This is a genomic window from Kitasatospora sp. SC0581, assembly GCF_048159585.1.
GTDB lineage: Bacteria > Actinomycetota > Actinomycetes > Streptomycetales > Streptomycetaceae > Kitasatospora.
On the sequence record NZ_JBLRWA010000002.1, the window covers coordinates 113,064 to 168,488 of the forward strand.

Consider the following 55,425-nt stretch of genomic DNA (forward strand, 5'->3'; position numbering starts at 1 on the left):
AGGCCGGACGCGTCGACCACGGCCTCCTCGTGCACCGCGAAGATCGTCCCGGCGCTGCCGAGCGAGACCACCGCGTCGCCCGGGCCGAGGCCCAGGCCCAGCGCGGCGGCCATGTTGTCCCCGGTGCCGGCCGAGATCAGCAGGCCCTCGGGGGTGTGCCCGGCGGGCTCGGCCGGGGGCAGGACGTCGGGCAGTCTGAGCTCGTGGCCGAGCGCCAGCTCCACCAGGTCCTGCCGGTACTCGCCGGTGATCGGCGACCAGTAGCCGGTGCCGGAGGCGTCGCCGCGGTCGGTGGTGCGGCGCTTGGGGTGGCCGAGCAGCTGCCAGACCAGCCAGTCGTGCGGCAGCAGCACCTCGGCGACCCGGCGGGCGTTGGCGGGCTCGAACTCGGCCAGCCAGCGCAGCTTGGCGACGGTGTACGTGGGGGCCGGCACGGAGCCGATCGCGGCCGTCCAGGCGGCCGGGCCGCCGAGGGCGTCCAGCAGTTTGGCGGCGGCGCCGCTGGAGCGCGGGTCGTTCCAGAGGATCGCCGGGCGGACCAGCACCCCGCCCGCGTCGAGGCCGATCATCCCGTGCTGCTGGGCGCTGACCCCGATCGCCCGGACGCTCTCCAGCAGGCCGCCGGTCGCGGCGTCGCCGAGCGAGTGCAGCCAGACCTGGGGGTCGGCCTCGCCCGGGCGCAGGTCCTGGTCCTCGGGGACGGGGTGCGGCGCCTTGCCGGAGCGCAGGACGGCGCCGGTGTCGGCGTCGCACGCGACGATCCTGGTGCGGTTGGTCGAGCTGTCTATCCCCGCGACGATGGCCATGCCGAGATCATGCCTCAGCCCGGCCCCGGACGCGTCCGGGCCGGGCGGCCTGTTGCGGGTTCGCGACCCCGGGGCGGGGTCCGCTTCGCCCAGCTGTCACCGTCCCGTCACGGACGGCGGGTACCCGGCCCGACCGCCCCGGGTGAGGCGGTCGGGCCGGGCCCGGCGCTCACGGCCGGAAGGTCCCCCAGCCGTCGTCCTCCGCCCTGGTGCGGTTGAAGTACGGCACCCGGTCGGTGACGGCGTTCGGCAGCCGGTCGCCGACCCGGCCGGCGACCGCGTCGGCCGCCTTCCCGGCCACCGCACCGGCCTGCTGCCGGGCCCGGTCGGTCGCGTTCTGGACCGTGGGGTTCCGGGCGATCTCCCGGGTGACCTTGGCGATCTGTTCGTAGCGCTGGCGCCCGGCTCGCGAGCCCAGGACGTAGCCGGCCGCGAAACCCACGGCCAACGACAGCTTCCACATGGTCGGATCCACCCTCTCCTGGCGGCCTCTGCCGCATTGCCCTACCCGTACGTCGGGACGGCGAACCGTCCGCGCCCCAGCATCCCCGGCCCCGTCGCCGGGCGCGCGCGGGGCACGCCGGGCGGCGATCCGGGGGCGATCCGGGAAAGCGATTGGCGGACCACCCCCCCGAGTGCGCTAATGTATGTCCCGCAGCGAGCGCCGAGGAGCCCGGGAGACCGGGGGCCGAGGCGGGAGCCGATCCCCCATAGCTCAATTGGCAGAGCAGCCGACTGTTAATCGGCAGGTTATTGGTTCGAGTCCAATTGGGGGAGCTCGGGAGAAGGCCCTCCGGGGTCCTGTTCCCGTCCGTGGTACGGAAGTTGGGTACCGCGATCCCGCATAGCTCAATTGGCAGAGCAGCCGACTGTTAATCGGCAGGTTATTGGTTCGAGTCCAATTGCGGGAGCTGCACCGGGCCTGCCCGGTGACTGCTCAGAGCGAAGGCCCCTCGGTCGACCGGGGGGCCTTCGTGTTGTCCCCGTCCGGCTCCGCGGCGTGACGTGCGCGACACCGCCCGCGGGCCCGGGTCGCCGCAGGGCCGGCGCCGGGGGCGGTTCCCGGGTCAGGCGGTCGCCTTCCGGTAGAGCTCGGCGACCCGCTGGTCGAAGGTGACGCTGTACGAGGTGCCGGGGGTCTCCCCGCCCTCCTGGTAGCCGCCGATCACGCCGACCACCGCGCCGTTCGAGGTGACCCACGGGCTGCCGCTGGTGCCGTCGGTGTAGCCGCCGCAGTCGAAGCGCTCCTGGGTGGCGCTCTGCGAGCTGGTGCGGACGGCGCAGGTGATCGGCTCGTCGCTCTCGTTCGGGTAGCCGGTGACCGAGACGGACAGCCCGAAGCCCTGGCCGGTGCCGACCGGGTTGCCGCCGACCGCCTCCTCGACCTGCCGGCCGTCGACCGGGCCCACCGTGACGAAGGCCACGTCGTACTCGGGGTCGTCGCCGGCCGCCCAGCGCGGGTCGACGGTGATCGCCTGCACCGGCCAAGTCCCGTACGGGGTGGACCCGTTGCGGTAGCCGGGGGTGAACACCAGGCCGTCCAGCAGGCCGATCCGGCGGGTCTGCACGCAGTGCGCCGCGGTGACCAGCAGGTTGCCCCGGGGGCTGTGCACCACGCTCGCGGTGCAGGCCCGCGGTCCCTGCGCGGTGTGGATGGAGAGGGTGCCGATCCGGTCCCGGGCGGGGCTCCGCTGCGCGACCTCGGCGCGGGGCGCCGCGTCCTGCCCGCCGCAGGCGGTGCCGGCGGCCAGCAGCAGGGCGGCCAGCGCGACCGTTCGTGCCGTGTGCGCGGGCCGTGCCGGGCGGGAGGCCATCGGGGCTCCGTCTCGTCCTCGGGGCGGGCACCGGGGCCGTGCGTTCCGCCGTTCGTGAGGAAGATCTACCAGGCCGGGCCCGGCGGCGCCACCGCCGGGGTCCCGCCCGCCGTCCGGTCAGCCGGTGGCGCGGTCGTACAGGGTCTGGACGCGGTCGCCGAAGTAGCTGCTGTACGAGGTGTCCGGGCTGTTGCCGCCCTCCTGGTAGCCGCCGATCACGCCGACCACGGTGCCGGTCCTGGTGCTCGGGTCGAAGTCGGTGACCCAGGGGCTGCCGCTGGTGCCGCCGGTGTAGTCGGGGCAGTCGATCCGCAGCTGGGTGGGGCTCTGCTGGAGGGTGGTGTTGGAGCAGGTGATCGGGACGCCGCTGCTGCTCGGGTAGCCGGTGATCTTCACCGGGAGCCGGTAGCCGCGGTTGACGCCCAGTCGGTTGGCGCCGAGCACCTGCTGGACCTGCTGCCCGTTCTGGGCCTGGACGACCGCGAAGGCGACGTCCATGTCCGGGTCGGCGTGGTCGTTCCAGGCGTCGTCCACGGTGACGGCCAGCAGCGGCCAGACGCCGCTGGGGGTGTCGCCGTCGCGGTAGCCGGGGACGAAGACCAGGTCGCCGCGCCGGCCGAGCTTCGGGTCCCAGACGCAGTGGGCGGCGGTGACGACGAGGTTGAGCCCGGCGCTGTCGACCACGCTGGCGGTGCAGAAGTGGTCGCCGGTGGCGTTGCGGGTGAACACCGCGCCGACCAGGCCGTTGAGCACGGTGGGCTTGGCGGTGCGGGTGACGCCGGTGTGCCGGCCGGACGCGCCCTTGAACCGCTGCCGGTTCCAGCCGTGGCTGTTGACGGCGGCGGAGGTGGCGGCGGCGGTGGGTGGTGCGGAGGTGACGGTCGGGGAGCTTCCGCCCGGCCGCGCCGCGGTGGTGCAGCCCGCCGCGGCCAGCATCAGTGCGAGCGCCGCGGCCGCCGCCCCCGTCCCACGTGTCGTCATCCGCCCAGGCTGCCCCGGGCGGGTGCCCCGCCGCCACCCGGGCTGCGCCGCCCGGGAGGGGCGCACCGTCGCGCACCCAGGTGCGCCCCCGGCGAGCATCACGGGTGATCGACCGGCTATGCTGCCCGGGACGGCCTCGCTGGGGCCGTCTGCTGCTGCCGTGTCGACGACCGGCGCGCGCGGCGAACCGGGGCGGTAGCTCAGCCGGTTAGAGCAGGGGACTCATAATCCCTTGGTCGTGGGTTCGAGTCCCACCCGCCCCACCTTCTCGATGTGCGACGAGTGTCGTGACGACCCTTCGCGGGCGGGCCGCCGAGCCGGGGCCCCGCCGCCTTTCCACCGCATGCGACGTCGCAGAGTCTAGGCCGCGGCCACCCTCCTTCCCCGTGTGGCGCGCCGGAATTCACCCGCCCGTGGGCATCGGTCCCGACCGTCCCCGACGGCTCTCCGCCGCCTTCTCCGCGGCCGTTCGTCCCCTCCTTCCCGTCACCGGACCCTGGCGCCGCGCGCTCAAAAAGTGATATCACTTTGCCATCGGATGCGGATGCTCGCCGAAGGAGTCGCCCCATGACCACCCCGCCTTTCGCCGTCGAGGACGGTGCCGTCCTGGACCTCCCGGTCCCCAAGATCACCGAACGGGCCATCACCGGGGCGGCCGGCCTGCCGGTCCTCGGCGGCACGCTGCTCGGCCTGCTCGCCGGAGTCGGCTCGTTCGTCGCCGGCGCGGTCCAACTCTCCGGCGGCGGAAAGGGGTTGGGCATCGGGCTGATGGTCCTCGGGCCGGTGCTGCTGCTCGGCTCGGTGGTGCTGATGTGCGGGCTGACGGTGGTCTCGCCCGGACAGGCCCGGGTGGTCCAGCTGCTCGGGCGCTACCGGGGCACCGTCCGCGCCGAGGGCATGACCTGGCTGAACCCCTTCACCAGCCGGCGCCGGATATCCACCCGGATCCGCAACCACGAGACGGAGACCACCAAGGTCAACGACGCGGACGGCAACCCGATCGAGATGGCCGCCGTGGTGGTCTGGCAGGTCGAGGACACCGCGATGGCGGTCTTCGAGGTGGACGACTACGCCGACTTCGTCGCCATCCAGACCGAGACGGCCGTACGGCACATCGCCACCAGCTACCCGTACGACGCCCACCACGAGGGCCAGTTGTCGCTGCGCGACGGCGCGGACGAGATCGCCCGCAAGCTCTCCACCGAGATCGCCGCCCGGGTCGCCGCGGCCGGAGTGCGGGTCATCGAGTCCCGGATCACCAGGCTCGCGTACGCTCCGGAGGTCGCCCAGGTGATGCTCCAGCGCCAGCAGGCCGGGGCCGTGGTGGCGGCGCGCAGGCTGATCGTCGAGGGCGCCGTCGGTATGGTCGAGGAGGCGCTGGACCGGCTCGCCGAACGCGATGTCGTGGAGCTGGACGAGGAGCGCAAGGCCGCCATGGTGAGCAACCTCCTGGTGGTGCTCTGCGGCGACCGCGGCACCCAGCCCGTCGTGAACACGGGCTCCCTCTACCAGTAAGGCGAGGCCTTGGCGACGGAACGGAAGAAGCTCCTGTTGCGACTGGACCCTTCAGTTCACGACGCGCTGGCCCGGTGGGCCGGGGACGAACTGCGCAGCACCAACGCCCAGATCGAGTTCCTGCTCCGCCGCGCCCTCACCGACGCCGGCCGGATGCCCGGCGGCGCGGCCCGGCTCCCCCGGCGCGGACGCCCGCCCAAGGAGAGCCCGCCCGAGGAGAGCCCGCCCGAGGAGAGCCCGGAGAGCCGCCCGGAGAACCCGGAGGGTCCGCAGAGCGGTGGTTCCGCGGCGGACTGACCGCGGCGGGCCGGGCACCGACCGAACGACCGGAGAACGAGATGGACCTGCTCGCCAAACTGCCCAGCAAGCCGCCCGCAGACCTCCCCGTCAACCTGCCCGAGAAGCTGTACCTGCTCGCCTACGACCCGCGGCGCGGGCGGATCACCCGGCAGTCCACCCTCCACCTGGTGCTGCAGGCGGCGGCGCTGACCGAACTGCTGCGCCGCGGACTGGTGCGCGAGGAGGGCCGGACGGCCGTCGCGAGGGTCCGGGACTCCGCCGCCTCGGCCGGCCTCGACCCGTACAGCGCCCACCTGCTGGGCCGGATCCAGGAGAAGCGGCCGCACAGCTGGAGCTGGTGGATCGGCCGCGCCCCCAGCGTCGGGCGCGACCAGCCGGCCCGGCGGATCCGGGAGGGCCTGGCGGAGGCGGGCTGGATCGGCCTCCAGCAGGGCCGGGCGGCCGGGGTGTTCCCGGTCACCCGGGTCACCCTGGACGGGCCCGAGGTGCGCGCGGCGCTGGCGGCCTCCGTCACCGCCGCGCTGAAGGGCCCGCTCAGCCGGGTGGACCCGGCCGACGCGGCGCTGGTGGCCCTGGTCGCCGCGGGGCGGCTGCGCACGGTGCTGGATCCCAAGCAGCGCCGGGAGCACCGAGGCCGGATCGAGAAGCTGTACCCGGCGGCCGGCCCGGTCCCGAAGGCGCTCGGCTCGGCCCTCGCCTGGCGCCAGGCGAGCCACACGGCGGAGATCGCCGTCCTGGGCTGACGGGCCGTCCACGGGGGTGGCGGCCCGTCCCGGGGCGCGGAGCCCGGCCGCCGCACCGGCGGGCCGGGCTCCGCGCGTCCGCCTTATGCTGGCCGGATGCTCGAAGCCGCCCTGCTGCCGACCCCGCTGGTGGACTGCACCGACGAGGCCTTCGCCCGGGCCGGGGTGGAGCTGCGGCTGAAGCGGGACGACCTGCTGCACCCGACCGTCCCCGGCAACAAGTGGCGCAAGCTGGCGCCCAACCTGGCCGCCGCCGTGGAGCGGGGCCACACCCGGCTGCTGACCTTCGGCGGCGCCTACTCGACCCACCTGCGGGCCGTCGCGGCCGCCGCCGGGGCGCTCGGACTGGAGAGCGTGGGGCTGGTCCGCGGCGAGGAACTGGCCGACCGGCCGCGCAACTGGTCGCTGCGGGCCGCCGAGGCGGCCGGGATGCGGCTGGAGTTCCTGACCCGGGCCGCGTACCGGGAGGCCACCGGCCGGGCCGAGGGGGAGGACGGCGCGGCCGACCCGCTCCGCCGCTGGGGCCCCTGCCTGGTGCTCCCGGAGGGCGGCTCCAACGCCCTGGCCGCCGTCGGCGCGGCCGCGATCCCGGCCGAACTGCCCGACCTCGGCGAGCGGGACGTGGTCTGCTGCCCGGTCGGCACCGGCGGCACCCTGGCCGGCATCGCGGCCGGCCTGCCGGCGGGCGCCCGGGCGCTCGGGGTGGCGGTGCTGCGCGGCGGCGAGGGTTACCTGGAGGAGGAGGTCGCCCGGCTGCACCGGGCCGCCTACGGGCGCGGGTTCGACAACTGGCGGATCGACCACGGGCACCACGGCGGCGGCTACGGGAAGGTCCCGGCCGAGCTGGCCGGCTTCGCCGAGCGGTTCGAGCGCCGCCACGGCGTCCCGCTGGAGCGCCGCTACGTCGCCAAGCTGCTCGCCGCGCTGGCGGACCTGGCGGCGGCGGGCGCCTTCCCGCGCGGCACCCGCCTCACCGCCGTCGTCACCGGGCTGCCGGATCCGGAGTAGCGGCCGGCGGCCGTCGGGGCGAGGCGCCCACGGTTCAGCCGCGCGAGGTGCCCGCCCGGACGCCGGGCCGCCCGCCCTCCCCGGGCGAACGCGGGGAGGGCGGGCGGGAGTTCGACGGGCGGCCCGGCCCTCAGGCGGGCCGGAGGCCGGGCGCGGTCAGCCGAAGGTCAGGTTCGCGCACGGGTCGGTGTCGGCGGTGCGGGTGTTCTCCGCTATGCCGGTGGGGACGCCGCCCGGGAGGGCGCCGGGGGTGCTGCCCGCGGTGGCGCCCGGGGCGGCGCCCGCCCCGGCAGGAGCCCCGGCGGCAGGGGCCCCGGCGGCAGCCCCGGGTGCGGTCCCGGGTGCGGTCCCGGCACCGGGCTCCGGGCTCGGGGCGGCCACCGCGTCGATCCGGGTGCCCGCCCCGCGGTAGTCGGCGCCGAGGGTGACGGTGACCGCCCCCGAGCCGGGCTCCTCGACCGCCTTGGCACCGGGGAAGAGCGCCACGACCTGGTCGGCGACGGCCTTCAGCGCTGGGTCGTAGGAGACCTGGGTGGCCTGCTGCCCGGGGGAGTTGGGGCCGAGGGTGATGCTCCGGAAGCCGCGCGCCTTGAGCGTCTCGGCGCCGGAGCCGGCCAGGCCGGGCGTGCCGACCCCGTTGACCACGGTGATCGGCGCCGCGGCCTGCTCCGGGGTGAGCGGCGTGGCCGGGGCGGCCGGGGCCCCCGGGTCGGCGCCGGGGGAGGAGGTCACCTGGCCCGTCCCGGAGGTGCTCTGCCCGTCCAGGGTGCGGTCCTCGCGCAGCAGCTTCCAGAGCGCGTCGGCGTCCGGCTGGACCAGCCGCACCCGCTCGCCGGCGAAGCGCCAGGGGGCGGTGACGAAGGAGACGTCCGAGAGCTTGATGTCCTGGATCGAGCGGGCGAAGTCCACCAGCTTCATCGCGGTGCCGAGACCCTCGTCCACGGTGAGCGACTTGGTGGCCGCGTCGGCCAGCGGCAGCAGGGTGGGCAGCGAGAAGCCCTGGCCCTGCACCTTCTTGATCATCGACGAGAGGAAGGCCTGCTGGCGCTTCATCCGGCCGATGTCGGAGTTGTCGCCGATGCCGTGGCGCGCTCTCAGGTAGTCCACCGCGGACTGCCCGGAGAGCTTCTGGAGGCCCTTCTTGAGGTGTATGCCGAACTGGTTGACGTCGTTGGGCACGCAGGCCTCCACGCCGCCCACGGCGTCGGACATCGCGGCCGCGCCCTTGAAGTCGACCACGACGGTGTGGTCGATCCGCAGCCCGGTCAGCTTCTCGACGGTGTTCTGGGTGCAGGCCGGGTTGCCGCTCTCCGCCAGGCCGACGGTGAAGGCGGAGTTGAACATCTGGTCGTTCTTCGGCGTCGTCCAGCTGCCGTTCGGCAGCTTGCAGGACGGGATGGTGACCAGGGTGTCGCGGGGGATCGAGACGCCGACGGCGTGCTTGTGGTCGGCGTAGATGTGCACCAGGATCGCGGTGTCCGAGTGGCCGACGCCCTCGTCGCCGCCGCCCAGCGAGTCGTTGCCCCCGTCGCGGGTGTCCGAGCCGAGCAGCAGAACGTTGACCGGCACCTGGGCGCCGGGGCTGGCCGGCACGGCGGCCGGCGGGCGCTCGGTGGCGACGCCGCCCGGGTCGAAGGTGGTGATGTTGTTGTCCAGCCGGTGGTAGAACCAGGCTCCGGCACCCGCGACCGACAGCACCAGTGCGGCGGCCAGGCCGATGGCGGTCCGCAGGTAGCGGCGCCGACGCGCACTGCTGCTCATCCTCAGTGCCCCCCGTCTTCAGGTATCTCGCGTTCGATGTTCGATGTTCGAACGTTAGACGTTCCGGGAGGCGGTTCGGTTACCCCCCCGGGGCCAACGGACAGCCCCCGGGACCTGTGATGCTGGTCACGCGCCCGGGCCGGAGGCGCCCGCGAGCATCCTCCGGAGCAGGTCGCGCAGGGCCGTCCGCTCGTCCGGGCCGAGTGCGGCCAGCGGCTCGCGGGCGAAGTTGAGCGACTCGCGGAGCTCCTCGGAGGCGGCCGAGCCGGTGCCGGTGGCGGCGACCAGCTTGACCCGGCGGTCGTGCCGGTCGGCCTCGCGGGTGACGAAGCCGCGGGATTCGAGCCGGTCGACGATGCCGGTGATGTTGGAGGGCTCGCAGCTGAGCGTCTGGGCGATCTGGCGCATCGGCATCGGTCCGCGCCGCAGCAGGGCGAGCACCTTGGCCTGGGCGCCGGTGAGCGAGCGGGCGGCGGCGGCCTCCTCGTACTCGCGGTGGAACAGCGCGACCAGGTTGGCCATCAGGTCGACGACCTCGCGGGTGATCTCGTCGGGCTGCGGCGTGGCGTCCTCGACGGGCTGGGTCTCCATGGTCAAAAGTCTACCTGAAAAGTTGACAGGGTGAACCTTTCATGCCCATCGTTACTTCAGTTCATCAACCTTTCATGTTGTGAACAGCGCCTGAACCCGCACCCGAACCCTCAAGGAGCCCCCGATGGCAGAGCAGGCCGCCACCCCCGCGACCGCCCGTGAATGGCACCTCGCCGCCCGCCCCCAGGGCTGGCCGGTGCCGACCGACTTCGCCCTGGTCGAGGCCCCGGTCCGGACCCCCGGCCCGGGCGAGGTCCTGGTCCGCAACGTCTACCTCTCGGTGGACCCGTACATGCGGGGCCGGATGTCGGACCGCAAGTCCTACGCGGAGCCGTACGAGCTGGACAAGCCGATGCTGGGCGGCGCGGTCGGCCGGGTCGTCGCCTCGCGGGCGGAGGGCTTCGCCGAGGGCGACTACGTCCTGCACTTCTTCGGCTGGCGCGAGTACGCGACGTTCGACCCCAGGACGGCCGTCAAGGTGGACCCGGACGCCGCGCCGCTCTCCACCTACCTGGGCGTGCTGGGCATGCCGGGGCTGACCGCGTACGCGGGGCTGACGCGGGTCGCCGGGATCAAGGCCGGCGACGTGGTGTTCGTGTCCGGCGCGGCCGGCGCCGTGGGCGGCATCGTCGGCCAGCTCGCCAGGCTGAAGGGCGCGTCGCGGGTGATCGGCTCCGCCGGCTCGGACGAGAAGGTCGAACTCCTGGTGAAGGAGTACGGGTTCGACGCCGCGTTCAACTACAAGAACGGTCCGGTGGCCGACCAGCTCCGGGCGGCGGCCCCCGACGGCATCGACGTGTACTTCGACAACGTGGGCGGCGAGCACCTCGAAGCGGCGATCGACTCGATCAACCTGCACGGGCGCATCGCGGTCTGCGGCATGATCTCGCAGTACAACGCCACCGAGCCCACTCCGGCCCCGCGCAACCTGGCGCAGATCATCGCCAAGCGCTTCCGCATGGAGGGGCTGCTCGTCGGCGACCACTACGACCTCCAGCCGAAGTTCGTCGAGGAGGTCTCGGCGTGGGTGCGCTCCGGTGAGCTGAAGTACCGCGAGACGGTGAGCGAGGGCATCGACGGCACGGTGGACGCCTTCCTCGGTCTGCTGAGCGGCGTCAACACCGGCAAGATGGTCGTCCGCCTGGACGGCTGACGATCCGTCAGGGGATCCAACCGCCCCGCCGCCCCCACCGGGCGGCGGGGCGGTCCGTCATGTGCGGCCCGCGGTCGGGCGCGGGCGCCGCGGCCGCACTACCGCATTCCGTCCGGATCCGAAAGTGCGTCATCCATCCTGTGGCGCCTCGCGGTACGGTGGTCCCGCCGACGATGGGGCCGTTCGGGGGAGAGATCCGGCCGAGGGGTAGACCTCGTTGAGGATTCGACTAGCATTGAGCGAAAGCCTGTCCGTTTTGCTCAATTTAGTAGCTTAATGTCGGCTAACGTGAGTAACTGCGGATCAACTGCAGGCACGAGGCAGCTGGGGAAGGCGACCCTCGTCCACAGCCTGGAGGTCCCGGTGACGACACGTGGAGTCCTGTACGTCCACTCCGCGCCCCGCGCGCTGTGCCCGCACGTCGAGTGGGCCGTCGCGGGGGTGCTCGGTGTGCGGGTGAGCCTGGACTGGATCCGCCAGCCGGCCGCACCCGGGCACTGGCGTGCCGAGCTCTCCTGGCAGGGGGAGCCCGGTACGGCTTCGAAACTCGCCTCCGCGCTGCGCGGCTGGCAGCTGATGCGGTACGAGGTGACCAGCGAGCCCTGCGCCACGGCGGAGGGGGAGCGGTACAGCAGCACGCCCTCGCTCGGCATCTTCCACGCCGTCACGGGCATCCACGGCGACATCCTGATCCCCGAGGACCGGTTGCGCGCCGTCCTGCTGCGCGCCCGCAGCGAGGGCGCCGACCTGGAGGCCGAGATCGCCCGGCTGCTCGGCAAGCCCTGGGACGACGAGCTGGAGCCGTTCCGGTACGCGGGCGAGGGCGCGCCGGTGCGCTGGCTGCACCAGGTGGTCTGAGGCCGGCGGGCCGGGCGGACAGTACGGGTACGGCGAAGACGGGTACGACGGAGGGGCCGGCGCTCACGGCGAGCGCCGGCCCCTTCGTCACGGGCGTCAGTGGGTGCGGAAGGCCAGCACCACGTTGTGGCCGCCGAAGCCGAACGAGTTGTTCAGCGCGGCGATCCGGCCCTCGGGCAGCTTGCGGGCCTCGTCGCGGACGATGTCGGCCTCCACGTCGTCGTCCAGCTCGTCCACGTTGATGGTCGGCGGGGCGATCCGGTGGTACAGGGCCAGCACGGTGGCGACGGTCTCGATGCCGCCGGCGCCGCCCAGCAGGTGGCCGGTCATCGACTTGGTGGCCGAGACGGCGATGTGGTCGAGGTCGTCGCCCAGCTCCTTGCGCAGCGCCTTCAGCTCGGCGGTGTCGCCCTGCGGGGTCGAGGTGGCGTGCGCGTTGACGTGCACGATCTCGGCCTTGTCCAGCTCGTTGCGCTCGAACAGGTCGGCCAGCGCGCGGGCCACGCCGGCGCCGGTCGGCTCGGGCTGGGCGATGTGGTGGGCGTCCGAGGACAGGCCCTGGCCCACGGCCTCGCAGTAGATCCGGGCGCCGCGCGCCTCGGCGTGCTCGATCGACTCCAGCACGACCACGCCGGCGCCCTCGCCCAGCACGAAGCCGTCGCGGCCCTTGTCGTACGGGCGGGAGGCGCGCTGGGGCTGGTCGTTGTTCTTGGACATCGCCATCATGTTGGCGAACGCGGCGATCGGCAGCGGGTGGATCGCGGCCTCGGTGCCGCCGGCCACCACGACGTCGGCGCGGCCGGTGCGGATCATCTCGATCGCGTAGCCGATCGCCTCGGCGCCGGAGGCGCAGGCGGAGACGGGGGTGTGCACACCCGCGCGGGCGCCGACCTCCAGACCGACGTTGGCCGCCGGGGAGTTGGGCATCAGCATCGGGACGGTGTGCGGGGAGACCTTGCGGGCGCCCTTCTCCTTCAGCACGTCGTACTGGTCGAGGAGGGTGGTCACGCCGCCGATGCCGGAGGCGATGACGGTGCCCAGGCGCTCGGGGGCGAGCTTGGAGGACTCGTCGGTGGCGGGGGTCTCGAAGCCCGCGTCGGCCCAGGCCTCGCGGGCGGCGATCAGCGCGAACTGGGCCGAGCGGTCCAGCTTGCGGGCCAGCGGGCGGGGCAGGATGGTGCCGGGCTCGACGGCGGTGCGTGCGGCGATCTTGACGGGCAGGTCCTCGGCCCACTCCTCGGTCAGGGCGACCACGCCGGACTTGCCGGCGACCAGGTTCTCCCAGGTGCTGGCGGCGTCGGCGCCCAGCGGCGTGAAGGCGCCGATACCCGTGACGACCACGGTGCGGTTTTCAGCGGTCACTGGTTTCTTCTTCTCTCACGTGTGCAGGGGTCGGCGGCGTGCCGAGGATGGGCCCGGCCGGGCGCCCCGGTGAGGGGGCGTCCCGGCCGGTGGGGTCGGTCGGGCTCCACGAGCCCGGCCGACCGGTCAGCCCCCGCCGGCGTACGGGACGCCGGGCGGGCTGGCCGAGTCGAACGACTCGATCGCTCAGGCGGCGTTGGCGAGGATGTAGTCCACCGCGTCGCCGACGGTCTTCAGGTTCTTGACCTCGTCGTCCGGGATCTTGACGTCGAAGCGCTCCTCGGCGGCCACGACGACCTCGACCATGGACAGCGAGTCGACGTCCAGGTCATCGGTGAAGGACTTGTCGAGCGCGACATCCTCGGTCGGGATACCGGCGATCTCGTTGACGATCTCGGCGAGACCTTCCAGGACCTCGTCCTTGGTAGCCATACTGGCTGCTCCTCTTCGGTGTTGAACGCGTCCGGCCGGCGGCCGGACACAGGCTTGTGGATTGGGCGAATGCGCCTAGGGGAGAGTAACGACTGCCGCGGCGTACACGAGACCCGCCCCGAACCCGATGATCAGGGCCAGGTCCCCGCTGTGGGCCTCACCGCTCTCCAGCATGCGTTCCATCGCCAGCGGGATGGAGGCGGCGGAGGTGTTGCCGGTCTCGGCGATGTCGCGGGCGACGGGCACCGACTCCGGCAGCTTGAGCGCCTTGATCATGGCATCCGTGATCCGCATGTTGGCCTGGTGCGGGATGAACGCGCCGAGCTGGTCGGCGGTGATCCCGGCGGCGTCCAGCGCCTGCTGGGCCACCTTGGCCATCTCCCACACCGCCCAGCGGAAGACCGGCTGGCCGTCCATCCGCAGGGCCGGCCACTTGGTCTCCTCGCCCGCGCCGTTGACGGCGTCGGACTTGGCGAAGGCGGTGTCCCAGGCCTCGGTCTGGGTGATCAGGTCGGCCTGCGAGCCGTCCGAGCCCCAGACCAGCTTGCCGATGCCGGGAGTGTCGGACGGGCCGACGACCACGGCGCCGGCGCCGTCGCCGAAGATGAAGGCGGTGGAGCGGTCCGACCGGTCGGTCAGGTCGCTGAGCCGCTCGACGCCGATGACCAGCACGTACTCGGCGTTGCCGCCGCGGATCATGCCGTCGGCCAGGCCCAGGCCGTAGCCGAAGCCGGCGCAGGCGGCCGAGATGTCGAAGGCCGGGGCGGTGCCGCAGCCGAGCCGCTCGGAGATCTCGGTGGCGATCGCCGGGGTCTGCTTGAAGTGCGAGACGGTCGAGACGATCACGCCGCCGATCTGCTCGGCGGTGATCCCGGCCTGGGCGATCGCCTTGCCGGCGGCCTGGACGGACATCTCGGAGACGGACTCCTCCGGGCCGGCCCAGCGGCGCTCGGCGATCCCGCTGCGGGTGCGGATCCACTCGTCCGAGGAGTCGATCCACTCCAGGACCTCGGAGTTGGGGATCACCCGGACCGGACGGTAGCCGCCGACGCCGAGGATGCGCGAGTACTGCGCGCCGCTCACCGGACGGATCTGGGGCTTGGTCATGCCTGGTTCTCCTGCTCCTGACCGCCGTGCTCCGCGACGAGCGCGCGGGCCTTGTCCAGATCGGCGGGGGTCTTGAGGGCGAGCGTGGCCACACCCTTGAGGTTGCGCTTGAGCAGCGCGGTGAGGGTGCCGGCCGGGGACAGCTCGATCACGGCCGTCGCGCCCAGCTGCCCGAGGGTCTCCATGCAGAGGTCCCAGCGGACCGGGTTGGAGACCTGCGACACCAGGCGGGCGAGGACCTCCGCGCCGGAGTCCACGACCGCGCCGTCCTTGTTGGAGACGTAGCGGACCTTCGGGTCGGCCACGCTGGTCAGGGTCGGGGCCAGCTCGGCCAGCCGCTCGACGCCCGGGGCCATGTGCTCGGTGTGGAAGGCGCCGGCCACCTTGAGGGCCACCAGCTTGGAGCGGGTCGGCGGGTCCGCCTTCAGCGCCTCCAGCTGGTCCAGCGTGCCGGCGGCGACGATCTGGCCGCCGCCGTTGTTGTTGGCCGCCGTCAGGCCGTGCTCGGCCAGCTTGGCCGCGACCTCCTCCGGCTCGCCGCCGAGCAGGGCGAGCATGCCCGTCTCGGTGACGGCGGCGGCCTCGGCCATGGCCCGGCCGCGCTCGCGCACGAAGGTCAGCGCGTCGTGGGCGGTGAGCACCCCGGCGCCGGCGGCGGCGGTGATCTCGCCGACGCTGTGGCCGGCCACGGCGCCGACCAGCGCACGGGCGGCGTCCTCGTCCGGGAACAGCTCCCGGGCGGTCACCAGACCGGCCGCGACCAGCAGCGGCTGGGCGACGGCGGTGTCCTTGATCTCCTCGGCGGACGCCTCGGTCCCGGCGCGCACCAGGTCGAGCCCGGCGACCTCCGACCAACCGCGCAGGCGGTCGGCGACGCCGTCGAGCTCCAGCCAGGGGCTGAGGAAACCGGGGGACTGGGCACCCTGTCCAGGGGCGACGATTACGAGCACGGTTCAACCCTCTCTCGCCAGGCGCCCAGGGGCGGGTAGGCGACGGTAACGAAGAAAACCATCCGGGATTGTATGGTCCCTACACTCCGGCTCAGCCGGGCTCCCCGACGGCGTCCAGCCGGCCGAGGGCCAGTGCGATCCGCAGAGTGAACGCCGAACGTACGTCGGAGGGGGCGTACCCCGTGACGTCAGTCACACGTCGTAGCCGGTAGCGCACCGTATTCGGGTGGACGAAGAGCATCCGGGCCGCACCCTCCAGCGAGGAGGCCTGCTCCAGGTAGACACTCAGCGTCTCCAGCAGGGCGGAGCCGGCCTCGTCCAGCGGTGTGTAGATCTCCTCCACCAGCTGGCGGCGCGCGGCCTGGTCGCCGGCCAGCGCCCGTTCGGGCAGCAGGTCGTCGGCCAGCACCGGGCGGGGGGCGTCCGGCCAGGCGGCGCAGGCCCGCAGGCCGGCCGCGGCGGCGGCGGCCGAGCGGGTCGCGGAGAGCAGGTCGGGCACGGTCGGGCCGACCACCACCGGGCCCGGCGCGAACTGGCCGATCAGCGCCCGGGCCGCGTGCACCGGCTCCTTCTCGCCGCCGACCACGACCACCAGGCGCTTGCCCAGCACCCCGGTCAGCACGTTCAGCTTGGCGTACCGGGCGGCCCGGCGGATCGCCTCGACCACCAGCTCGCTGTCCCCGTCCGGCGCGCTGCCCATCACCACCCGGACCTGGCTGGGCTGGCCCCAGCCGAGCGCCGCGGCCCGCGAGAGCACGCCCTCGTCGGCGTCGCCGGACAGCAGCGAGTTCACCACCAGCGCCTCCAGCCGGGCGTCCCAGGCGCCGCGCGCCTCGGCGGCCTGGGCGTACACCTGGGCGGTCGCGAAGGCGATCTCCCGGGCGTAGACCAGCACCGACTCGCGCATGTCCGCCTCGTCGCCGGGGGCGGCCACCTCCTCGATGGCCTCCTCCATCACCTCGATCGTGGTGCGGATCAGCTCGACGGTCTGGCGCAGGGTGATCGCCCTGGTCAGCTCGCGCGGGGCGGTGCCGAAGACGTCGGTGGAGATCGCCTGGGCGGCGTCGGGGTGGCGGTACCACTCGGTGAAGGCGGCGATGCCGGCCTGGGCGACCAGGCCGATCCAGGACCGGTGCTCCGGGGGCATCCGCCGGTACCAGCCGAGCTGGTCGTCCATCCGCGAGATCGCGGCGGTGGCCAGCTTGCCGGAGGACTTCTCCAGCCGCTTGAGCGTCGCGGCCCGGCGCTCGGCGCGCTCGGCGGCGTTTCTGCGCTCCTGCGCCGTCAGGCGGGGCGCCGCGCGGCCGGGGCGGTCACGGCCCGCCCGGGCGGCCGGGCTCTTCCCGGTGGGGTCGGGTGCGGGGCTGGGGCTGGGTTCGCTCTTGGAGTTCGCGGAAGCGGCTGGCACAAGGACAAGACTGCCTCACGCGAGTGACTGCTCGTGCACACCCCCCGGCGGAGCGGCGCGGTGGCAAGAGTCACACCCCGCGCGCCGGCGACTACGGTGGGGGCGTGACCGAAGCCGCCGACCGCCCCCGCGCCGACCTGCGCCGCACCGCCGAACGCTACCGCTCCGCCCCGGCCGAGGGCGTCGAGACCCGGCACGCGTTCTCCTTCTCGGGCCACTACGACCCGAAGAACACCCACTTCGGCGCGCTGCTCGCGTGCAACGAGGAACTCCTCGCCCCCGGCGCCGGGTTCGAGGAGCACAAGCACCGGGACACCGAGATCCTCACCTGGGTGCTGGAAGGGGCGCTGGCCCACCGGGACTCGTACGGCCACAGCGGGGTGGTCCGGCCCGGGATGGTGCAGCACCTCGGCGCCGGCTCCGGCGTCACCCACACCGAGCGCAACGTCGGCGGCGCCACCGGGCCGGTCCGCTTCGTCCAGATGTGGCTCCAGCCGGACGAGTTCGACGCGCCGCCCGCGTACGGCCTGCGCAAGGTGGAACCGGCGGACGGCGGGTTGACGCTGCTCGCCTCCGGCCTGGAGCGCGACGCCGGGACGGACGCCCTGCGGCTGCGACGCCGCGACGCCGCGCTCTGGCTGGCCACCGCCGGGCCGTGGCAGCCGCTGCCGCCGCTGCCCGAGGCGCCCTGGCGGTACGCGCACCTGACGGCCGGCTCGCTGGGCTACCGGACCGTTCCGGGGCCCAAGGGCGGCGGCCGCTCGATGGTCCCGGGCGACAGCGTGCGGATCACCGGCGAGGCCTTCGCCGACCCGGCGGCGGGGGAGACCGGCGCCGAACTCCTGCTCTGGGAGATGCACTCGCCGGTCTCGTACGGCTGACCGTCAGCCGTCCAGTTCCGCCAGCACCGCGTCCGAGAAGGCCGGCCAGGCCTCGACCGCCCACGGCCCGAAGTCCCGGTCGGTGAGCGCGACGCAGGCCGCGCCGGCCTGCGGGTCGACCCACAGGAAGGTGCCGGACTGGCCGAAGTGGCCGAAGGTTCCGGGGGAGTTGGCGGTGCCGGTCCAGTGCGGGCTCTTGCCGTCGCGGATCTCGAAGCCGAGGCCCCAGTCGTTCGGGCGGCGGTGGCCGTAGCCGGGCAGCACGCCGCTGGTGCCGGGGAAGGCGACCTCGCGGGTGGCCTGCCGGACGGTGGACGGGTCCAGCAGCTTGGGGGCCTGCAGCTCGGCGGCGAACCGGGTGAGGTCGGCGACGGTGGACAGGCCGCCGGCGCCGGCCGGGGACTTGTGGGCGGTGTGGATCAGGGTGTCCGTCATGCCCAGCGGCTCGAACACCGCCTCGGCGACGTAGCGGGAGAACTCGATCCCGGCGGCCTCGGAGAGCGTCCGGGCCAGCGCGTCGAAGCCCGCGTTGGAGTAGAGCCGGCGGTTGCCGGGCTCGGCGAACACCCGGTCCTCGTCGAAGCCCAGGCCGGAGGTGTGCGCGAGCAGGTGGCGGACGGTGGACCCGGGCGGCCCGGCCGGGTCGTCCAGCTCGAACACGCCCTCCTCCAGGGCGACCAGCGCCGCGTACGAGGTGAGCAGCTTGGTCACCGAGGCGAGCGGGAACAGGTGCTGCCGCGGCCCGTGCGCGCCCAGCACCGCGCCGTCCGCCGCCCGGACCACCGCCACCGCGGCATGGGGCACCGGCCAGTTCTCGATCATCCGCAAGCTCTCCATGGGCCCGACTCTAGTCGCCGGGAAAATCCTCGGAAAAGGTGGTGGCGGGCCCACCCGGATGTCGGGCTTGCTTGGAGTGCACTCCAACTCTGTAGCGTCGTTCCCGTCGCACAGGACAAGGGGGAACGAGCGATGGCCGCACCCGCACGCATCGAGATCGACCTGCGCAGCTGCTCCGAGGTCTTCAGCCGCCCCGTCGGCGATCCGGACCCGAGCCCGAGGCACACCATCAGCGAGGTCGCCACGGCGAGCGGGCTGACCGCCCACACCCTGCGCTGGTACGAGCGGATCGGCCTGCTGGACCCGGTCGACCGGGCGGCGGGCGGCCAGCGCCGCTACTCCGACGCCGACCTGCACCGGCTGGCCTTCCTGGGCCGGCTGCGGCTGACCGGCATGTCGGTGGCGGACATGCTCAAGTACGTGGACATGGCCCGCCAGGGCGAGCAGACCTACGGGGAGCGTCGGCTGCTCCTGGAGGCCCAGCGCGAGGAGGTCCGACAGCGGATCGTGGACCTCCAGGCGACCCTCGCCGTCCTCGACTACAAGATCGACATCTATGCCGGGAAGGGCGCCGTCGGCGCCGGCGTCCCGGCCAAGTGCCAGAACATCCATGGAGAGGAAGAGCAGAGCGCATGACTCAGACCGTCCTTCCCACCGTCGAACTCGGCACCGGCGGCCCGCTGGTGGGCGTCCAGGGCCTCGGCTGCATGGGCATGAGCGAGTTCTACGGCCCCACCGACGCCGACGAGGCGCTCGCCACCCTGGACGCCGCGCTGGAGACCGGCGTCACCCTCTTCGACACCGCCGACATGTACGGCTCCGGCCGCAACGAGGAGCTCATCGGCCCCTTCGTCCGGGCCAACCGGGACAAGGTGGTGCTCGCCACCAAGTTCGCCATCCTGCGCTCCGAGGAGGACGGCGCCGTCCGCGGCATCAGCAACGACCCGGCGTACATCCGGACCGCGGTGGACGCCTCGCTGCGCCGCCTCGGCGTGGACGAGATCGACCTGTACTACATGCACCGCCGCGACCCGGCGGTGCCGCTGGCCGACTCGGTCGGCGCCATGGCCGAGCTTGTGAAGGCCGGCAAGGTGCGCCACCTCGGCCTGTCCGAGGTGACCGGGGCCGAGCTGCGCGAGGCGCACGCCGTCCACCCGATCGCCGCGCTCCAGTCCGAATGGTCGGTGTTCGCCCGCGACGTCGAGAGCACGGCGGTGCCGGCCGCGGCGGAGCTGGGCGTCACCTTCGTGCCGTACTCGCCGCTCGGGCGGGGCTTCCTGACCGGCGCCTTCCAGGATGCCACGGAGCTCTCGGCGAACGACTACCGCCGCAACCACCCCCGCTTCACCGGCGACAACGCGGCCGCCAACGGCGAACTGCTCGACCCGCTGCGGGAGATCGCCGCGGCCCGCGGCGTCACGCTCGCCCAGGTCGCGCTGGCCTGGGTGCACCAGCGGGCCGAGGTGCACGGGCTGGCCGTGGTGCCGATCCCGGGCACCCGCAAGCGGAGCCGGCTCGCCGAGAACACCGCGGCGGCGACGCTGCGGCTGACCGCCGAGGAGCTGGCGCTGCTGGAGCCGGTGGCCGGCCGGGTGGCGGGGAGCCGCTACGCGGACATGAGCTCCACCTCGGCGGCGCGCGAGTAGCGGGCACCGGCGGCCCGGGGAGTCGGCGGACGCCCCGGGCCGGCCGCCGGGCTCAGACCGTACGGCCCGTCCAGGCGGCCAGCCGGGTGTGCACATCGGCGTCCTCGGCGACCGGCCGGACGGCGGCGAACGGAACGCCCGGCACCCGCCGCTCGGCCGGCAGCACGAACTCGGCGATGCCCAGGGCGGTCCGCGCCAGGTCGTCGTCCAGGGCGAAGCCGTTGTCGAGGCTCCGGGCGATGTCCCCGGAGTGGGTCACCAGCTCCATCAGGTAGCCGCCGACCGCCATCGCGCCGGGCACCTCGCCCCAGGGGGCGACGGTCGGGCGGCCGAGCTTGGCGTCGTCCGCCCAGGCGGCGGTCACCCGGGCGCGGGCCCGGCCCAGGGCGGCCGGCCAGCCCTCGTCGGACGGGTCCTCGATGGCGGCCACGGTGTCCTCGGCGTGGCCGCCCTCGCCCATGTACGCGAACCGGTGGACGCCGCCGACCACGTGGTTCAGCAGCCCGCGCAGGGTGAACTCGGTACAGGGCGTGGGCCGGTCGAGGTCGGCCGGGGTGACGGTGGCGAACAGCTTCTCCAGCTGGTCGAGGGCGGCCTGGTACTGCGGGCGGGCGTCCTGGACGGCGGTCATGGCGCTCAACTCCCTGGTGTCGGGTGGTCGTTCGGGCCCCTTTCGGGCCCGGAACGCAATCTCCCAGTAAAACCTGACAACGGCCGTCAGGATTACTGGGATTCTTGGACCATGAAGGCCGACCGCCTGCTCTCGATCCTCCTGCTGCTCCAGACCCGCGGCCGGGTGCCCGCCACCGAACTCGCCGAGCGGCTGGAGGTGTCCGTCCGCACCATCTACCGCGACGTCGAGTCGCTCTCCGCCGCCGGGGTGCCGGTGTTCACCGAACGCGGGCGGCACGGCGGCATCGGCCTGCTGCCCGGCTACCGCACCGACGTCACCGGCCTGACCGCGGACGAGGCCAGGGCGCTGTTCGTGCTCTCCGCCCAGGGCGCGCACAGCGACCTCGGGCTGGACGGCGCGCTCGGCTCGGCGCTGCGCAAGGTGATGGCGGCGCTGCCGGCCCCGCACCGGCCGGCCGCCGAGCGGGTTCGCGAGCGGATCCTGGTCGACCCGGCCCGCTGGATGCAGACCCCCGGCGCGGCCGGCCCCGCCGCCGGGCCGGACCTGGGCGAGCTGCAGTACGCCGTCTTCGCCGACCGGCGGCTGCGGCTGCGCTACCGGCACAGCGGCACGCCCGCGCCGGTGGAGTACACCGTCGACCCGTACGGGCTGGTGAGCAAGGCCGCGGTCTGGTACCTGGTGGCCGATCTGCACGGCGAGCCGCGGCTGTTCCGGGCCGACCGGGTGCTGGCCGCCGACACCACCGAGGAGGCGGTGCGGCGCCGGACCGGGGTCGGGCTCGGCGAGGTCTGGGCGGTGCTGCGCGAGCAGGTCGAACGGCTGCCGAAGGACGTGCCGGTGCGGGTGCGGGTCCGGCGCGGACGGCTGGACATGTTCCTGCGCATCCACGGCGGCCGGGTCACCGCACCGCCGCCGGAGCCGGGCGCCGTCCCGGCCGAGGAGTGGACCGAGGTGGCGATGGCCTTCCCGGCCCCGGCGGCCGTCCGGTCGCTGCTGGCCTTCGGCGCGGACGTCGAGGTACTGGCCCCGCCGGCCGCCCGGCGCGAACTGGCCCGGGCGGCGGCGGAGGCCCTGCGGCTGTACGAAGACGGGTCTTAGGAGCCCGGGTTGGCCCGGACCACGTCCTGGTAGTGGCCGAGGGAGATCGCCGCGAAGTTGTGCAGGCTGTCGGTGCCCTCGGTGAGGTAGCCGTTGTGGCCGGCCGCGCGGGCCGAGGAGATCAGCTCGGAGCCGAAGCCGCTCGCGGCCGGGTCGGCGCCGTGGCCGAGCCCGCCGACCTCCATGAACGGCACGTTGCCGATCCAGTCGCTGGGGTTGCGGGTGGCCCAGAGGTGCACGCCCGCGCCCAGCTCGCCGGTGTTCTGCACGCCCATGCCCGGGCTGCCGAAGACCACCAGGTCGGTGATGCCGGAGGTGTCGGACGGCGAGGCGGCCGCGCGCGGGATGTCCGGGGCGGCCGTACCGCAGACCACCGAGCCGTACGAGTGGCAGAGCAGCGCCGGCGGCGCGTCCGGCCGGGTGGTCTCCTTGAGCCCGGCGAGCAGCCGCTCCAGCCGGGGGGCGGCGACGTCGGCGAGCCGGGAGGTGGCCGCGTCCGGGCCGAGGCCGGAGGGGGTGACGTAGCCGGTCCAGGAGATCACGGCGGTCCGGGTGTCCGGGGCCTGGCGCTGCTCCTCGGTGTGGAGGGCGCGGGCCATGCCGGCCGGGGAGCGCAGCGGGTCGGCCGCCTGGTCGTGGTGGCCGAGGTCGGCGTCCGAGCCGGGGACGAGCACGGAGATCCGCTCGGCGTCGGCGAGGTCGCCCCACACCTCGGTGACCAGGCCGCGGCCGCGCGGGTCGAAGGCCAGGATCTGCCGGTCGGGGGCGAGCAGGTGCTCGACGTCGTTGGCGCGGGAGACGGCCAGCGCGCGGGTGTCGGAGTCCAGCGTGCCGTCGGCGGCGCGGGCCAGGGCCCGGTCGTGCTCGGCGGCCAGGGCGATCCGGTTGGCGCGGTAGCGCAGGTCCAGCGGGGCGCCGTCGTAGTTGCCGACGACCAGCGGGTAGTCCTGGATCAGCCGGTCCAGCTCGGTGGGCGCGAGCGAGGCGAAGAACGCCGCGGCGGCGGCCGGGGTGGTGGTCGCCGGGTCGGGCAGGGAGCGGCCGAAGGAGTGGTCCTCGACCCAGGCGGCGCTGCCGGCCGGGGGCGTGGAGATCGCCAGCTGTTCGGAGGAGACGGCGGCCGCGGCGGCGACGGCCCCGGCGTCGGCGAGCACCGCGCAGCCGGCGAACGCCCCGATCAGTACCCGCTTCCAGCGCCGACGGATGCGCACCGCACCAACTCCCTTGGGGCCCGCACCGTTTCGCGGGCGGTGGTGCCCGGAGGGTGCGATAGCTCTGCTGACTTCCCTGCGCAAGCCTAGGGGGCCCGAAGGGATGCCGGGAACGCCTAAACTGTGGGATGGCTCACATGAACCGGGGGTGTCCGTCCGACGTCTCCCAGTGGTTCGGACAGTGGTTCGTACGGAGGCCGGTGCGGCCGGTGGGAAGGGGCGCGCTCAGACCCCGGATTCGTCGAACGCGCGGACCAGGCGCTTCGGCGCCGTCCGCCGCCAGGCCTCGGTGACCAGGTCGCGCAGCTCGTCCCCGTCCACCCGGTCCAGCCGGACGCTCACCCAGCCGTGCCGGCCGACGTACGGGGCGGAGGAGAACACCTCGGGCTCGGCGGCGAGCAGTTCGGCCTGGTCCTCGGGGGAGGCCTTGACGGTGACGCGGTCCCCGTCGGGCGCGCCCATCGCGAAGATCCGGCCGCGCACCCGCAGCGTCTCGATGTCCCAGGTCGGTTCCTGGGCGGCCTCCGGCAGGGCCAGGGCCATCGTGCGGAACTCGTCGAACGTCACCATGGCGGCAGGGTAGGGCAGGGCACTGACAGTGCGCCCCCGGCGCGCGGCACGGCGCACCGGGGGCGGTGGGCGACGGCCGCTGGGGCGCGGACCGACCGGTCCACGCCCCAGCGACGGTGGTGCGCCCCGCCGTTCGGACAGGCCGCACCCGGCGGACCGTCACACCATGCCCAGCGCGTACGCCGCGAACAGCGCCGCCGCGGCCCCGGCCACCGCCTTGCCGCCCCGGGAGAAGGCCGTCCACGGGCCGTCGAACCGGCGGGTGAACCAGCCGACCGCCACCAGCACGGCGCCGAACAGCGGCAGCAGCGCCAGCCGGGCGAGCACCCAGCCGAGCGAGTCCGGCGCCGTGCTCAGCCCCGGGACGGCGCCCAGGGCGGCCGCGCCGGGCACCGCCACCGCGAGCATCGCGCTCTGGTGCCAGCAGAAGATCGTCATCGCCGACAGGTTGACCACCACGACCGGCAGCCAGAGCAGCGGACGGCCGGTCAGCAGCCGGCCCAGCCGCTCCCGCAGCAGCACCGCGGCGCCGCACTGGAACGCCGCCAGGGCGAGCACCAGCAGGGACGGCGGGTGCGAGTTGGTCCGCTCCGCCCCGGGCACGCCGACCATGCTGGCCGGGTAGTGGAAGACCAGCAGCAGCGCGGCGAACAGCGCGCCGCCGCCGAGCAGCAGCACCCGGGCCGTCGGGCGGCCGAGCCGGCCCTGCGCCCAGAGCACGCCCAGCTGGTAGCCGAACAGCCAGCCCGGCAGGATGTTCAGCAGCGCGACCCAGGACGGCACCGACCCGGCCCACGGCCCGTACCGCAGCAGGTCGACGGCGGCGACCGAGGCCACCAGCAGGCCCGCCGACCAGCCGCCCAGCCGGCGCCCGGCGGCCACGCAGAGCGGGGTGAGGGCCGTCAGCCCCAGGTAGACCCCGATGTACCAGAGCGGCTGCACCACCAGGGTGGCGCCGGTGCGCACGGTGTCCTCGGGGACGCCGAGCGCGGGCAGCAGCGGGATCAGCGCCGCCCAGACGGCCGCCACCCCGAGCACCGGGCGCAGCAGCCGGACCGCACGGGCCCGCAGCCAGCCGCCGTACGTGACGCCCTTGGCCCGGGCCCGCTCCAGCGAGCGGACCGAGGAGTGGCCGCCGACCAGGAAGAACACCCCGAGCATCTGGAGCACCCAGCTGAGCGGGGCGAAGAAGCCGAGGGTGGAGAGCGGGCTGGCGTTGTGCAGGGCGCCGTCGGGGGAGCGGGTGAAGCCGCCGAGCATCCAGTGGCCGACCGGTACGGCGAGCAGGGCGAGGGCGCGCAGCCCGTCCAGGGCGCGGTCGCGGTCGGCCGGGGTCTTCGCGTCGACCCGCGCGGCGGCGCGGCGCAGGGCGGTGAGCGGTCCGGCGGCGAGCGCTCGGGGGGTACGGGGCGGGGCGGCGAGGGTGTCGGCCATGGTGGTGCTCCTTCCGGTGCGGGCGGGTCAGGCGCGGCCGAGGGCGACGGCGGCGTAGGCGGCGAGGGAGGCGGTGCCGGGGGCGAAGTAGCCGGTGTGGCCGTGGGATCCGGCGGCGGGCAGCGGGCGGGCGCCGAAGCCGGGGGCGGTCGGGTCGGCGCCGTGGCCGAGGCCGAACAGCCGGACCTTGGGCACGTCGCCGATCCAGTCGGAGTCGTTGCGGGCGGTGGCCCAGAGCGGGACGCCCGGGTCGAGGTCGGCGGCCGAGCCGACGCCCATGCCGGGCGAGCCGAGCACCACCACGCCGGAGGCCTGTGCGGGGGTGGGGCGGGCCAGGCCGCAGACCACCGAGCCGTAGCTGTGGCAGAACACGGTGGGCGGGTCCTGCGGGCGGGTGGCGACGGCGAGTCCGTCGAGCAGCCGGGTGAGGCGAGGGGCGCCGGCCCGGGCCAGGTCCTCGGTGGCGGCGTCCAGGCCGAGGCCGAGCGGGGTGGTGTAGCCGGCCCAGGCGATCACGGCGGTCCGTCCGCCGGTGGCGTCCAGGAGCGCCCGGGCCATGCCGGCCGGGGTGCCGTACGGGTCGCCGGCGCGGTCGAAGCGGAGCAGGTCGGTGTCGGAGCCGGGGACGATCACGGCGGTGCGGCGGGCGGTGGCGAGGTCGCCGTACACCTCGGCGACCTGGCCGCGGCCGCGCGGGTCGAAGGCGAGGATCCGCCGGCCGCCGTCCAGCAGGGCGCGGTAGCGCTCGGCGCGGGTGCGGGCGGCCTCGTGGTCCTGCGGGGTGAGGGCGGGGTCGGCGGCCCGGGCGAGTTCGCGGGTGCGCTCGGCGGTCAGGGCCAGGGCGTTGGCCCGGTACCGGAGGGCGACCGGGGCGCCGTCCAGGTTGCCGACCACCAGCGGGTACCGGGCGGTCAGGGCGTCCTGCCGGGCCGGGTCCAGCCCGGCGAAGAACGCGGCGACCCGGGCCGGTTCGGTGGTGGCCGGGTCGGGCAGCCGCAGGCCGAGCGAGGTGTCGGCCGTCCACGCGGCGCTGCCGGGCGGCGGGCCGGTGACCGGGGTCTGGGTGTCGGCGGCCCAGCCGCCCGCGCCGAGCATGATCGCCACTGCCACCGCGGCGCCGGCGATCGCCCGCCCGGCTCGAAACCTGCGCATGTCCCTGCTCCTTCCTCGTCCGTTCGGCCGCCGACTCGGTTCGGCTTCCGACGAGGAGGAAGGTAGGAATGCGACGGCCCCGCGGACGTCACACCGCGGGGCCAACTCCCGGGTGCTACCCGGGTATCAGAGGAGAGGGCGAACAGCTGCCGGTTACTGACCCGGTGTCACCAGGCCGGACTCGTAGGCCAGGATCACCGCCTGGGCGCGGTTGTGCAGGCCGAGCTTGGCGAGGATGCGCCCGATGTGGGTCTTGACGGTCTGCTCGGCGAGCACCAGCCCGGCGGCTATCTCCTGGTTGGACAGGCCGCGGGCGATCAGCTCCAGCACCTCGGTCTCGCGCGGGGTCAGGCCGTTGAGCCGCACCTTGGGGTCGCGGCGCCTGGCCGGGCGGGTGCGGGCGAAGTCCTCGATCAGCCGGCGGGTCACCGAGGGGGCGAGCAGCGCCTCGCCGGCCGCGACCACCCGGACCGCGGCGATCAGGTCGGCCGGCGGGGCGTCCTTGAGCAGGAAGCCGCTGGCCCCGGCGCGCAGCGCCTCGTACACGTAGTCGTCCACGTCGAAGGTGGTCAGCATCAGCACCTTGGGCCGGTGGGCGCCCGGCACGGCCGGTTCGAGCAGCCGCCGGGCCGCCTCCAGGCCGTCCATGACGGGCATCCGGACGTCCATCAGCACCAGGTCCGGGTGGGTGCGGCCGTTGACCTCCAGGGCCTGGGCGCCGTCCGCCGCGTCCCCCACCACGTCGATGTCGCTCTGGGCGTTGAGCAGGGCCGCGAAGCCCGCGCGCACCATGGCCTGGTCGTCGACGATGATCACGCGGATGGTCATGCGGTGGTCTCCTGGGGGGTGTCGGTGTCGGGGCGGTCGACGGGCAGGACGGCGGCCACCTTGAAGCCGCCGTCCGGCAGCGGGCCGGTGTCCAGCCTGCCATCGACCAGCCGGACGCGTTCACGCATTCCGACCAGCCCCTGCCCGGTGCCCTCGACCGAGGCCTCCAGCGACTCGGTGCGCTGCGGCGGGGGCGCGTTGACCACCGTCACCAGCAGCGCCGGGCCGTCCGTGCTCAGCGACACCCAGGCCCGCGCGCCGGGGGCGTGCCGCACCACGTTGGCCAGCGCCTCCTGCACGATCCGGTAGGCGGACAGGCCGACGGCCTGCGGTGCCTGGTCCAGCAGGTCCACCAGGCCCGGTTCCACCGTCAGTTCGGCCGGTACCCCGGCCCGGCCCACCGTCTCGACCAGCTGGGCGAGTTGGCCCACCCCGGGCTGCGGGGCCCGCTCCCCGCCGGACTCCTCGCTGCGCAGCACGCCGAGCAGCCGGCGCATCTCGGCCAGCGACTCGCGGGCGGTGCCGGCTATCGCGGTGAACTCCTCGGCGGCCTCGTCCGGCACCCCGGTGATCCGGTACGGCGCGCTGGCGGCCTGCACCGCGATGACCGACATGTGGTGCGCGACCACGTCGTGCAACTCCCGTGCGATCCGGGCGCGTTCCTCCAGCAGGGTGCGGCGTTCACGTTCGACCTCGCTGATCTGCTCCTGCTCGCTGAGCAGCCGGCGCGCCTCGGCGCGGTCCCGGACGGCCCAGCCGAGCAGCAGCACGGCGCCGCTGAGCGCGATCAGCAGCATGGTGGTGCCGTCGCCGGAGCGGGGCAGGCCGAGCGTGGTGGTGAGCGCGGTGAGCGCGATGGTGGCGAGCCAGACCGAGAGCAGGGTGGCCCGGCTCTCCCGCAGCGCCAGGGCGATCAGCAGGAAGAGGTACGAGAGGATCATCGGCGCGGTCCACGGCCAGGTGCCGCCGTCCTGGTCGTACCGGGCGGTGATGGTGGCGGTGGCGACCAGGGTGCCCGCGCTGATCCACCAGGCGGCCAGCGGCCGGGTGATGGCGAGCAGCAGCGGCACCGTCTGGGCGACGGTGAGCGCGCCGGCCACCGGGAGCACCAGGCCGAAGAAGCCGACCAGGGTGGCGATCCCGGCGGGGATCAGCGAGGACAGCATGATCAGGACGACGGCGTACGGCAGCCGGCGCACCCAGCGCCGGGGCGACGTTCCGAGCAGCGGGGTGTGGCCGCCGCTCGGGGTGGTCAGGTGGTGTCGGAAGGTGCCCAGCAGGCGCAGGGCGTGCGGGCGGAGGTCGGCGGCGGTGAGGTTCTTCATCGCGCGCCAGCCTAGGAGGGCGGGGCCCCGCCGGGCGTCGCACCGGAGCCCGATTTTCCGGGTGCTACCGGGGTACCGGGTGATACCCCGGTATGACGCGGGTGCGCGGCCGGGTACTACGCGCGGTCGTGCCAGTGGCCGGCCAGGGCCGGGCCGAGCTGGTCGAAGTGACGCTCGATCACCGCGACCATGCCCTCGGGGCCGGCCGGCTCGTGCTCGGCGCTCCAGGAGAGGTGGGCCAGGCGCAGCAGTCCGCCGAAGACGGCGGCGAGCACGGCCGGGCGCAGGTCCTCGGCCGGGTCCAGGCCCTCGCGTTCGGCGAGCACCCGGACGACCAGCCGCTCCTGCTCGTTGACCCGCCGCAGGTGGGCGGCGAGCAGCGGGGGCGTCTCCTCGATCATCCGCATGAGTTCGAGGGCGCTGTGGATCGAGCCGGGGCCGGCGGCCTCCTCGCTGCCGAGGTCGTGCCAGGCCTTGACGATCGAGGCGCGCAGGGCCTGGAGCGGGGTCTCCTCGGCCGGGCGGTGGCGCAGGCACTCCATGAAGTAGTCCTCGGCCACGGCCATCACGGCGAGCGCGACCTCGTCCTTGTTGGCGAAGTAGCGGAAGAAGGTGCGCTGGGAGACGTCGACGGCGGAGGCGATCTCGTCGACGGTCGTCCGGGCGAAGCCCTGCCGGAGGAAGAGCACGTGGGCGGCCTGGATCAGGGCGTACCGGGTCTGCTGCTTCTTGCGCTCGCGCAGTCCGGGCGTGCGCCCGGGGCCCTCCGGGGCGGCGGTGGTGCGGGGGGTGTGAGCGGCCATGAGCAGGGGCCTTCCGGAGGGCTGGGTACGGCGGTGGGAGCACGATCCTAGCGCTCTGACAAATGTCAGTTATGGCCAGAAGTCACTGTTTGCCGAATGTCAGCGGCTGACATAATCTGCCGAGGTGGCGCCCGTCGGGCCGGGGCACCTGTGGGGACGGGTGGGCCGGGGCGCCACGACCACGTCCTGCACCCCAGCCACGCCCCCGGAGGGCCCTGATGAGCCAGTCCGTCGTGAAGAACTCCGAGGCGGACGCACCGCCGCCGCCGAACCCGCCGTCGGGGGGCGGCCTCAAGGGGCACCCCTGGCTGACCCTGCTGACCGTCGCGGTCGGCGTCATGATGGTCGCGCTGGACGGCACGATCGTCGCCATCGCCAACCCGGTGATCCAGGAGAAGCTGCACGCGGCGCCCGCCGAGATCCAGTGGGTCACCAGCGGCTACCTGCTGGCCCTGGCGGTCTTCCTGGTCACCGCCGGCAAGATCGGCGACCGCTTCGGCCACAAGGCCACCTTCCTGGTCGGCGCGGTGGGCTTCGCCGTGACCTCGGCCGCGATCGGCTTCGCCGGCAACATCCAGACCGTGATCGCCTTCCGGGTGCTCCAGGGCCTGTTCGGCGCGCTGCTCCAGCCGGCCGCGCTCGGCCTGCTGCGCGGGGCCTTCCCGGCCGAGCGGCTCAACATGGCGATCGGCATCTGGGGCGGCGTGATCGGCGCCTCCACCGCGGCCGGCCCGATCGTCGGCGGCCTGCTGGTCGAGCACGTCAACTGGGAGTCGGTGTTCTTCATCAACGTCCCGGTCGGCCTGATCGCGCTGGCGCTGGGCCTGTGGATCCTGCGGGACGTCCGCGCCGAGAAGGCCGCCAAGTCCTTCGACCTGCCCGGCATCGCGCTGCTCTCGGTGGGGATGTTCGCGCTGGTCTTCGGCATCATCAAGGCCCCCGAGTGGGGCTGGGGCGACGGGCGGACGCTGCTGTTCCTGGGCGGCGCGGTGGTCCTGATGGTGCTGTTCGCGCTCTGGCAGGGCAAGGCCCGCGAGCCGCTGGTGCCGCTCGGCCTGTTCCGCTCGGTGCCGCTGTCGGCGGGCGTGCTGCTGATGGCGCTGATGGCCTTCGCGTTCTTCGGCGCGATCTTCTTCGTGACCTTCTACTTGCAGAACGTGCACGGGATGAAGCCGGTCGACGCCGGCGTCCACCTGCTGCCGATGACCGGCATGATGATCGTCGGCTCGCCGCTGGCCGGCCTGGCGATCGGGAAGCTGGGCCCGCGCATCCCGATCGTGGCCGGGATGCTGATCACCACCATCGCGATGTACGGCATGTCCACCCTGGACACCGGCTCCGGCAACGGCGTGATGTCGCTCTGGTTCGTCCTGATGGGCCTCGGCATCAGCCCCGTCATGGTGGGCGCCACCGAGGTGATCGTCGGCAACGCCCCGCTGGAGCTCTCCGGCGTGGCCGGCGGCCTCCAGCAGGCCGCGATGCAGGTCGGCGGCAGCCTCGGCACCGCGGTGCTGGGCGCGCTGATGGCCGCCAAGGTCGGCGACGTGCTGCCGGGCAACTGGGCCGGGGCCGGGCTGCCGCCGGTCGAGGGCGCGGCGGGCGAGGGCCTCAAGCAGGCCGCCCAGCTCGGCATCGCCCCGCCGGCCCCGGCCGGCACCCCGCAGCAGGCGGTGGACGCGATGGCCGGCGCCGTCCACGAGTCCTTCGTGAGCGGCATGTCGCTCGCCTTCGCGGTGGCCTCGGTGGTGGCCCTCGCCGCCGCCGCGCTCGGCCTGCTCACCCGCCGCGGCACCACCGACGCGGGCCCGTCCGTGCACATCTGACGGCCCCACGGCCCCGCCGCACGCCACGGCCCCGGACTCCTCGGAGTCCGGGGCCGTCGTGGTGCCCGGGCGGCGGGCGCCCCTGTGCGTCAGGCGCGGCTGAGGGCCACCAGCGGGACGGTCCTGGCGGTGGTGCGGTAGCCGGCGAACTGGGGCTGGGCGGCGATCTGACGGGCCCAGAGCGCGTCGTGCTCGGCCGGGTCGACCGGTGCCGCCAGGGCCGGGTAGCGCTCGGCGCCGACCTCGACGGTCACCTCGGGGTGGGCCACCAGGTTGCGGTACCAGAGCGGGTCCTGCTCGCTGCCGCCGTTGGAGGCGAAGACCACCAGCCGCCCGCCGTCCGGAAGGTAGACCAGGGGAGTGGTGCGCGGCTCGCCGCTGCGGGCGCCGACCACGGTGAGCAGGAGGACCGGCGCGTCGGCGAGCGGGCCGCCGACGGCCCCCTGCCGGGTGCGGAACTCCGCGATCACGTTCCGGTTGAACTCGCCCGCGCCGTCGGCGGGTTCGGGGTGCCGCCCGGAGGGCCCGGGCCTCGTCTCGTCGGTCATGACGCCGAGCCTAGGACCTCACACCGGTGTGAGGGGCAAGAACACGACGGACGGCGAAGGGCCGGACCCCCCGTGCGGGAGGTCCGGCCCCTCGGTGCCTCAGGGCCTACCGGCCGGTCAGGCGTCGCCGCCGGCGGCGCCCGGGTCGGCCGCGGTCACGTCGAGCAGCTGGTAGCGGTCGATCGCGTCCTTCAGCGCCGAGCGGTCGATCTTGCCCTGCTTGGCGAGCTCGGTGAGCACGCCCAGGACGACCGACTGCGCGTCGATGTGGAAGAAGCGACGGGCCGCGCCACGGGTGTCGGCGAAGCCGAAGCCGTCGGCGCCCAGCGACTGGTACTGACCCGGCACCCAGCGGGCGATCTGGTCCGGCACCGCGCGCATCCAGTCGGACACCGCGACGACCGGGCCCTCGGCACCCTGGAGCTTCTGCGTGACGTACGGCACGCGCTGCTGCTCCTCGGGGTGCAGCAGGTTGAACTCCTCGGCCTCCACCGCGTCGCGGCGCAGCTCGTTCCAGGAGGTCGCGGACCAGACGTCGGCCTTGACGTTCCACTCCTCGGCGAGGATGCGCTGGGCCTCCAGGGCCCACGGCACGGCCACGCCGGAGGCGAGGATCTGGGCCGGGATCTGGCCCGCGGTGCCCGGCGCGTACCTGTGCAGACCCTTGAGGATGCCCTCGACGTCCACGTTCTCCGGCTCGGCCGGCATCTTGATCGGCTCGTTGTAGACGGTCATGTAGTAGAACACGTCCTCGCCGTGCGGGTGCTCGGCGCTGGAGCCGTACATCCGCCGCAGACCGTCCTGGACGATGTGCGCGATCTCGAAGCCGTACGCCGGGTCGTACGCGACGACGCCGGGGTTGGTCGAGGCCAGCAGGTGCGAGTGGCCGTCGGCGTGCTGCAGGCCCTCACCGGTCAGCGTGGTGCGGCCGGCGGTGGCGCCGATCACGAAGCCGCGGGCCAGCTGGTCGGCCATCTGCCAGAACTGGTCGCCGGTGCGCTGGAACCCGAACATCGAGTAGAAGACGTACACCGGGATCAGCGGCTCGCCGTGGGTGGCGTAGGACGAGCCGGCGGCGATCAGCGAGGCGGTGCAGCCGGCCTCGGAGATGCCGTCGTGCAGCATCTGGCCGGTCGGCGACTCCTTGTAGGCGAGGAGCAGGTCCCGGTCGACCGACTCGTAGGTCTGGCCGAGCGGGTTGTAGATCTTCGCCGACGGGAAGAGCGAGTCCATGCCGAAGGTGCGGTACTCGTCCGGCGCGATCGGCACGAAGCGGTTGCCGATGCCCTTGTCCCGCATGAGGTCCTTGAGCACCCGGACGAACGCCATGGTGGTGGCGATGGTCTGGTTGCCGGAGCCCTTCTTGACCGCCTTGTAGGCGTCGTCGCCGGGCAGCTCCAGCTTCCGCGGGCGGACCTTGCGGGTCGGCACGTAGCCGCCGAGCTCCTCCCGGCGGTCGTGCATGTACTGGATCTCCTCCGAGTCGCGGCCCGGGTGGTAGTAGGGCGGGTAGCCCTCGTCCAGCTGCTTGTCGGTGATCGGCAGGTGCAGCCGGTCGCGGAAGCGCTTCAGGTCCTCGACCGTCAGCTTCTTCATCTGGTGGGTGGCGTTGCGGCCCTCGAAGTTGGGGCCCAGCGTCCAGCCCTTGACCGTCTGCGCCAGGATGACCGTCGGCTGGCCCTTGTGCTCGCGGGCCGCCTTGAACGCCGCGTAGATCTTCTTGTGGTCGTGGCCGCCGCGACCCAGGTGCTGGATCTGCTGGTCGGTCATGTTCTCGACCATGGCGCGCAGGCGCAGGTCGCCGCCGAAGAAGTGCTCGCGGATGTACTGGCCGGTCTCGGTGGCGTAGGTCTGGAACTGGCCGTCCACCGTGGTGTTCAGCTTGTTGACCAGGACGCCGTCGCGGTCCTGCGCGAGCAGCGGGTCCCAGGAGCGGTCCCAGACCAGCTTGATCACGTTCCAGCCGGCGCCCCGGAACTGGGACTCCAGCTCCTGGATGATCTTGCCGTTGCCGCGGACCGGGCCGTCCAGGCGCTGCAGGTTGCAGTTGACCACGAAGGTCAGGTTGTCCAGGCCCTCGCGGGCGGCCAGCGAGAGCTGGCCGAGCGACTCGGGCTCGTCCATCTCGCCGTCGCCGAGGAAGGCGTAGACCTGCGAGTCCGAGGTGTCCTTGATGCCGCGGTGCTCCAGGTAGCGGTTCATCCGCGCCTGGTAGATCGCGCCGAGCGGGCCGAGGCCCATCGAGACGGTCGGGAACTCCCAGAAGTCCGGCATCAGCCGCGGGTGCGGGTAGCTGGAGAGGCCGTACGGGGCCTTCGACTTCTCCTGGCGGAAGGCGTCGAGCTGCTGCTCGGTGAGCCGGTCCAGCAGGAAGGCGCGGGCGTAGATGCCGGGGGAGGCGTGACCCTGGAAGAAGATCTGGTCGCCCGACTCGCCCTCGGCGTCCTTGCCGCGGAAGAAGTAGTTGAAGCCGACGTCGTAGAGCGACGCGGAGGAGGCGAAGGTGGCGATGTGGCCACCGACGCCGATGCCGGGGCGCTGCGCCCGGGAGACCATGACGGCCGCGTTCCACCGGGTCGCGTTGAGGATCTTCCGCTCGATCTCCTCGTTGCCGGGGAAGAACGGCTCGTCCTTGGTCGCGATGGTGTTGACGTAGTCCGTGCTGCGCATCTCGGGCACGGCGACACGCTTCTCGCGGGCGCGCTCGATCAGCCGCAGCATCAGGTAACGGGCACGCTCACGCCCCCGCTCGTCGATGGCCGCATCGAGCGACTCCAGCCATTCCGCGGTCTCCTCGGGATCGAAGTCCGGGACCTGACTCGGAAGGCCGCCAATGATGATCGGGTTGCGATCGGATCCGGAAGCCACGCTGTTCCTTCACTGTCGGTCGAAACTGAGGTGTGTCGCGCCGCCTCCATCGTGCTACCGCGCTCGGAGATCCGTCATCTCTACCGATCGGTAACCGTCGCGCCCGGTGGGCGGTCCGGTCTGGTGGTGCGCGGTGCGGGCGTCTCCGTCCGCTCCGCACACCCCCGGGTGTTACGAAAAGAGGTGGTCCGACCTGGTGTCCCGTCCGCCCGATGGCGGGCGGCCGGGGTGAGGGCCAACAGGAGACTCTACGCCCGCGCACGCGCGGACCCCGAATGCCGTTCGCATCTCGGGCACACGTACGGCCTGTGGGCCGGGACCACCCGAAGCATCCTCGGACCATGCAGAAAAGGGCAAATCGGTGTGATTCCCGACACGTCCCACGGCGTGTTCCGGTGCGACACGTCAACCTTTGGAGGGGATCGGGGGTCGGGTACTTGCGCGAACCGCCGCGCCCGTGTGGACTACGGCCACAGCCTCGGCATGGATGCCGAGCCGAATACTGGAGGTTATTCCCGTGAGCGCGACCGCGGACCCCGCGGACAAGTCCAACCCGGCGACCCGTCTCGGCTTCGAAGAGGGCCAGATCATCCAGGAGCTGGGGTACGACGAAGACACTGACCAGGACCTCCGCGAAGGCATCGAGGAGCTCACCGGGACGGATCTCGTCGACGAGGACTACGACGACGTCGCCGACGCCGTCCTGCTGTGGCACCGCGACGACGACGGGGACCTCACCGACGCCCTCGTCGACGCGCTGGAGTACCTGGCGGAGGGCGGCCTCATCTGGCTGATGACGCCCAAGACCGGGCGGGACGGCCACATCGAGGCGTCCGACATCAACGACTCGGCCAAGACCGCCGGTCTCTCCCAGACCAGCTCGATCAACATCGTCAAGGACTGGGCGGCCACCCGGCTCGCGACCAAGTCCACGGCGAAGCAGAGCGGCGGAAAGCGCTGAGCGGGCTCTGAAGTCCCCGCACCGGGCCCCGCCGGAGGAACCCCCTCCGGCGGGGCCCGCTGCATGCCCGCCGCCCGCCCGGGGCCCGGCCGGCGCTCCGGACCGGCCCGTTCGCGGACGGCGAACGCGGCGGGCCGCGGCCGCCCGCCTCATCCGTTCGGCGGAACGGCCGTAAACGAATGCGAGGATGTGGCCTGCCGCGCCCGCCGCGCGGCGCGCTCGCGTCAGAAAGGTCCCGTTCATGGCCATCGAGGTCGGCACCCAGGCTCCGGACTTCGAGCTCCGCAACCAGCACGGCGAGTCCGTCCGGCTCTCCGACTTCCGCGGCCGGAAGAACGTCGTCCTGGTCTTCTACCCGTTCGCCTTCACCGGCGTCTGCACCGGCGAGCTGGGCGCGATCCAGCGGGAGCTGGCGGGCCTGCAGAACGACACCGTGCAGGTGCTCGGGCTCTCCTGCGACTCCCAGTTCTCCCAGCGGGTCTTCGCCGACCGGGAGGGCCTGGAGTTCCCGCTGCTGGCCGACTTCTGGCCGCACGGCGAGGTCGCCCGCGCGTACGGCGTCCTCGACGAGGAGCGGGGCTGCCCGCTGCGCGGCACCTTCGTGGTCGACACCGCCGGCGCGGTGCGCTGGAGCGTCGTCAACGGCCTCCCGGACGCCCGGGACGAGCAGGAGTACCTGAAGGTGCTCGCGGCGCTCTGAGGCCCCCGCCGGGGGCCCCGGACGCGTCCCGGGCGCGCCCGCCGGGCCCCTTCGGCGCCCGCCGGCCGGGTGCCGTGGGGCCGTGTCCGGCCTGATCAGGGGTGCGGGCGGGAACCCCGTACTACGCTCGGGCCGTTGGCGGGGTGGGACGCGGGGGCCGATCGGCCTCCCGCCGCCCCGGACCGCACCACCGGGGGCACCACTGGACGTGCCTCCCGATTCTTGGAGGACTAGTGGGAGTCAGCCTCAGCAAGGGCGGCAACGTCTCGCTCACCAAGGAGGCACCCGGCCTCACGGCCGTGGTCGTCGGCCTGGGCTGGGACGTCCGGACCACCACCGGTGCGGACTTCGACCTGGACGCCAGCGCCCTGCTGTGCAACGCCCAGGGCAAGGTCGCCTCGGACGGCAACTTCGTGTTCTTCAACAACCTGAAGAGCCCGGACGGCTCGGTCGAGCACACCGGTGACAACCTGACCGGCGAGGGCGAGGGCGACGACGAGGCGATCAAGGTCAACCTGGCCGGCGTCCCGGCGGACGTGGAGAAGATCGTCTTCCCGGTGTCGATCTACGACGCCGAGACCCGCAGCCAGAACTTCGGCCAGGTGCGCAACGCGTTCATCCGCGTGGTGAACCAGGCCGACAACTCGGAGCTGGCCCGCTACGACCTCTCCGAGGACGCCTCCACCGAGACCGCGATGGTCTTCGGCGAGCTGTACCGCAACGGCAGCGAGTGGAAGTTCCGCGCCATCGGCCAGGGCTACGCCTCCGGCCTGCGCGGCATCGCGCAGGACTTCGGCGTCAACGTCTGAGCCGTCGCCGGCGCCCTGCGGCGCGGGCTGCGCGCCGTTCTCCCGGGGCGGCCCCAGACCTCCGTGGTCCGGGGCCGCCCCGGCTTCGTCCGACCCGGTGCCGTGCTGGTCCGCGGCGCTGCGAGGATGTGAGTTCAGGAAGTTCAGCCGACCAAAGCCGGTCGGCCGGGGCCGCGGGGGACTACACCTGGATGGCGCCCCGGGAGAAGCAAGGGAGGAAGAACGTCATGGTGGTCACGCTTGCCAAGGGTGGCAACGTCTCGCTCACCAAGGCCGCGCCGAACCTGACGCAGGTTCGGATCGGCCTCGGCTGGTCCGCCCGTTCAACCACGGGCGCCCCGTTCGACCTCGACGCGAGCGCCCTGATCTGCGGTGGCGGGCGAGTGCTCGGTGACGAGTACTTCGTCTTCTACAACAACCTCAAGAGCCCCGAGGGCTCGGTGGAGCACCAGGGCGACAACCTCACCGGCGGCGACGACACGGGTGACGACGAGGTGGTCGAGGTCAACCTGGACCTCGTCCCGGTGCAGGCCGACAAGGTGATCTTCGCGGTCTCGATCTACGAGGCCGAGGCGCGGCTCCAGAACTTCGGTCAGGTCCGCAACGCCTACATCCGGGTCGTCAACTCGGTCGACGGCCAGGAGATCGCCCGGTACGACCTGTCCGAGGACGCGTCCAGCGAGACCGCGATGATCTTCGGCGAGCTGTACCGCTACGCGGGCGAGTGGAAGTTCCGCGCAGTGGGCCAGGGGTACGCCTCCGGCCTGCGTGGCATCGCGCTCGACTTCGGCGTGAACGTACAGTAAGGGCGGAAATCGGACTTATCGCACCCGACCCGATCATGAGAACAGAGGGCAGTGCGGGGGTGGCCTGACCGGGCCCGGCCCGGTCAGGGCGTCTCGGGTACGAGGCCGACCCCGGCACGGCCAAAACCCGAAAGGTAGCCAACTCCCGTGTTCCTCCGCACATTCGGCTGGTCGCTCGCGATCACCGCCATCGGCCTGGTCGCGGCCGGACTGCTCTGGGGAGCCCAAGGCTTCGGCATCGTGCTGATCCTCTCCATCCTGGAGATCTCCCTGTCGTTCGACAACGCGGTGGTCAACGCCACGGTGTTGAAGCGGATGAACCCGTACTGGCAGAAGATCTTCCTGACCGTCGGTGTGCTCATCGCGGTCTTCGGCATGCGCCTGGTCTTCCCGCTGCTGGTCGTCGGCCTCACCGCGAAGCTCAACCCCACGACGGTCATCGACCTGGCGCTGCACTCCGACAAGACCCACGACGGCCTCACCTACGGCCAGTACCTGGAGGCGGCCAACCCGGCCATCGCGGCCTTCGGCGGCGTCTTCCTGCTGATGATCTTCCTCGACTTCATCCTCGGGGAGAAGGACTACAACTGGCTGTCCTGGATCGAGCGCCCGCTGGAGAAGGTCGGCAAGCTGGAGGCCTTCTCCACCGTCGTCGCCCTGGTCGCCCTGCTGCTGGCCTCCAACTTCTTCGCCGGGGAGCACGCGGAAACCGTTCTGCTCGCCGGTGTCCTCGGCCTGGTGACCTACCTCGCGGTCAACGGCCTCTCGTCGATCTTCGAATCCGGCCTGGAGGCCGAGGAGGAGCGCGAGGAGGAGGCGGAGAAGTCCGGCAAGTCGATCATGCAGGTCGGCGGCAAGGCCGCGTTCTTCCTCTTCCTCTACCTGGAGGTCCTGGACGCCTCGTTCTCCTTCGACGGCGTGGTCGGCGCGTTCGCCATCTCCAGCGACATCTTCCAGATCACCCTGGGCCTCGGCATCGGCGCGATGTACATCCGCTCGCTGACCGTCTTCCTGGTCCGCAAGGGCACCCTGGACGACTACGTCTACCTGGAGCACGGCGCGCACTACGCGATCGGCGCGCTGGCGGCGATCCTGCTGGTCGGCATCAAGTTCCACATCCCGGAGATCGTCACCGGCCTGATCGGCGTCGCCTTCATCGGACTGGCACTCGGCTCGTCGATCCTGCGCAACCGGCGCGAGGGCGCCGGCGAGGACGAGGAACCGGAGCTGGTGGGCAGCGGCAAGTAGCCGCCCACGCGGTCCGCAGGACAAGCGGAAAGGCCGCCCCCGGGGTCTCCCGGGGGCGGCCTTTCCCGTGCTTCCTGGTTGTCCCCGGGGGACGCCCGGTCAGCCGAGCTGCTGCTCGATCGCGCGCAGCTTGCGCTCCAGCGAGTCCAGCTTCGGCATCGACAGGGTGTCGTCGTCGGCCGTCAGGTCGATGGTCGAGTCGCTGCGGGACGACCCGGTGCCGGAGGACGCGTACGAGGAGGACGCGTACGAGGAGCCGACGGCGGCGCGCGGCCGGCGGCCGGCGTCCAGGGCGGCCGGCTCGAAGGAGTCGGCGGACCGGTGCGAGTCCGCGTACGAGGAGGCCGGGGAGGTCGAGGTGGTGGCGTCGGTTTCCGCGGCTAGGGCAGGCTCCGTAGCGCTCGGGCCGTCTCCGGCAGCCGTGAGGGCGGGAACCTGGCGGCCGCCGCGGCCCCGGGCGAGCATGCCGCCCTGGCGCGAGATGGCCTTCAGCTCGGCCCGCTCGCGGCGGTCGGCGGTGCGGGCGCGGGCCTTGGCGTCCAGCTTCGCCTGACGCTCCTCGCGCACCTCCTCGACCGCCTCGTCCAGGCTGCGGACGTTCTCCAGCAGCATCAGCGACCAGGCCGCGTAGGTCTCGCGCGGGGCGCGCAGCCAGCGGACGATGCGGATCTGCGGCAGCGGGCGCGGCACCAGGCCCTGCTCGCGCAGCGCGGCCTTGCGGGTCTGCTTCAGCGCGCGGTCGAACAGGATCGCCGCCGAGATCGACATGCCGGAGAAGAACTGCGGGGCGCCGTCGTGCGACACGCCGCGCGGGGCGTGCACCCAGTTGAACCAGGCCGAGGCGATCGCGAACACCCAGACCAGCAGGCGCGAGCCGAGCGCGGCGTCACCGTGGCTGGCCTCGCGGACGGCGAGCACCGAGCAGAACATCGCGGCGCCGTCCAGGCCGAACGGGACGAGGTACTCCCAGCCGCCGGACAGGCCCAGGTTCTCCTTGCCGAAGCCGACCAGGCCGTGGAAGGAGAGGGCCGCGGCGACGCCGGCGCAGCAGAACAGCAGCGTGTACGAGGAGATGCCGTAGATCATCTCCTTGCGCCGGCGGCGCTCCTCGCTGCGCTCCCAGGAGTCGCCGGACTCGTCCTTCTTCGAGCTCTTGAAACGCAGCGTCGCCAGCAGGACGGCGACGAACAGCAGGGCTGCGCCGCCGATGACGGTCCAGACCAGCTGTATGGAGGTCAGGTTCATTGCGGGTCGGGCCTCGGGTTTCCGCAGGGGACAGGATCACAGCGCGACACAGGTGGTCAGGGCCCGCTGTACGGGCACCGCCTGACGGTCGGTTCGTCGCCGCACGGCATGCCCGCCGCACCCGCGCAGGGGCGGACGGGACGCCTGTGCGGCTAGACGATATCGCGTCCGAAGGGGCGGCATGTTACGGGAGGGCGGCTTCCTCCTGCCAATCGACCCGCCGGTTGGATAGGGGAGGGGTGGACGGGGTATCCGACGGCCGGGCCGATGCCCGATCATTGGTCGGCGGACCGTCAGAACGCCTGGCGGGAGCAGGGGGAGAGGACGGCATGGTCTCGATCTGGGAGTACCTGCGCGGGGACAAGAGCTACACCTTCGACAACCCCGGCGGTCAGCACAAGGTCATACTCACCAAGTCGACTCCGCAGCACGCGATCACCGGGTCGGCCGCCACCACCGGCTACCTCTACGTCAACCTGCACTGGACGATGAGCGCCGGGGGCTCCCGCCGGCCGAGCGCCCGGGAGTCCGTCAAGCGGTTCTTCAGCCCGCGGATCCTGCGGCCGCAGGACCCGGACTCGCCGCAGAACAGCGAGCCGATGAACGTCGACCTCGACCTGGCCTGCATGTACGAGCTCTCCGACGGGAGCACCGGCGTGGTGCAGCCGCTCGGCGGGCTCTTCGGCGACCTCCAGAACGCGCCGTACATCAAGCTCAGCGGCGACGACCAGTACGGGGCGCCGTCCGGCGAGACGATGTACGTCAACCTGGAGAAGAAGGACAAGTTCAAGCGGCTGCTGATCTTCGTCTACATCTACGACGGCACGCCGGCCTTCGAGCAGTCGCACGCGGTGGTGACGATCGTGCCGCAGACCGGGCCGCGGATCGAGATCAAGCTGGAGGAGCGGGCCCGGGCGGCGCGCTCCTGCGCGGTGGTGCTGATCGAGAACGCGGGGGACAACCAGCTGACGGTGCGGCGCGAGGTGCGGTACGTCAACGGGTTCCAGGCGGACATCGACCGGCTGTACGGGTTCGGGATGCAGTGGCAGCGCGGGTACAAGGGCGACTGACGCCGGCGGGCGCGGCGGTTCCACGGCGGAGGGCGGTGCGCGCGGCGGGGCCGGGGTCGTCCGGCGGCCCCGCCGGGGGTGTCAGCGGGGCTGGAACTGCGGGCCCTGCGGGGGCAGCGCGAACTCCTCGCCGGTGGGCGCCGGGGGCTGGGCCGTCGGCGGCTGCGGCGGGACGGGCGGCTGCTGGCCGGTGCCGGGCTGCGGGTAGCCGTAGCCGGCGGGGCGCTGCTGCGGCGGCGCGGGCTGGTTCTGCTGGGGGTACCCGTAACCGCCCGGCTGCTGCTGGTAGGGCTGCTGGCCGGTGCCCGGTTGCGGGTAGCCGTAGCCGCCGGTGGGCTGCTGCGGCGGTGCGGGCTGCTGCTGGGGGTAGCCGTACCCCGTGCCGGGCTGCTGGGGGTAGCCGTAGCCGGTGCCGGGTCGGTTGCTCGGGGGAGCGGTGGGCGGCGGGGGCACGGTCGGCGGGGCGGTGGGCGGCGGCGGGGTCGCCGGCGCGGGCGAGGCGTTCGCGGCGGTGGCCGGGGCCGGTGCGGTGGCCGGGGCCGGGGTGGGCGGTGACTGCGGGACGGCCGGGGCCAGGGTGAAGGTGCCCGGCTCGGGGGTGGTCGAGCGCGGGTCCGGCAGCGGGGTGCTGCGCGGGTCGAACGCGCCGGACGGGCCGGACGGGGCGGGGGCGGCGCCGAGGGCCTGGTCGGCCTCCGCCTCGTCGTCCACGGTGATGCCGAAGTCGGTGGCGAGGCCGATCAGCCCGGAGGTGTAGCCCTGGCCGATCGCCCGGAACTTCCAGGCCCCGGACCGGCGGTACAGCTCGCCCGCGACCAGGGCGGTGACGTTCTCGGCGTCGTCGATCGCGAACTCGGCGAGTGCGGGGACGCCCTCGCCGGCCGTGGCGTCGAAGAGCAGCAGGCGCAGCCCCGGCACGGCGCGGAACGGCCCGCCCTCGGAGGAGCCGGCCAGCACCACGCGGTCCACCTCGGCGGGCAGCTTGCCCAGTTCGACCTCGACCGTGTCGATGATCTCGGCGCCGCCGGAGGTCTGCTGCTTGGGCAGGTGGCGGACCAGGCCGGAGGGGTGGCGGGGCTGGTTGTAGAAGACGAAGTCGGCGTCCGAGCGGACCTTTCCGGAGGCGCCGAGCAGCAGCGCGGACGCGTCCACGTCCGGCGCACCGGGCGTGGCGCTCCAGCGCAGCACGGCGCGGACCGCCGCCGCCGGCAGTGCGATGTTGGCGCCCTTGGCCATCACGTGCGTCATAGCCGACCATCCTGCCTGTTCGCCACCCCTTCGGACAACGTGACCGGACCGGTCCGCGCGGAGTCGGACTTTGCCAAGACTTGCGCTTTCCGAGGTTTGCCGCCGTCGTTTCCGGGATGGGGTCTCGATGCGCCCATGATCGTCCAAGTGGACCGGGATGTTCCGGGAGTTCAGTGCCGGGGAACCGGGACCGGCCGGATCCCGTCCGTACGATGGGCGGTCGAAAGGTCTCCGGGGGTTCGGCGGAGGGGCGTCCGGCGGCGGCGTGCCCGGGAACCTTGGCGCCCGGTCGGCCGGTTGACCAGGGTGTCGTCGGCAACGGGCCGGGGGCCGGTCCACTTCCTGGAGGAGAGCACCTTGCGCCATTTCGGCCACCTCGCCGAGGACGTACGCGGCCGGCTCTTCCTGGAACAGCCGCGCCCGTTCAGCGCGCGGAGCGGGCCGGAGGTGATCGCCACCGCCCTCGGCGGCACCCTCTACAGCCCGGCCACCAGGCCCGCCCTGGCCGCCGACATCCGCAAACTCGCTGGTCGGGGCGTGGTGTCGATGGTGCTCTGCCTGGAGGACGCGATCGCCGACCACGAGGTGGACGCGGGCGAGCGGAACCTGGTCGAGCAGTTGAATGACCTGGTCAAGGATTTCACCGACTGTGCACAGAGCCACCCCCTGCTCTTCATCAGGGTCCGCAGCGCCGCCCAGATCCTCGACCTGGCCGAGCGTCTCGGCCCGGCCGTCGAACTGCTCAGCGGCTTCGTGCTGCCGAAGTTCACCCCGGCGAACGGCGGCGGGTACCTGGCCGCGCTGGCCGCCGCCGAGGCCGCGACCGGGCGGCGGCTGTTCGCCATGCCCGTCCTGGAGTCGCCCGAACTCGCCCACCTGGAGACCAGGCGGGAGCAGCTGTTCGGCATCGCCGAGCTGCTCGCCGCCCACCGCGAACGGGTGCTCGCCGTCCGGCTCGGGGTCACCGACCTCTGCTCCGCGTACGGCCTGCGGCGCTCGCCCGACCTCACCGCGTACGACGTGGCGCTGGTCGCCTCGGTGATCGGGGACGTGGTCAACGTGCTCGGCCGGGCGGACGGCACCGGGTACACCGTCACCGGACCGGTCTGGGAGTACTTCCCGGTGCAGGAGCGGATGTTCAAGCCGCAGCTGCGCCGGACCCCGTTCGCCGGGGCCTCCGTCCCGGCCGCGGCCGGGGTGCTCCGGGCCTCCGGCGAGGAGGTCCGCCGGCGGATCATCGAACACGACCTGGACGGGCTGATCCGGGAGGTCGAACTCGACCGGGCCAACGGCCTGCTCGGCAAGACCTGCATCCACCCCAGCCACGTACCGGCCGTGCACGCCCTCTCCGTGGTCACGCACGAGGAGTACTGCGACGCCCGCGACATCCTCCGGCAGGAGCAGGACGGCGGCGGGGTACTGCGCTCGGCGTACACCAACAAGATGAACGAGGCCCGGCCGCACCGGGCCTGGGCGGAGCGGGTGCTGCTGCGGGCGGAGGTGTTCGGGGTGGCCCGGGAGGACGTGAGCTTCGCCGAACTGCTGTCGGCCTGCCTGTGCGGCTGACGGCGCCCGGACCGACACGACGAACGCACCGACGGACATGACGAACGCACCCGTGAACGCCGGCCACGAACGCACCGACGAACGCACCATCGCACCACCGAAGGCAGGACCAGCAGTGACAGCAACACCGCAGACGTGGACCGGCCGTTGGGTCGCCGACCGGGCCGGGATCGCCCTGACCGGCTCCGAGCGCCTCCCCGAACTCGTCGGCCTGGCGCTGCGCTCGGGGAACCCCAAGCGCGCCCACCTGCTGGTCTCCACCGTGCTCGGCAAGCACGTGCCGCAGCGGCCCTCGGTGGTCCACGGCGCCGGGCTCGAACTCGGCCGCCGGGTCCGCGACCTGCTCGGCGCGGAGGCGGCCGCACGGGCCGTCGTACTCGGCTACGCGGAGACGGCCACCGGCCTGGGCCACAGCGTCGCCGACGGCCTGGACGCCCCCTACCTGCACTCCACCCGCCGGCCGGTGCCCGGCCTGGACCCGGTCGGCGGCTTCGAGGAGGAGCACTCGCACGCCACCTCGCACCTGCTGCTCCCCGCCGACCCCGGACTCCTCGCCGGGGACGGGCCGCTGGTGCTGGTGGACGACGAGTTCTCGACCGGACGGACGGTGCTCAACACCATCCGCGACCTGCACGCCCGCCACCCGCGCGGGCACTACGTGGTGGTCGCCCTGGTGGACCTGCGCTCCGCGGCCGACCGGCGACGGCTCGATGAGGCCGCCGCCGAACTCGGCGTCCGGCTGGACCTGGTGGCCACCGCGAGCGGCGGCGTCGAGCTGCCGGAGGACGTCGTGGCGCGGGCCGAGCGGCTGATCGCCGAGGCGGCGCCGGCCGCGGCGCCCCCGGTCGGGGAGCCGTCGTCGGCCGGCCCCGCGCCGCTGGACCGGGTCGAACTGGACTGGCCCGCCGGGCTCCCGGACGGCGGCCGGCACGGCTTCACCGCCCACGACCGCGCCCGGCTGGACGCCGCACTGCCCCGGCTGGCCGGGCAGCTCGCCGAGGCCCTGCCCGCCGGTGCGCGGCGGGTGCTGGTGCTCGGCTTCGAGGAGCTGATGTACGCGCCGCTGCGCCTGGCCGACGCCCTCGCCGAGCGGCTCGGCGGCGACCGCGTCCGGTTCTCCACCACCACCCGCTCGCCCGTCCTGGCGGTGGACGACCCCGGCTACGCCATCCGCACCCGGCTCGCCTTCCCCGCCCACGACGACCCGCGGGACGGCGGCTCGTCCGAGCGCTACGCGTACAACGTCGCCCCCGGCAGCGACCCGGCGCGGCGCTTCGACGCCGTGGTGCTGGTGGTGGACGACGTGGCCGACACCCCTGCGCTGCACGAGGGCGAGCACGCGCTGCTCGGCCAGCTGCGGCGGGTGACCGACCGGGTGGTGCTCGCCGTGCTGCCCTCGCACCGGCCGGTGCCCGTCGTGCCCGCTCCGCTCGCCGCGCCCCTGTCTCCGCCCGGGTCTTCGAAGTTGCCCGGTTCTTCGGAGTTGCCCGCGCCCCTGTACGGGCCGGCGTTCTCCTCGTACCCCACCGAGGAGGTGGCCTGGCTGCTCAAGGACCTCTCCGGGGTCGCGCTCGAAGCCCCCACCGAGGAGCGCGAGGAGGCCGTCCAGAACGGCGGCGCCCACTACGCCGAGTCGCTGCCGGTCGAGTACCAGCCCAGCCCCGAGTACCAGGAGCTGTTCCACCAGGCGCTGCGCGGCTCCGCCGGCCGGATCGCGCTCGCCGTCGGCACCGTCGCCGAGACGCTGCTGCGCGAGCGCGGCCCCGGGCTGGTGCTGGCCTCGCTGGCCCGGGCCGGTACGCCCGTCGGCATCCTGGTCCGCCGCTGGCTGGCCTTCGCCCACGGCCTGTCGGTGCCGCACTACGCGGTCTCGATCGTGCGCGGCCGCGGCATCGACCCGGTCGCACTGCGGTACCTGGCGGCCCACCACCGGGCGCAGGACGTGGTGTTCGTGGACGGCTGGACGGGCAAGGGCGCGATCACCCGCGAACTGGCCGACGCGCTGGCCGGCACCGGCTTCGACCCGGACCTCGCGGTGCTCGCCGACCCGGGCCGCTGCGTGCGGACGTACGGCACCAGGGACGACTTCCTGATCCCGTCCGCCTGCCTCAACTCCACGGTCTCCGGGCTGGTTTCGCGCACCGTGCTGCGCGCCGGGCTGATCGGGCCGGACGACTTCCACGGCGCCAAGCACTACGACGACCTGGCCGGGAACGACGTCTCGGCGCTCTTCCTGGACGCGGTGGCCGCCCGCTTCGGCGAGGTCCGCGCCGCGGCGGTCGAGGGCGCCGACCGGCTCGCCGCCGACCCGCACCGGGAGCCCGACCGGGCCGGCTGGGCCGCCGTCGAGCGGATCAGCGCCGAGTACGGCATCGACAACGTCAACCTGGTCAAGCCCGGTGTCGGCGAGACCACCCGGGTGCTGCTGCGCCGCGTCCCCTGGCGGATCCTCGCCCGGCGCGGCGCCGGGGCGGACCTCGACCACGTCCGGCTGCTCGCCGCCCAGCGCGGCGTCGAGGTCGAGGAGGTGGACGGCCTGCCGTACACCTGCGTCGGCCTGATCCACCCCCGCTACAGCCGCGGGGCGACCGGGGGAGACGGGCGCGCGGTGGCCGACGGGGGCACCGTGACCGAGACGACGGGGAGGGAATCCTGATGGGTGTCCTGGTGGCCAGCGACCTCGACCGGACGCTGATCTACTCCGAGCGGGCCATGGCCCTGGCCGGGCCCGACCGGCTGGCGCCGAGGCTGCTCTGCGTCGAGGTGTACCAGGGGCGGCCGCTGTCCTTCATGACCGAGCGGGCCGCCGGGCTGCTCGCCGAACTCGCCCGGGAGGCCTGCTTCGTCCCGGCCACCACCCGCACGCCGGAGCAGTACGGGCGGGTCAACCTGCCCGGCCCGACGCCGGACTGGGTCCCCGCGTACGCGATCTGCGCCAACGGCGGGCAACTGCTGGTGGACGGCGTGCCAGACCTCGACTGGCGGGCCGAGATCACCGCGCGGATAGCCGCCGGCTCGGCCCCGCTGGAGGAGGTCGTCCGGCGGCTCGCCCTGTGCGCCGACCCGGAGTGGACGCACAAGCGGCGGGTCGCCGACGAGCTGTTCGCCTACCTGGTGGTCGAGCGCGCCGCGCTGCCGGAGGGCTGGCTGGCGGAGCTGACCGGCTGGTGCGCCGAGCGCGGCTGGACGGTCTCCCTGCAGGGCCGCAAGGTGTACGCGGTGCCCGCGCCGCTCACCAAGAGCGCCGCGCTGGCCGAGGTCGTCCGGCGCCGCGGCGCGGACACCGTGCTGGCGGCCGGGGACTCGCTGCTCGACGCCGACCTGCTGCTCGCGGCGGACGCGGGCTGGCGCCCGGGGCACGGCGAACTCGCGGACAGCGGCTGGACGGCCCCCGGCGTCACCGCCCTGACGGAGGTGGGGGTGACGGCGGGGGAGGAGATCGTCCGGCGGTTCCTGGCGGGGGCGTCGGCCCTGCCGGTCGGGGGCTGACCCCCGGGTCCGGGTTCGGATCCGGGTCCGGTAGCGGGTGGTCAGCCGCAGCAGCCGCCGCCGCAGCAACCGCCCCCGCCCCCGGCGGGGGCCTGCGGGGCGGCGGCCGCGCCGCCCGTGACGGCGACGGTGGACAGCAGCTTCACGGTGTCCTGGTGGCCCTGCGGGCAGACGGCGGGGTCGTTGGCCTGGGCCATCGGGCGGCGGAGCTCGAAGGTGGCGCCGCAGGAGCGGCAGCGGAAGTCGTAGCGAGGCATACCGGCAGGGTACCGAGCGGGGCCCCTGCCGGCAGCCCGCTTCGGGTGCTTCCAGGGCTTCCGGGTGCTTCGGTGCTACCGATGCCCTGGCGCTCCCGGTGCTACCGGTGGCCGCCGAGGTCCCCGCGGATCAGCTCGATCACCCGTGCCGCCGTGTCCCGCACCGCCGCGAGCTCGGTCAGGAAGTGCCAGTAGTCGGGGTGCCGGCCGGCCGCCTCCAGCGTGGCCACGGCGCGGTCCAGCCGGGCCACCGCCTCGTCCAGCGGGGCGGCGTGCCGCGGGTCCGGCGCGCTGCGCCCGGCCATCGCCAGCCGCTGCGCGTCCCGGATGGCGAAGCGGGCGCGCTCGATCTCCCGGTTGGGGTCGTGCTGCACCTCGTTCAGCTGCCGCAGCCGGTCGTTCGCCGCGAGCACCGAGCCGTCGGCGGTCTCCAGCAGCGCGCGGACCGTCCCGATCGCGGCGGTGGCGTCGGCCCAGCGCTGCTCGTCCCGGGCCCGGGCGGCCTCGGCGAGCTTGCGCTCGGCGGCCCGCCCGGCCTCCGCGACCTGGTCCGGCACCCGCTGGAGGTCCTGCCAGCAGGCGGTGCTGAACCGGCGGCGCAGCTCGCTCAGGGCGGGCTCGACCGTCTCGGCCTTGGTCTCCAGCGCCTGGATGCGGGTCCGCAGGCTCGCCACCCGCCGGTCGATCTCCCGCGCCCGCTCCGGCAGTTGTCCGGCGTCGGCGGCGATCGCCTCGGCGCGCTGCTTCACGTCCTCCGCGCGCCGCAGGGTGTCCGCGACCCCGTGCCGGGCCGGGCCCTCGTTCAGCCGGCCGAGCTCGGGCGCCAGTTCGGCGAGCCGGGCCGCCAGGTCGTCCGCCCGCAGGCCGGCGCCGCGCGCCCCGTCCAGCGCGGTGGTGGCCGCGAGCAGCGCGCGCTTGGCCTGCTCGACCGCCGGGGTGACCCGCATCAGCTGCTGCTCGGCGTGCTCGACGGTCGGCTGCAGGCGGCGCAGGAAGTCGTTCAGCTCCGCCCGGGCCGAGCCGAGCTGGCTCTTCACGTCCTCCAGCCGGCGTCTGGCCTGCGCGGCCGTGCCGGCGTCCAGGGTCTCGCTGTCCAGGTTGTGGGCGTCGAGCGCGGCGAGGTAGTTCACGGTGACCTGCTCGACCCGGCCGGAGATCGCCGCCAGGTCGGCCAGCGCGCGCTGCGCCGTCGGGCCCTCCTCGGCCGCTCGGACGGTCTCCACCGCGAGCTGCACCTCGCGCTGGGTCTCCTCCAGCTCGTAGAACGCCTCCTGGGCCGCCGCCCGGGCCTCCCGGGCCTGCGCCCGTCCGCCCTCGCCGCCGCCCCGCCGGCCCCACCAGCCGCCGGTTCCGGCGGAGGCCAGCCCGACCGCGGCCAGCGCACCCGCCAGCGCCACCGGCACCACCAACGCGTCGGCCAGTGCCGCTCCCGCCCGACGCCGCCCCCGCCCGCTCCCGCCGGCCACCGTCACTGCGCGCTCCCTGCTCCGACCCGCTGATCCGGCCCCCATTCTCCCCGATCCCCCCGCCGGCCCGGCACCCCCTCCCACCCCGCCCGCCGCACGGCCCCGCCCCTCACCGGGCGCCCGTCCCCCACCACCTCCCGGGACCAGGTACCCTAGGCTCTCGTCGTGCGCCCGGTCGGGCCACGGCAGGGGGCGCGTAGCTCAGTGGTAGAGCGCTGCTCTTACAAAGCAGATGTCGGCGGTTCGAAACCGTCCGCGCCCACAGCAGGGAGCCCGGTGCCCCCGACCGGGATGGTCGGGGGCACCGGGCTCTCGTGGTGTCGGCGCCGGGGCCGGGTCAGACCTCGAGGACCCGCAGGGCGGGGTGGTCGACCGTGTTGAGGTAGAGCTTCTCCTTGGTGCCCTCCTGCTCCAGCTCGACGACCAGCCGGTAGCGGTACAGGCCGGGCTTGGCGGTGCTGAGCACGGTGCCGGCCCAGTAGTAGTAGACCGGGGTCAGAGGGGAGCGCATGCGGTCGGGCATGCCGTAGATCTTGAGCTCGGTGAAGAGCTTCCGCTCGGCCACGTCCTCCTCGTCACCCAGTTCGGTGTCGAGGACCACGATGTTGTTGATCTTGGGCATGGGCGGCCAGGTGCCGTCCAGCCGCCGCTCCATGTCGAGCGGGCGGATGATCCAGTTGATCACCTGGCCCTGCTTGCAGACCGTCTCCAGCTGCCGGGTGCCCTGGCCGGACCCGCCGACGCTGTTGTCCATCATGTACATCGCGTCGCCCAGCGAGCGGTTGGCCGTGGCCCGCTCCATGTTCACGAGCGTGACGACGTTGAGCTGGACCGAGTTCAGCTGCCCGGGGTTCTGCTTCCCCTCGGTGGCGCTGCTTGCCGTGGTTGTCAAGGTTCCTCCTTCGAGCGCGCCGCTCCGGGCGGTCCACCCGCCCGGAGCCGTCCGTTGCGCGGAGCGGTCAGGTGGCCCGGCCGACCAGGACGGGCGACACGGTGGTGGTGATCGGCTCGGCCTGGGTGCCCAGCCGGAACCGGATCCGGTACGGCACGGGGGACGCGGCGTCCTTCTTCACCGTCCCGGTCCAGTAGGCGACGTCGGTGCCCGGGTACACCTTCCGGACCGGCTCGCACACCTCGTGGTCGATCTCGATCCCGTCGATGGCCACGTAGGCCTCGCACTCGAGCGCCAGCACGTTCCAGAGCAGCTGGTCGCCGGCCTTGACCTTGGTCCGCAGCTCCTCGGTGCCGAAGTCGGCGGACCCGCCGGCCTTGTTGGTGTCGTACAGGTACAGGTGGCCGTGGGTGCTCTGGGACGCCAGCATGCCCACGCAGTCCACCACCGCGGTGATCGAGATCGGGCGCTTCGGCGTGGTCTTCAGCCGTGGCTTGGTGGTCATCTACTCCTCCTCGTCCTTACGGGGACTTCCTGGGACAGCGGTTCAGCCGAAGGCGGCCGGGGCGATCGGCAGGTAGCCCACGCCCGCCCCGGTGAAGCCGTTCCGCTTGGGCTCCGCGGTGATCCGGAGCTTCGACTCGCAGGTGAGGTTGACCGGCTCCCAGGTCCACTCGCCCGCCCGCTGGATCAGCTCGTGGAGCTGGATCCGCATCTTGTAGCTGTACGTGCCGGGCCGGGAGGTGTCGATCGTCGCCGACCAGTACCAGCCGTCGGTGACCAGGTCCGGGGAGCCGTACTCGGCCGGGTAGATGATCTTCTCGTCCACCGCCTCGCCGAAGATGTCGGTGATCACCGGCGCCGGGTAGCTGTGGGTGTCCTGGCCGTGGTCGGAGACGACCCGGCCGGTGACGTCCAGGACCCGCTGCCCGGAGAGGGCCGCGGTGCGCGAGGCGCCGTTGACCCTGGTGCCGACGGTCTGCCGGATCCGGGTGAGCGCGGCCTCGGTGTCGCCGTTCGCGACCCCGGCCTTCTCGCTCAGGTTCGCGAGCTCCGCCAGCGCCTCCTTCTCGGCCGCCCGCGCCCGGGTGGTGTGGTAGCCGCGGGGCACCGTCGGGGGGATCGAACCGAGGCTGTACGGGAGCCAGTTGAGCACCTGCTCGCCGGCCTGCGAGCCGTCGCTCCAGTAGCTGCCGTTGATCGCGGTGACCAGCTCGCCGGTGCCCTGGTTCAGGGAGCCGTGGAGCTTCATGTTGTCGAACAGATAGGTGTTGCCGGTCAGCGTCCGGGACTCCAGCGCGTTGCCGACGTCCACGAGCACGATGATCGCCAGTTGTTGGGCCATGCGCCCACCCTCCTTGTCGGTGTTCCGCCTACAGGCACATCAGTGCGGGCGAGTCGATGTGCAGCACGCTGTGCTCGCCCTCGTACATCTGGAGCTCCAGCCGGTACCGGTACGGCACCCCGGGCACCAGGTACGGCGGGACCACGCCGGACCAGACGTTGAGGTCCAGCTGGCCGGCCGACACCCGGTGGTCGGCGGGCGCGGCGCCGTCCGCGCCGTCCGCCGCACCGGCGTCCACGCCCTCGACCGCGGAGCCGGCCGGAGCGGCGGGGTCGACGCCGTACGCGGCCGCGCCCGCGGCCCCGTCCGCCGGCACGAAGCTGATGCTCCGGATCTCGACGGGCGTCTGCAGGTCCACCGCCAGGGCGGACCACTGGACCACCTGGCCGGGGACCACCACGGTGACCAGGTCGGGCGTCCCCTGGTTCTTGCTGTCGAACGACCCGTCGTCGATCAGGCAGAGGTTGCCGTTGAGCAGCGACTTGTCCGAGAGCGCGCCGATCACGTCCACCACGACGGCGATGTTCACTTGCGGTTTCATCCTCACTCCATTCCTCGAACCAACGTTCCGGAGCGGCGGTCGTACCGCCCCGCCGGCTTGGTCAGTCCCGGTCAGCCCCGGTCGCGCACCAGCGGCACCTTGCCGACCGACGTCCGCTCGATCTCCGTGGACGCCCGGGGTACGAACTTGACCAGGAACCGGTAACCGGTCTTCTCGATCGAGGCGGGGTTCGCCTCGCCCTGGTTGAACAGCGAGAGCGAGCGGGGCAGCGCGTTGACGAAGACGTGCTGGACCCCGTACGGGCCGAGCGCGGCGTCCATCCGGTACGTCAGACCGGCGACGTCGTCGACCGAGGCCAGCAGCGTGATCGTCTTGCCCTCGCGGTGGTTCACGAACTGGATCTCGTGGGCCACCACGTCCAGGTCCATCGCGGTGGCCTTGAGCAGGTCGTCCCGCACCGCCTCGTACGCGCGCGGGGCCGAGTACTGGCTGTCGTTCAGGTGCAGGATGTCCCCGGTGCGGCCGGCGAACTCGAACTGGCCGGTCTTCAGCCCGGGCCCGTCCAGCCGCGGGCGGCGGATCATCCGGTCGCCCAGCTTCAGCCGCAGCAGCGGGGCCTCGTGCCCGTGCAGCCGGGTGACGACCAGCTCGCCCTCCTCGCCCTCGGCGACCCAGCGGCCCTTCTCGTCGACGATCTCCACCAGGTGCAGCCCGGGCACGGCCGCCAGGCAGGGGGACTCCTCCGTCAGCTGCAGCCCGATGGTCTCGGCCTGGGTGGCGGCGAAGTAGCTGAGGATCGACAGGTTCGGGTACATCGCCTTGAGCTCCGCCCGCTTGCGCTGCGGCAGCACCCCGCTCCCGTACAGCGCCACCCGGAAGCTCTCCTTGGCCTCCTGGCTCATGCCCGCGCCGAGCTCGCTGAGGATCGCGATGCCCGCGGTGATCCCCATCAGCGCCTTCGGGCCGGGGTAGGAGAACATGTGCTCCAGCACCGGGGCGGTGACCGGCCCCGCGCCGATGTAGTTGACCCCCGGCACCTGGGCCAGCACCCCGCCCACCATGGTGCCGCTGCTCCACATCTGGTAGTCGGCCAGCGTGGTGTACAGCCACTTGGGGTCGGTGCCGGGCAGGTACCTGGCGAGCTGGTAGGTGCCCATGAAGCGGCCGGCCACCTCGTAGGTGTCCCGCAGCTCCCGCAGCGAGTACACCGACTCCAGGGGCTTCCCGCCGCTGGTGCCGCCGCTGGCCACGATCTCGAAGCCGCCGCGCGCCAGCGGCACCACCATGCCCGGGCGCGAACCCATGAAGAACTCGCGCTGGGTCTCCTTGTCCGACAGCGGGATCCGCTGCCAGTCCTCGTACGTCTGCGGGGCGGCGTCGACGCCGGCGCCCGACAGGCGGCTGCGCCAGAGCGGGTTGAGCCGCACCGTGTTGACCATCTGCTGCAGGCGGCGCAGCACCAGGGCGTCCTGGAGCTCGTGCGACACCTCGCTGTACGGCGCCTGGCAGACCCGCTCGCACTCGCGGAGCTTGCTCGCGAACGAGGGGAGCTTCTCCACCGCGTCGACCGACTCCGGATTCAGCTCCCACTCGGGGATCAGCCAGCTCGCCAGTTCGTCGATGCCGCCGGGTGCCGCCGGCCGGTCGGGCGCGACACTCACTGCACTCATCGTCAATTCCCCGTCCTTCTGTTGTTCACGTGTTCAGGTGCCGTCGTTCGTTCGGCAGGGATTGTTCGGGCACGGTTCTTCGGCGGCCCTCAGCGGGCGTCGGTCAGGAGGTCGGTACCGACCCGCCTGATCTCGCCGAGCAGCATCCGGAAGTGTTCGGCGGTGATCTGGTGGTTCATCATCACCACGCGCAGGGCGGCGACCCCGTCGATGTTCACCTTGGAGATGAAGAAATTCCCCCGGATTTTGATCCGGTTCCTGATCGCCACCTGGAGGCGGTGCACGCCGTCGTCCGGAAGTTCTGCCGGTCGGTAGCGGAAGCACAGGATGTTGGCCTCCGGGCGGTGCAGCGTCTCGAAATCCGGCTCGTCCAGGAGAATCCGGTGGATTTCCCCGGTCAGGTCGCAGAGGTACTCGATCTTCTCGGCGAACAGGGCCGGGCCGTAGACGGACCAGAGGGTCCACAGCGGCATGATCATGGGCCGCTTGGTGCACTCGAAGTTCCGGGCTCCGCTGTCGAGCTCGGTGTAGCGGTCCGGCTCCTCGTCGAAGACGTAGCTGGCGCGCTGCTGGAAGGCCCCGAGGCTGTCCTCCTTGTTCCGGTAGAACAGCAGCGTGCAGGGCGCCGGGACGAACATCATCTTGTGCGCGTCCCAGGCCACCGAGTCGACCTTCTCGATGCCCCGCAGCTTGTGCCGGAGCCGGTCGGAGACCAGCAGGCTGGCGCCGTGGGCGCCGTCCACGTGCAGCCAGATGCCGGCTTCCCGGGCGATGTCGGCGAGTCCGTCGAGCGGGTCGAAGGCGCCGACCGAGGTGGTGCCGGCCGAGGCGACCAGGGCGAACACCTTCAGCCCCCGCTGCTCGGCCGCCGCCAGGGCGGGCCGCACCTGCTCCAGGCAGATCTGCTGCTCCGCGTTGATCGGCAGGCGGACGATCTGCGACTCGCCGATCCCCAGGATCCCGGCCGCCCGCGAGACGCTGTAGTGCACGTCCGCGCCGACCGCGATGGCCGGGCGGGGCAGGCCGTCCCCCGACGGACTGCCGTCCGACCAGAAGCCGGGGAACATCTTGTTCCTGGCCGCCAGCAGCGCGGTCAGATTGGCCAGCGACCCGCCCGAGGTGGTCACCATGGCGAAGGAGTCCGGTTCCCACCCGATGAAACGGTTCAGCTCCTCGGCCATGATGCGCTCCGCCACGCTGGGCAGCTGGCCGGCCTCGTAGAACGAGGACGGCTGGTTGACCACCGAGCTGACGAAGTCGACGACCCCGCCCAGCGGCACCACGCCCGAGAACTGCCGGCCCATGTACCCCGGCGAGTGGACCTGGATCCCCGTCCTGATGTACAGGTCGGTGATCGCGTCCAGCCGCTTCTCGTCGAAGGCCGCGATCTTCTCGCGCTCGGAGGTCATCAGGGCCCTGGCGGCCAGCGTCAGCGTTTCGGGGTCGATGAGTTCGAGCCCTCTGATCGAGGAATCGGCCAGATGGCTTTCGAGCCGGTTCAGTACCGTCTCGGAATTCTCCCGGAACAGCTCGGGGTCGAACGTGTCCGCCGGCATTCCGCCGTCGCACGGTTTTCCGACCCCGGGAGTTGCGGAGCGACTCGGCTTCTGAGCGCCGAGCAGTGATCCGACTCCGCTTTTTTGCTCGATCGTCTTCTGATTCGAGCGAGATTCCACCATAGGAGCCCCCCAATGGCCCTTGTTG

General features: G+C 73.3%; 52 protein-coding genes and 4 tRNA genes (1 of these 56 cut by a window edge). 24 read left to right on the forward strand and 32 right to left on the reverse strand.

Annotated features, from left to right (window positions below; genetic code table 11):
• Both ACLWS4_RS03595 and ACLWS4_RS03600 read right to left on the reverse strand, forming a co-directional pair.
• On the reverse strand, positions 1–806 hold the 5' portion of the coding sequence (locus ACLWS4_RS03595; protein WP_380745223.1) for an FGGY family carbohydrate kinase. Its footprint begins 628 nt before the window's first position; only the first 806 of its 1,434 coding nucleotides appear in the window; its start codon is at positions 804–806; its stop codon lies off the left edge, out of view.
• Between the two features lie 169 nt (positions 807–975).
• A complete protein-coding gene (locus tag ACLWS4_RS03600) occupies positions 976–1,281 on the reverse strand; it encodes a hypothetical protein (RefSeq protein WP_310593127.1) in 306 nt (101 codons plus the stop codon).
• A 229-nt stretch (positions 1,282–1,510) separates the two neighbouring features.
• Here ACLWS4_RS03600 and ACLWS4_RS03605 point away from each other — a divergent pair.
• A tRNA-Asn gene (locus ACLWS4_RS03605) sits at positions 1,511–1,583 on the forward strand.
• 61 nt (positions 1,584–1,644) lie between these two features.
• Positions 1,645–1,717: transfer RNA gene (locus tag ACLWS4_RS03610), tRNA-Asn, on the forward strand.
• A gap of 156 nt (positions 1,718–1,873) precedes the next feature.
• On the opposite strand, the gene ACLWS4_RS03615 is transcribed toward ACLWS4_RS03610, so the two are convergent.
• On the reverse strand, positions 1,874–2,620 hold the full coding sequence (locus ACLWS4_RS03615; protein ID WP_053111986.1) for a trypsin-like serine peptidase: 747 nt from the start codon (positions 2,618–2,620) through the stop codon (positions 1,874–1,876).
• Positions 2,621–2,737: 117 nt separating this feature from the next.
• Entirely contained in the window at positions 2,738–3,601 is an 864-nt protein-coding gene (locus ACLWS4_RS03620) for a trypsin-like serine peptidase (protein ID WP_416873341.1), read from the reverse strand.
• 189 nt (positions 3,602–3,790) lie between these two features.
• Here ACLWS4_RS03620 and ACLWS4_RS03625 point away from each other — a divergent pair.
• From ACLWS4_RS03625 to ACLWS4_RS03645, 5 genes are all read left to right on the forward strand, one after another.
• Positions 3,791–3,864 (forward strand) — tRNA-Ile (locus ACLWS4_RS03625).
• A 304-nt stretch (positions 3,865–4,168) separates the two neighbouring features.
• The gene (locus ACLWS4_RS03630; protein ID WP_049650209.1) at positions 4,169–5,116 is read left to right on the forward strand and encodes an SPFH domain-containing protein; all 948 of its coding nucleotides are present in this window, start codon (positions 4,169–4,171) and stop codon (positions 5,114–5,116) included.
• A 9-nt stretch (positions 5,117–5,125) separates the two neighbouring features.
• Positions 5,126–5,413 carry a hypothetical protein gene (locus ACLWS4_RS03635; protein ID WP_416873342.1) on the forward strand — a complete coding sequence of 96 codons (288 nt, stop codon included), beginning with the start codon at positions 5,126–5,128 and terminating at the stop codon, positions 5,411–5,413.
• 41 nt (positions 5,414–5,454) lie between these two features.
• The gene (locus tag ACLWS4_RS03640) at positions 5,455–6,159 is read left to right on the forward strand and encodes a GOLPH3/VPS74 family protein (protein WP_074000759.1); all 705 of its coding nucleotides are present in this window, start codon (positions 5,455–5,457) and stop codon (positions 6,157–6,159) included.
• Between the two features lie 96 nt (positions 6,160–6,255).
• On the forward strand, positions 6,256–7,167 hold the full coding sequence (locus ACLWS4_RS03645) for a 1-aminocyclopropane-1-carboxylate deaminase/D-cysteine desulfhydrase (protein WP_117487564.1): 912 nt from the start codon (positions 6,256–6,258) through the stop codon (positions 7,165–7,167).
• Between the two features lie 156 nt (positions 7,168–7,323).
• Here the strand turns inward: ACLWS4_RS03645 and ACLWS4_RS03650 are convergent, their stop codons facing one another.
• Positions 7,324–8,928: an LCP family protein gene (locus ACLWS4_RS03650; RefSeq protein ID WP_416873343.1), complete on the reverse strand. Its 1,605-nt coding sequence runs from the start codon at positions 8,926–8,928 to the stop codon at positions 7,324–7,326.
• A gap of 126 nt (positions 8,929–9,054) precedes the next feature.
• Complete coding sequence (locus ACLWS4_RS03655) at positions 9,055–9,519, reverse strand: MarR family winged helix-turn-helix transcriptional regulator (protein WP_074000762.1); 465 nt, start codon at positions 9,517–9,519, stop codon at positions 9,055–9,057.
• A gap of 124 nt (positions 9,520–9,643) precedes the next feature.
• On the opposite strand from ACLWS4_RS03655, the gene ACLWS4_RS03660 reads away from it, so the two are divergent.
• Both ACLWS4_RS03660 and ACLWS4_RS03665 read left to right on the forward strand, forming a co-directional pair.
• Positions 9,644–10,672: an NADP-dependent oxidoreductase gene (locus ACLWS4_RS03660; RefSeq protein ID WP_416873344.1), complete on the forward strand. Its 1,029-nt coding sequence runs from the start codon at positions 9,644–9,646 to the stop codon at positions 10,670–10,672.
• Between the two features lie 363 nt (positions 10,673–11,035).
• Entirely contained in the window at positions 11,036–11,530 is a 495-nt protein-coding gene (locus tag ACLWS4_RS03665) for a DUF3145 domain-containing protein (protein WP_049656686.1), read from the forward strand.
• A gap of 96 nt (positions 11,531–11,626) precedes the next feature.
• Here the strand turns inward: ACLWS4_RS03665 and fabF are convergent, their stop codons facing one another.
• From fabF to ACLWS4_RS03690, 5 genes are all read right to left on the reverse strand, one after another.
• Positions 11,627–12,892, reverse strand: a complete 1,266-nt coding sequence (gene fabF, locus ACLWS4_RS03670; RefSeq protein ID WP_049656688.1) for a beta-ketoacyl-ACP synthase II — start codon at positions 12,890–12,892, stop codon at positions 11,627–11,629.
• 186 nt (positions 12,893–13,078) lie between these two features.
• Entirely contained in the window at positions 13,079–13,324 is a 246-nt protein-coding gene (locus ACLWS4_RS03675; RefSeq protein WP_049656691.1) for an acyl carrier protein, read from the reverse strand.
• Between the two features lie 75 nt (positions 13,325–13,399).
• Positions 13,400–14,431, reverse strand: coding sequence for a beta-ketoacyl-ACP synthase III (locus ACLWS4_RS03680; protein ID WP_049656693.1), 1,032 nt, complete (start codon positions 14,429–14,431; stop codon positions 13,400–13,402).
• Positions 14,428–15,381: an ACP S-malonyltransferase gene (locus ACLWS4_RS03685; RefSeq protein ID WP_074000763.1), complete on the reverse strand. Its 954-nt coding sequence runs from the start codon at positions 15,379–15,381 to the stop codon at positions 14,428–14,430. Before ACLWS4_RS03685 ends, ACLWS4_RS03680 begins: the two co-directional genes overlap by 4 nt.
• 91 nt (positions 15,382–15,472) lie before the next feature.
• Positions 15,473–16,669, reverse strand: a complete 1,197-nt coding sequence (locus tag ACLWS4_RS03690; protein WP_074001159.1) for a PucR family transcriptional regulator — start codon at positions 16,667–16,669, stop codon at positions 15,473–15,475.
• A 224-nt stretch (positions 16,670–16,893) separates the two neighbouring features.
• Between ACLWS4_RS03690 and ACLWS4_RS03695 the strand changes: the two genes are divergently transcribed.
• A complete protein-coding gene (locus tag ACLWS4_RS03695) occupies positions 16,894–17,670 on the forward strand; it encodes a pirin family protein (RefSeq protein WP_053112115.1) in 777 nt (258 codons plus the stop codon).
• 3 nt (positions 17,671–17,673) lie between these two features.
• On the opposite strand, the gene ACLWS4_RS03700 is transcribed toward ACLWS4_RS03695, so the two are convergent.
• Entirely contained in the window at positions 17,674–18,507 is an 834-nt protein-coding gene (locus ACLWS4_RS03700; RefSeq protein WP_416873345.1) for a serine hydrolase domain-containing protein, read from the reverse strand.
• A 132-nt stretch (positions 18,508–18,639) separates the two neighbouring features.
• Between ACLWS4_RS03700 and ACLWS4_RS03705 the strand changes: the two genes are divergently transcribed.
• Positions 18,640–19,143 carry a MerR family transcriptional regulator gene (locus tag ACLWS4_RS03705; protein WP_416873346.1) on the forward strand — a complete coding sequence of 168 codons (504 nt, stop codon included), beginning with the start codon at positions 18,640–18,642 and terminating at the stop codon, positions 19,141–19,143.
• Positions 19,140–20,153: an aldo/keto reductase gene (locus ACLWS4_RS03710; protein WP_074000766.1), complete on the forward strand. Its 1,014-nt coding sequence runs from the start codon at positions 19,140–19,142 to the stop codon at positions 20,151–20,153. The genes ACLWS4_RS03705 and ACLWS4_RS03710 overlap by 4 nt, the downstream gene beginning before the upstream one ends.
• Before the next feature lie 52 nt (positions 20,154–20,205).
• Here ACLWS4_RS03710 and ACLWS4_RS03715 read toward each other — a convergent pair whose 3' ends face one another.
• Complete coding sequence (locus ACLWS4_RS03715; RefSeq protein ID WP_049652636.1) at positions 20,206–20,784, reverse strand: TIGR03086 family metal-binding protein; 579 nt, start codon at positions 20,782–20,784, stop codon at positions 20,206–20,208.
• Positions 20,785–20,895: 111 nt separating this feature from the next.
• Here ACLWS4_RS03715 and ACLWS4_RS03720 point away from each other — a divergent pair, with 111 nt between their 5' ends.
• On the forward strand, positions 20,896–21,885 hold the full coding sequence (locus tag ACLWS4_RS03720) for a helix-turn-helix transcriptional regulator (protein WP_380778099.1): 990 nt from the start codon (positions 20,896–20,898) through the stop codon (positions 21,883–21,885).
• On the opposite strand, the gene ACLWS4_RS03725 is transcribed toward ACLWS4_RS03720, so the two are convergent.
• The 7 genes from ACLWS4_RS03725 to ACLWS4_RS03755 form a co-directional block, all read right to left on the reverse strand.
• Positions 21,882–23,096 (reverse strand): alpha/beta hydrolase family protein, encoded by a 1,215-nt coding sequence (locus ACLWS4_RS03725; protein ID WP_259316584.1) that lies wholly within the window; start codon positions 23,094–23,096, stop codon positions 21,882–21,884. The two genes, ACLWS4_RS03720 and ACLWS4_RS03725, sit on opposite strands and share 4 nt — an antisense overlap.
• 225 nt (positions 23,097–23,321) lie before the next feature.
• Positions 23,322–23,666: an MmcQ/YjbR family DNA-binding protein gene (locus ACLWS4_RS03730; RefSeq protein ID WP_049652633.1), complete on the reverse strand. Its 345-nt coding sequence runs from the start codon at positions 23,664–23,666 to the stop codon at positions 23,322–23,324.
• A gap of 159 nt (positions 23,667–23,825) precedes the next feature.
• A complete protein-coding gene (locus ACLWS4_RS03735; protein WP_380742954.1) occupies positions 23,826–25,100 on the reverse strand; it encodes an acyltransferase family protein in 1,275 nt (424 codons plus the stop codon).
• A gap of 27 nt (positions 25,101–25,127) precedes the next feature.
• Entirely contained in the window at positions 25,128–26,252 is a 1,125-nt protein-coding gene (locus ACLWS4_RS03740) for an alpha/beta hydrolase (protein ID WP_416873347.1), read from the reverse strand.
• Between the two features lie 153 nt (positions 26,253–26,405).
• Positions 26,406–27,080, reverse strand: a complete 675-nt coding sequence (locus ACLWS4_RS03745; protein WP_049652627.1) for a response regulator — start codon at positions 27,078–27,080, stop codon at positions 26,406–26,408.
• A complete protein-coding gene (locus ACLWS4_RS03750; protein WP_117487556.1) occupies positions 27,077–28,405 on the reverse strand; it encodes a sensor histidine kinase in 1,329 nt (442 codons plus the stop codon). The genes ACLWS4_RS03745 and ACLWS4_RS03750 overlap by 4 nt, the downstream gene beginning before the upstream one ends.
• Before the next feature lie 116 nt (positions 28,406–28,521).
• Positions 28,522–29,208, reverse strand: coding sequence for a TetR/AcrR family transcriptional regulator (locus ACLWS4_RS03755; RefSeq protein WP_049652623.1), 687 nt, complete (start codon positions 29,206–29,208; stop codon positions 28,522–28,524).
• A gap of 233 nt (positions 29,209–29,441) precedes the next feature.
• Between ACLWS4_RS03755 and ACLWS4_RS03760 the strand changes: the two genes are divergently transcribed.
• Complete coding sequence (locus ACLWS4_RS03760) at positions 29,442–31,031, forward strand: MFS transporter (protein WP_416873548.1); 1,590 nt, start codon at positions 29,442–29,444, stop codon at positions 31,029–31,031.
• 89 nt (positions 31,032–31,120) lie between these two features.
• On the opposite strand, the gene ACLWS4_RS03765 is transcribed toward ACLWS4_RS03760, so the two are convergent.
• Together ACLWS4_RS03765 and aceE are read right to left on the reverse strand one after the other, a co-directional pair.
• On the reverse strand, positions 31,121–31,579 hold the full coding sequence (locus ACLWS4_RS03765) for a nitroreductase/quinone reductase family protein (protein WP_079271734.1): 459 nt from the start codon (positions 31,577–31,579) through the stop codon (positions 31,121–31,123).
• Between the two features lie 117 nt (positions 31,580–31,696).
• The gene (gene aceE / locus ACLWS4_RS03770) at positions 31,697–34,447 is read right to left on the reverse strand and encodes a pyruvate dehydrogenase (acetyl-transferring), homodimeric type (RefSeq protein ID WP_074000772.1); all 2,751 of its coding nucleotides are present in this window, start codon (positions 34,445–34,447) and stop codon (positions 31,697–31,699) included.
• A 517-nt stretch (positions 34,448–34,964) separates the two neighbouring features.
• Here aceE and ACLWS4_RS03775 point away from each other — a divergent pair.
• The 5 genes from ACLWS4_RS03775 (at position 34,965) to ACLWS4_RS03795 (ending at position 38,971) form a co-directional block, all read left to right on the forward strand.
• Positions 34,965–35,408: a DUF3052 domain-containing protein gene (locus tag ACLWS4_RS03775; RefSeq protein ID WP_049652614.1), complete on the forward strand. Its 444-nt coding sequence runs from the start codon at positions 34,965–34,967 to the stop codon at positions 35,406–35,408.
• Between the two features lie 241 nt (positions 35,409–35,649).
• On the forward strand, positions 35,650–36,108 hold the full coding sequence (locus tag ACLWS4_RS03780; RefSeq protein ID WP_074000773.1) for a peroxiredoxin: 459 nt from the start codon (positions 35,650–35,652) through the stop codon (positions 36,106–36,108).
• A 233-nt stretch (positions 36,109–36,341) separates the two neighbouring features.
• Complete coding sequence (locus ACLWS4_RS03785) at positions 36,342–36,917, forward strand: TerD family protein (protein ID WP_074000774.1); 576 nt, start codon at positions 36,342–36,344, stop codon at positions 36,915–36,917.
• Between the two features lie 227 nt (positions 36,918–37,144).
• The gene (locus ACLWS4_RS03790) at positions 37,145–37,723 is read left to right on the forward strand and encodes a TerD family protein (protein WP_049652609.1); all 579 of its coding nucleotides are present in this window, start codon (positions 37,145–37,147) and stop codon (positions 37,721–37,723) included.
• A gap of 147 nt (positions 37,724–37,870) precedes the next feature.
• Positions 37,871–38,971: a DUF475 domain-containing protein gene (locus ACLWS4_RS03795; RefSeq protein ID WP_049652607.1), complete on the forward strand. Its 1,101-nt coding sequence runs from the start codon at positions 37,871–37,873 to the stop codon at positions 38,969–38,971.
• Between the two features lie 99 nt (positions 38,972–39,070).
• Here ACLWS4_RS03795 and ACLWS4_RS03800 read toward each other — a convergent pair whose 3' ends face one another.
• A complete protein-coding gene (locus ACLWS4_RS03800) occupies positions 39,071–40,216 on the reverse strand; it encodes a DUF2637 domain-containing protein (RefSeq protein ID WP_049652606.1) in 1,146 nt (381 codons plus the stop codon).
• 329 nt (positions 40,217–40,545) lie between these two features.
• On the opposite strand from ACLWS4_RS03800, the gene ACLWS4_RS03805 reads away from it, so the two are divergent.
• Positions 40,546–41,286: a Tellurium resistance gene (locus ACLWS4_RS03805; RefSeq protein ID WP_049652604.1), complete on the forward strand. Its 741-nt coding sequence runs from the start codon at positions 40,546–40,548 to the stop codon at positions 41,284–41,286.
• Positions 41,287–41,367: 81 nt separating this feature from the next.
• Here the strand turns inward: ACLWS4_RS03805 and ACLWS4_RS03810 are convergent, their stop codons facing one another.
• Positions 41,368–42,534, reverse strand: coding sequence for a TerD family protein (locus tag ACLWS4_RS03810; protein ID WP_416873348.1), 1,167 nt, complete (start codon positions 42,532–42,534; stop codon positions 41,368–41,370).
• Between the two features lie 357 nt (positions 42,535–42,891).
• On the opposite strand from ACLWS4_RS03810, the gene ACLWS4_RS03815 reads away from it, so the two are divergent.
• Genes ACLWS4_RS03815 through ACLWS4_RS03825 form a run of 3 tightly spaced genes read left to right on the forward strand, consistent with a single transcriptional unit; the run spans position 42,892 to position 47,589 of the window.
• Entirely contained in the window at positions 42,892–44,100 is a 1,209-nt protein-coding gene (locus ACLWS4_RS03815) for an HpcH/HpaI aldolase/citrate lyase family protein (RefSeq protein ID WP_416873349.1), read from the forward strand.
• A gap of 37 nt (positions 44,101–44,137) precedes the next feature.
• Entirely contained in the window at positions 44,138–46,756 is a 2,619-nt protein-coding gene (locus tag ACLWS4_RS03820) for a phosphoribosyltransferase (RefSeq protein WP_416873350.1), read from the forward strand.
• Entirely contained in the window at positions 46,756–47,589 is an 834-nt protein-coding gene (locus tag ACLWS4_RS03825) for an HAD family hydrolase (RefSeq protein ID WP_416873351.1), read from the forward strand. Before ACLWS4_RS03820 ends, ACLWS4_RS03825 begins: the two co-directional genes overlap by 1 nt.
• Positions 47,590–47,630: 41 nt before the next feature.
• On the opposite strand, the gene ACLWS4_RS03830 is transcribed toward ACLWS4_RS03825, so the two are convergent.
• Entirely contained in the window at positions 47,631–47,846 is a 216-nt protein-coding gene (locus ACLWS4_RS03830; RefSeq protein WP_049659427.1) for an FmdB family zinc ribbon protein, read from the reverse strand.
• 101 nt (positions 47,847–47,947) lie between these two features.
• On the reverse strand, positions 47,948–49,357 hold the full coding sequence (locus ACLWS4_RS03835) for a hypothetical protein (protein ID WP_079271736.1): 1,410 nt from the start codon (positions 49,355–49,357) through the stop codon (positions 47,948–47,950).
• Positions 49,358–49,502: 145 nt separating this feature from the next.
• On the opposite strand from ACLWS4_RS03835, the gene ACLWS4_RS03840 reads away from it, so the two are divergent.
• Positions 49,503–49,574, forward strand: a tRNA-Val gene (locus ACLWS4_RS03840).
• A gap of 75 nt (positions 49,575–49,649) precedes the next feature.
• Here the strand turns inward: ACLWS4_RS03840 and ACLWS4_RS03845 are convergent.
• The 6 genes from ACLWS4_RS03845 to ACLWS4_RS03870 form a co-directional block, all read right to left on the reverse strand.
• On the reverse strand, positions 49,650–50,204 hold the full coding sequence (locus tag ACLWS4_RS03845; protein ID WP_049654908.1) for a hypothetical protein: 555 nt from the start codon (positions 50,202–50,204) through the stop codon (positions 49,650–49,652).
• 67 nt (positions 50,205–50,271) lie between these two features.
• Positions 50,272–50,709: a hypothetical protein gene (locus ACLWS4_RS03850; RefSeq protein ID WP_074000783.1), complete on the reverse strand. Its 438-nt coding sequence runs from the start codon at positions 50,707–50,709 to the stop codon at positions 50,272–50,274.
• A gap of 42 nt (positions 50,710–50,751) precedes the next feature.
• Positions 50,752–51,549 (reverse strand): hypothetical protein, encoded by a 798-nt coding sequence (locus ACLWS4_RS03855; RefSeq protein ID WP_074000784.1) that lies wholly within the window; start codon positions 51,547–51,549, stop codon positions 50,752–50,754.
• A gap of 28 nt (positions 51,550–51,577) precedes the next feature.
• Positions 51,578–52,090: a hypothetical protein gene (locus ACLWS4_RS03860; RefSeq protein WP_416873352.1), complete on the reverse strand. Its 513-nt coding sequence runs from the start codon at positions 52,088–52,090 to the stop codon at positions 51,578–51,580.
• Positions 52,091–52,161: 71 nt separating this feature from the next.
• Positions 52,162–53,721: a hypothetical protein gene (locus ACLWS4_RS03865; protein ID WP_416873353.1), complete on the reverse strand. Its 1,560-nt coding sequence runs from the start codon at positions 53,719–53,721 to the stop codon at positions 52,162–52,164.
• Between the two features lie 89 nt (positions 53,722–53,810).
• On the reverse strand, positions 53,811–55,277 hold the full coding sequence (locus tag ACLWS4_RS03870; protein WP_416873354.1) for a pyridoxal phosphate-dependent decarboxylase family protein: 1,467 nt from the start codon (positions 55,275–55,277) through the stop codon (positions 53,811–53,813).
• Between the last annotated feature and the right edge of the window lie 148 nt (positions 55,278–55,425).

Bases quoted from the DNA above. Each gene is read 5' to 3' on its own strand.
- ACLWS4_RS03740 (WP_416873347.1), bottom strand. From the start codon at position 26,252: ATGCGCAGGTTTCGAGCCGGGCGGGCGATCGCCGGCGCCGCGGTGGCA.
- ACLWS4_RS03860 (WP_416873352.1), bottom strand. From the start codon at position 52,090: ATGAAACCGCAAGTGAACATCGCCGTCGTGGTGGACGTGATCGGCGCG.
- ACLWS4_RS03680 (WP_049656693.1), bottom strand. From the start codon at position 14,431: ATGACCAAGCCCCAGATCCGTCCGGTGAGCGGCGCGCAGTACTCGCGC.
- ACLWS4_RS03720 (WP_380778099.1), top strand. From the start codon at position 20,896: ATGAAGGCCGACCGCCTGCTCTCGATCCTCCTGCTGCTCCAGACCCGC.
- ACLWS4_RS03810 (WP_416873348.1), bottom strand. From the start codon at position 42,534: ATGACGCACGTGATGGCCAAGGGCGCCAACATCGCACTGCCGGCGGCG.
- ACLWS4_RS03675 (WP_049656691.1), bottom strand. From the start codon at position 13,324: ATGGCTACCAAGGACGAGGTCCTGGAAGGTCTCGCCGAGATCGTCAAC.
- ACLWS4_RS03805 (WP_049652604.1), top strand. From the start codon at position 40,546: ATGGTCTCGATCTGGGAGTACCTGCGCGGGGACAAGAGCTACACCTTC.
- ACLWS4_RS03820 (WP_416873350.1), top strand. From the start codon at position 44,138: ATGACGAACGCACCCGTGAACGCCGGCCACGAACGCACCGACGAACGC.
- ACLWS4_RS03780 (WP_074000773.1), top strand. From the start codon at position 35,650: ATGGCCATCGAGGTCGGCACCCAGGCTCCGGACTTCGAGCTCCGCAAC.
- ACLWS4_RS03825 (WP_416873351.1), top strand. From the start codon at position 46,756: ATGGGTGTCCTGGTGGCCAGCGACCTCGACCGGACGCTGATCTACTCC.
- ACLWS4_RS03630 (WP_049650209.1), top strand. From the start codon at position 4,169: ATGACCACCCCGCCTTTCGCCGTCGAGGACGGTGCCGTCCTGGACCTC.
- ACLWS4_RS03615 (WP_053111986.1), bottom strand. From the start codon at position 2,620: ATGGCCTCCCGCCCGGCACGGCCCGCGCACACGGCACGAACGGTCGCG.
- ACLWS4_RS03850 (WP_074000783.1), bottom strand. From the start codon at position 50,709: ATGACCACCAAGCCACGGCTGAAGACCACGCCGAAGCGCCCGATCTCG.
- ACLWS4_RS03700 (WP_416873345.1), bottom strand. From the start codon at position 18,507: ATGGAGAGCTTGCGGATGATCGAGAACTGGCCGGTGCCCCATGCCGCG.
- ACLWS4_RS03855 (WP_074000784.1), bottom strand. From the start codon at position 51,549: ATGGCCCAACAACTGGCGATCATCGTGCTCGTGGACGTCGGCAACGCG.
- ACLWS4_RS03710 (WP_074000766.1), top strand. From the start codon at position 19,140: ATGACTCAGACCGTCCTTCCCACCGTCGAACTCGGCACCGGCGGCCCG.
- ACLWS4_RS03830 (WP_049659427.1), bottom strand. From the start codon at position 47,846: ATGCCTCGCTACGACTTCCGCTGCCGCTCCTGCGGCGCCACCTTCGAG.
- ACLWS4_RS03715 (WP_049652636.1), bottom strand. From the start codon at position 20,784: ATGACCGCCGTCCAGGACGCCCGCCCGCAGTACCAGGCCGCCCTCGAC.
- ACLWS4_RS03645 (WP_117487564.1), top strand. From the start codon at position 6,256: ATGCTCGAAGCCGCCCTGCTGCCGACCCCGCTGGTGGACTGCACCGAC.
- ACLWS4_RS03730 (WP_049652633.1), bottom strand. From the start codon at position 23,666: ATGGTGACGTTCGACGAGTTCCGCACGATGGCCCTGGCCCTGCCGGAG.
- ACLWS4_RS03790 (WP_049652609.1), top strand. From the start codon at position 37,145: ATGGTGGTCACGCTTGCCAAGGGTGGCAACGTCTCGCTCACCAAGGCC.
- ACLWS4_RS03640 (WP_074000759.1), top strand. From the start codon at position 5,455: ATGGACCTGCTCGCCAAACTGCCCAGCAAGCCGCCCGCAGACCTCCCC.
- ACLWS4_RS03870 (WP_416873354.1), bottom strand. From the start codon at position 55,277: ATGCCGGCGGACACGTTCGACCCCGAGCTGTTCCGGGAGAATTCCGAG.
- ACLWS4_RS03620 (WP_416873341.1), bottom strand. From the start codon at position 3,601: ATGACGACACGTGGGACGGGGGCGGCGGCCGCGGCGCTCGCACTGATG.
- ACLWS4_RS03835 (WP_079271736.1), bottom strand. From the start codon at position 49,357: ATGGGGGCCGGATCAGCGGGTCGGAGCAGGGAGCGCGCAGTGACGGTG.
- ACLWS4_RS03765 (WP_079271734.1), bottom strand. From the start codon at position 31,579: ATGACCGACGAGACGAGGCCCGGGCCCTCCGGGCGGCACCCCGAACCC.
- ACLWS4_RS03650 (WP_416873343.1), bottom strand. From the start codon at position 8,928: ATGAGCAGCAGTGCGCGTCGGCGCCGCTACCTGCGGACCGCCATCGGC.
- ACLWS4_RS03735 (WP_380742954.1), bottom strand. From the start codon at position 25,100: ATGGCCGACACCCTCGCCGCCCCGCCCCGTACCCCCCGAGCGCTCGCC.
- ACLWS4_RS03705 (WP_416873346.1), top strand. From the start codon at position 18,640: ATGGCCGCACCCGCACGCATCGAGATCGACCTGCGCAGCTGCTCCGAG.
- ACLWS4_RS03655 (WP_074000762.1), bottom strand. From the start codon at position 9,519: ATGGAGACCCAGCCCGTCGAGGACGCCACGCCGCAGCCCGACGAGATC.
- ACLWS4_RS03745 (WP_049652627.1), bottom strand. From the start codon at position 27,080: ATGACCATCCGCGTGATCATCGTCGACGACCAGGCCATGGTGCGCGCG.
- ACLWS4_RS03865 (WP_416873353.1), bottom strand. From the start codon at position 53,721: ATGAGTGCAGTGAGTGTCGCGCCCGACCGGCCGGCGGCACCCGGCGGC.
- ACLWS4_RS03750 (WP_117487556.1), bottom strand. From the start codon at position 28,405: ATGAAGAACCTCACCGCCGCCGACCTCCGCCCGCACGCCCTGCGCCTG.
- ACLWS4_RS03660 (WP_416873344.1), top strand. From the start codon at position 9,644: ATGGCAGAGCAGGCCGCCACCCCCGCGACCGCCCGTGAATGGCACCTC.
- ACLWS4_RS03800 (WP_049652606.1), bottom strand. From the start codon at position 40,216: ATGAACCTGACCTCCATACAGCTGGTCTGGACCGTCATCGGCGGCGCA.
- ACLWS4_RS03755 (WP_049652623.1), bottom strand. From the start codon at position 29,208: ATGGCCGCTCACACCCCCCGCACCACCGCCGCCCCGGAGGGCCCCGGG.